The organism is Chelativorans alearensis, assembly GCF_010993735.1.
GTDB classification, from domain to species: Bacteria; Pseudomonadota; Alphaproteobacteria; order Rhizobiales; family Rhizobiaceae; genus Chelativorans; species Chelativorans alearense.
Genome location: NZ_WQNI01000002.1, coordinates 220,405 through 276,278 on the forward strand (window position 1 = coordinate 220,405; position 55,874 = coordinate 276,278).

General features: G+C 65.2%; 52 protein-coding genes (1 of these 52 running past the window's edge). 31 read left to right on the top strand and 21 right to left on the bottom strand.

The window, feature by feature from the left end; all coding sequences use genetic code 11:
* Nucleotides 1-12: 12 nt before the first annotated feature.
* On the bottom strand, nt 13-810 hold the full coding sequence (locus tag GPJ75_RS03875) for an N-formylglutamate amidohydrolase (RefSeq protein ID WP_163265319.1): 798 nt from the start codon (nt 808-810) through the stop codon (nt 13-15).
* A gap of 178 nt (nt 811-988) precedes the next feature.
* On the opposite strand from GPJ75_RS03875, the gene GPJ75_RS03880 reads away from it, so the two are divergent.
* Together GPJ75_RS03880 and pyk are read left to right on the top strand one after the other, a co-directional pair.
* Entirely contained in the window at nt 989-1,444 is a 456-nt protein-coding gene (locus tag GPJ75_RS03880) for a DUF1036 domain-containing protein (RefSeq protein ID WP_163265843.1), read from the top strand.
* Nucleotides 1,441-2,877 carry a pyruvate kinase gene (gene pyk, locus GPJ75_RS03885; RefSeq protein ID WP_163265321.1) on the top strand — a complete coding sequence of 479 codons (1,437 nt, stop codon included), beginning with the start codon at nt 1,441-1,443 and terminating at the stop codon, nt 2,875-2,877. Before GPJ75_RS03880 ends, pyk begins: the two co-directional genes overlap by 4 nt.
* 12 nt (nt 2,878-2,889) lie before the next feature.
* Here the strand turns inward: pyk and GPJ75_RS03890 are convergent, their stop codons facing one another.
* From GPJ75_RS03890 to GPJ75_RS03910, 5 genes are all read right to left on the bottom strand, one after another.
* Nucleotides 2,890-3,474, bottom strand: coding sequence for a tetratricopeptide repeat protein (locus tag GPJ75_RS03890; RefSeq protein WP_163265323.1), 585 nt, complete (start codon nt 3,472-3,474; stop codon nt 2,890-2,892).
* A gap of 66 nt (nt 3,475-3,540) precedes the next feature.
* Entirely contained in the window at nt 3,541-3,666 is a 126-nt protein-coding gene (gene ykgO, locus GPJ75_RS03895) for a type B 50S ribosomal protein L36 (protein ID WP_159589347.1), read from the bottom strand.
* 125 nt (nt 3,667-3,791) lie between these two features.
* The gene (locus GPJ75_RS03900; RefSeq protein ID WP_163265325.1) at nt 3,792-4,925 is read right to left on the bottom strand and encodes a 5-(carboxyamino)imidazole ribonucleotide synthase; all 1,134 of its coding nucleotides are present in this window, start codon (nt 4,923-4,925) and stop codon (nt 3,792-3,794) included.
* Nucleotides 4,922-5,419, bottom strand: coding sequence for a 5-(carboxyamino)imidazole ribonucleotide mutase (gene purE / locus GPJ75_RS03905; protein WP_163265327.1), 498 nt, complete (start codon nt 5,417-5,419; stop codon nt 4,922-4,924). Before purE ends, GPJ75_RS03900 begins: the two co-directional genes overlap by 4 nt.
* A 112-nt stretch (nt 5,420-5,531) precedes the next feature.
* Nucleotides 5,532-5,735: a YdcH family protein gene (locus tag GPJ75_RS03910; protein WP_163265846.1), complete on the bottom strand. Its 204-nt coding sequence runs from the start codon at nt 5,733-5,735 to the stop codon at nt 5,532-5,534.
* A gap of 246 nt (nt 5,736-5,981) precedes the next feature.
* Between GPJ75_RS03910 and GPJ75_RS03915 the strand changes: the two genes are divergently transcribed.
* Nucleotides 5,982-6,161 carry a YdcH family protein gene (locus GPJ75_RS03915; protein ID WP_163265329.1) on the top strand — a complete coding sequence of 60 codons (180 nt, stop codon included), beginning with the start codon at nt 5,982-5,984 and terminating at the stop codon, nt 6,159-6,161.
* A 159-nt stretch (nt 6,162-6,320) separates the two neighbouring features.
* Here GPJ75_RS03915 and GPJ75_RS03920 read toward each other — a convergent pair whose 3' ends face one another.
* Entirely contained in the window at nt 6,321-7,583 is a 1,263-nt protein-coding gene (locus GPJ75_RS03920; RefSeq protein WP_163265331.1) for an MFS transporter, read from the bottom strand.
* A 105-nt stretch (nt 7,584-7,688) separates the two neighbouring features.
* Complete coding sequence (locus GPJ75_RS03925) at nt 7,689-7,877, bottom strand: DUF1192 domain-containing protein (protein ID WP_163265333.1); 189 nt, start codon at nt 7,875-7,877, stop codon at nt 7,689-7,691.
* A 156-nt stretch (nt 7,878-8,033) separates the two neighbouring features.
* Here GPJ75_RS03925 and GPJ75_RS03930 point away from each other — a divergent pair, with 156 nt between their 5' ends.
* Complete coding sequence (locus GPJ75_RS03930) at nt 8,034-9,014, top strand: NAD(P)H-quinone oxidoreductase (RefSeq protein WP_163265848.1); 981 nt, start codon at nt 8,034-8,036, stop codon at nt 9,012-9,014.
* 58 nt (nt 9,015-9,072) lie between these two features.
* Here GPJ75_RS03930 and GPJ75_RS03935 read toward each other — a convergent pair whose 3' ends face one another.
* Nucleotides 9,073-11,274 (bottom strand): esterase-like activity of phytase family protein, encoded by a 2,202-nt coding sequence (locus tag GPJ75_RS03935; RefSeq protein ID WP_163265336.1) that lies wholly within the window; start codon nt 11,272-11,274, stop codon nt 9,073-9,075.
* Nucleotides 11,275-11,493: 219 nt separating this feature from the next.
* Here GPJ75_RS03935 and GPJ75_RS03940 point away from each other — a divergent pair, with 219 nt between their 5' ends.
* Nucleotides 11,494-12,189 carry a DUF1013 domain-containing protein gene (locus GPJ75_RS03940; RefSeq protein ID WP_163265337.1) on the top strand — a complete coding sequence of 232 codons (696 nt, stop codon included), beginning with the start codon at nt 11,494-11,496 and terminating at the stop codon, nt 12,187-12,189.
* 7 nt (nt 12,190-12,196) lie between these two features.
* On the opposite strand, the gene GPJ75_RS03945 is transcribed toward GPJ75_RS03940, so the two are convergent.
* Nucleotides 12,197-12,643, bottom strand: coding sequence for a thermonuclease family protein (locus tag GPJ75_RS03945; protein ID WP_163265339.1), 447 nt, complete (start codon nt 12,641-12,643; stop codon nt 12,197-12,199).
* Between the two features lie 125 nt (nt 12,644-12,768).
* Between GPJ75_RS03945 and GPJ75_RS03950 the strand changes: the two genes are divergently transcribed.
* Nucleotides 12,769-13,935, top strand: coding sequence for a diphosphate--fructose-6-phosphate 1-phosphotransferase (locus tag GPJ75_RS03950; protein ID WP_163265341.1), 1,167 nt, complete (start codon nt 12,769-12,771; stop codon nt 13,933-13,935).
* A gap of 279 nt (nt 13,936-14,214) precedes the next feature.
* Here the strand turns inward: GPJ75_RS03950 and GPJ75_RS03955 are convergent, their stop codons facing one another.
* Together GPJ75_RS03955 and GPJ75_RS03960 are read right to left on the bottom strand one after the other, a co-directional pair.
* Complete coding sequence (locus GPJ75_RS03955; protein WP_163265343.1) at nt 14,215-15,114, bottom strand: LysR substrate-binding domain-containing protein; 900 nt, start codon at nt 15,112-15,114, stop codon at nt 14,215-14,217.
* 78 nt (nt 15,115-15,192) lie between these two features.
* On the bottom strand, nt 15,193-16,074 hold the full coding sequence (locus GPJ75_RS03960; RefSeq protein WP_163265345.1) for a LysR family transcriptional regulator: 882 nt from the start codon (nt 16,072-16,074) through the stop codon (nt 15,193-15,195).
* A gap of 142 nt (nt 16,075-16,216) precedes the next feature.
* Between GPJ75_RS03960 and GPJ75_RS03965 the strand changes: the two genes are divergently transcribed.
* The 3 genes from GPJ75_RS03965 (at nt 16,217) to GPJ75_RS03975 (ending at nt 18,749) form a co-directional block, all read left to right on the top strand.
* Entirely contained in the window at nt 16,217-17,713 is a 1,497-nt protein-coding gene (locus GPJ75_RS03965) for a CoA-acylating methylmalonate-semialdehyde dehydrogenase (RefSeq protein WP_163265347.1), read from the top strand.
* Between the two features lie 236 nt (nt 17,714-17,949).
* Nucleotides 17,950-18,267 carry a hypothetical protein gene (locus GPJ75_RS03970; protein ID WP_246248897.1) on the top strand — a complete coding sequence of 106 codons (318 nt, stop codon included), beginning with the start codon at nt 17,950-17,952 and terminating at the stop codon, nt 18,265-18,267.
* Between the two features lie 164 nt (nt 18,268-18,431).
* Nucleotides 18,432-18,749 carry a hypothetical protein gene (locus GPJ75_RS03975; RefSeq protein WP_163265349.1) on the top strand — a complete coding sequence of 106 codons (318 nt, stop codon included), beginning with the start codon at nt 18,432-18,434 and terminating at the stop codon, nt 18,747-18,749.
* A 17-nt stretch (nt 18,750-18,766) separates the two neighbouring features.
* Here GPJ75_RS03975 and GPJ75_RS03980 read toward each other — a convergent pair whose 3' ends face one another.
* On the bottom strand, nt 18,767-19,426 hold the full coding sequence (locus GPJ75_RS03980) for a GntR family transcriptional regulator (RefSeq protein WP_163265351.1): 660 nt from the start codon (nt 19,424-19,426) through the stop codon (nt 18,767-18,769).
* A gap of 106 nt (nt 19,427-19,532) precedes the next feature.
* Between GPJ75_RS03980 and GPJ75_RS03985 the strand changes: the two genes are divergently transcribed.
* The 11 genes from GPJ75_RS03985 to GPJ75_RS04035 all read left to right on the top strand — a co-directional run bounded on the left by GPJ75_RS03985 (nt 19,533) and on the right by GPJ75_RS04035 (nt 33,874).
* Nucleotides 19,533-20,426 (top strand): dihydrodipicolinate synthase family protein, encoded by an 894-nt coding sequence (locus tag GPJ75_RS03985; protein ID WP_163265353.1) that lies wholly within the window; start codon nt 19,533-19,535, stop codon nt 20,424-20,426.
* Nucleotides 20,427-20,440: 14 nt separating this feature from the next.
* Nucleotides 20,441-21,712 carry an NAD(P)/FAD-dependent oxidoreductase gene (locus GPJ75_RS03990; protein WP_163265355.1) on the top strand — a complete coding sequence of 424 codons (1,272 nt, stop codon included), beginning with the start codon at nt 20,441-20,443 and terminating at the stop codon, nt 21,710-21,712.
* Nucleotides 21,713-21,715: 3 nt separating this feature from the next.
* Nucleotides 21,716-22,717: a 4-hydroxyproline epimerase gene (locus GPJ75_RS03995; RefSeq protein ID WP_163265357.1), complete on the top strand. Its 1,002-nt coding sequence runs from the start codon at nt 21,716-21,718 to the stop codon at nt 22,715-22,717.
* Between the two features lie 290 nt (nt 22,718-23,007).
* Nucleotides 23,008-23,937: an ABC transporter permease subunit gene (locus tag GPJ75_RS04000; RefSeq protein ID WP_163265359.1), complete on the top strand. Its 930-nt coding sequence runs from the start codon at nt 23,008-23,010 to the stop codon at nt 23,935-23,937.
* Complete coding sequence (livM, locus tag GPJ75_RS04005; RefSeq protein ID WP_205602459.1) at nt 23,937-25,391, top strand: high-affinity branched-chain amino acid ABC transporter permease LivM; 1,455 nt, start codon at nt 23,937-23,939, stop codon at nt 25,389-25,391. The genes GPJ75_RS04000 and livM overlap by 1 nt, the downstream gene beginning before the upstream one ends.
* Nucleotides 25,391-26,452 carry an ABC transporter ATP-binding protein gene (locus GPJ75_RS04010; RefSeq protein ID WP_163265361.1) on the top strand — a complete coding sequence of 354 codons (1,062 nt, stop codon included), beginning with the start codon at nt 25,391-25,393 and terminating at the stop codon, nt 26,450-26,452. The genes livM and GPJ75_RS04010 overlap by 1 nt, the downstream gene beginning before the upstream one ends.
* Nucleotides 26,449-27,183 carry an ABC transporter ATP-binding protein gene (locus GPJ75_RS04015; RefSeq protein WP_163265363.1) on the top strand — a complete coding sequence of 245 codons (735 nt, stop codon included), beginning with the start codon at nt 26,449-26,451 and terminating at the stop codon, nt 27,181-27,183. The genes GPJ75_RS04010 and GPJ75_RS04015 overlap by 4 nt, the downstream gene beginning before the upstream one ends.
* Nucleotides 27,183-27,536 (top strand): DUF6867 family protein, encoded by a 354-nt coding sequence (locus tag GPJ75_RS04020; protein WP_163265365.1) that lies wholly within the window; start codon nt 27,183-27,185, stop codon nt 27,534-27,536. The genes GPJ75_RS04015 and GPJ75_RS04020 overlap by 1 nt, the downstream gene beginning before the upstream one ends.
* A 157-nt stretch (nt 27,537-27,693) precedes the next feature.
* Nucleotides 27,694-28,794 carry a branched-chain amino acid ABC transporter substrate-binding protein gene (locus tag GPJ75_RS04025; RefSeq protein WP_163265367.1) on the top strand — a complete coding sequence of 367 codons (1,101 nt, stop codon included), beginning with the start codon at nt 27,694-27,696 and terminating at the stop codon, nt 28,792-28,794.
* Between the two features lie 251 nt (nt 28,795-29,045).
* Complete coding sequence (gene pyc, locus GPJ75_RS04030; RefSeq protein ID WP_163265369.1) at nt 29,046-32,510, top strand: pyruvate carboxylase; 3,465 nt, start codon at nt 29,046-29,048, stop codon at nt 32,508-32,510.
* A 176-nt stretch (nt 32,511-32,686) separates the two neighbouring features.
* The gene (locus tag GPJ75_RS04035) at nt 32,687-33,874 is read left to right on the top strand and encodes an MFS transporter (RefSeq protein ID WP_163265371.1); all 1,188 of its coding nucleotides are present in this window, start codon (nt 32,687-32,689) and stop codon (nt 33,872-33,874) included.
* A 98-nt stretch (nt 33,875-33,972) separates the two neighbouring features.
* Here GPJ75_RS04035 and GPJ75_RS04040 read toward each other — a convergent pair whose 3' ends face one another.
* The 3 genes from GPJ75_RS04040 to GPJ75_RS04050 all read right to left on the bottom strand — a co-directional run bounded on the left by GPJ75_RS04040 (nt 33,973) and on the right by GPJ75_RS04050 (nt 38,555).
* Nucleotides 33,973-34,131, bottom strand: a complete 159-nt coding sequence (locus GPJ75_RS04040; protein WP_163265373.1) for a DUF3309 family protein — start codon at nt 34,129-34,131, stop codon at nt 33,973-33,975.
* Nucleotides 34,132-34,214: 83 nt separating this feature from the next.
* Complete coding sequence (locus GPJ75_RS04045; protein WP_163265375.1) at nt 34,215-37,382, bottom strand: efflux RND transporter permease subunit; 3,168 nt, start codon at nt 37,380-37,382, stop codon at nt 34,215-34,217.
* Between the two features lie 24 nt (nt 37,383-37,406).
* Entirely contained in the window at nt 37,407-38,555 is a 1,149-nt protein-coding gene (locus GPJ75_RS04050) for an efflux RND transporter periplasmic adaptor subunit (RefSeq protein ID WP_163265377.1), read from the bottom strand.
* A 279-nt stretch (nt 38,556-38,834) separates the two neighbouring features.
* On the opposite strand from GPJ75_RS04050, the gene GPJ75_RS04055 reads away from it, so the two are divergent.
* On the top strand, nt 38,835-39,458 hold the full coding sequence (locus GPJ75_RS04055) for a TetR/AcrR family transcriptional regulator (RefSeq protein WP_163265379.1): 624 nt from the start codon (nt 38,835-38,837) through the stop codon (nt 39,456-39,458).
* Nucleotides 39,459-39,565: 107 nt separating this feature from the next.
* On the opposite strand, the gene GPJ75_RS04060 is transcribed toward GPJ75_RS04055, so the two are convergent.
* Both GPJ75_RS04060 and GPJ75_RS04065 read right to left on the bottom strand, forming a co-directional pair.
* Complete coding sequence (locus GPJ75_RS04060; protein WP_163265381.1) at nt 39,566-40,348, bottom strand: 3-hydroxybutyrate dehydrogenase; 783 nt, start codon at nt 40,346-40,348, stop codon at nt 39,566-39,568.
* Nucleotides 40,349-40,513: 165 nt separating this feature from the next.
* A complete protein-coding gene (locus GPJ75_RS04065) occupies nt 40,514-41,773 on the bottom strand; it encodes a Zn-dependent hydrolase (protein WP_163265383.1) in 1,260 nt (419 codons plus the stop codon).
* A 171-nt stretch (nt 41,774-41,944) separates the two neighbouring features.
* On the opposite strand from GPJ75_RS04065, the gene GPJ75_RS04070 reads away from it, so the two are divergent.
* The 6 genes from GPJ75_RS04070 (at nt 41,945) to ispG (ending at nt 49,849) form a co-directional block, all read left to right on the top strand.
* Complete coding sequence (locus tag GPJ75_RS04070) at nt 41,945-43,477, top strand: ABC transporter substrate-binding protein (protein ID WP_246248915.1); 1,533 nt, start codon at nt 41,945-41,947, stop codon at nt 43,475-43,477.
* Between the two features lie 263 nt (nt 43,478-43,740).
* Nucleotides 43,741-44,688, top strand: a complete 948-nt coding sequence (locus tag GPJ75_RS04080) for an ABC transporter permease (RefSeq protein WP_163265387.1) — start codon at nt 43,741-43,743, stop codon at nt 44,686-44,688.
* Nucleotides 44,685-46,634, top strand: coding sequence for a dipeptide/oligopeptide/nickel ABC transporter permease/ATP-binding protein (locus GPJ75_RS04085; protein WP_205602460.1), 1,950 nt, complete (start codon nt 44,685-44,687; stop codon nt 46,632-46,634). Before GPJ75_RS04080 ends, GPJ75_RS04085 begins: the two co-directional genes overlap by 4 nt.
* Entirely contained in the window at nt 46,631-47,623 is a 993-nt protein-coding gene (locus tag GPJ75_RS04090) for an ABC transporter ATP-binding protein (protein ID WP_163265389.1), read from the top strand. Before GPJ75_RS04085 ends, GPJ75_RS04090 begins: the two co-directional genes overlap by 4 nt.
* Complete coding sequence (locus tag GPJ75_RS04095) at nt 47,620-48,396, top strand: FadR/GntR family transcriptional regulator (protein ID WP_163265391.1); 777 nt, start codon at nt 47,620-47,622, stop codon at nt 48,394-48,396. The genes GPJ75_RS04090 and GPJ75_RS04095 overlap by 4 nt, the downstream gene beginning before the upstream one ends.
* Before the next feature lie 196 nt (nt 48,397-48,592).
* Nucleotides 48,593-49,849 carry a flavodoxin-dependent (E)-4-hydroxy-3-methylbut-2-enyl-diphosphate synthase gene (ispG, locus tag GPJ75_RS04100; RefSeq protein WP_163265857.1) on the top strand — a complete coding sequence of 419 codons (1,257 nt, stop codon included), beginning with the start codon at nt 48,593-48,595 and terminating at the stop codon, nt 49,847-49,849.
* A 20-nt stretch (nt 49,850-49,869) separates the two neighbouring features.
* Here the strand turns inward: ispG and soxR are convergent, their stop codons facing one another.
* Nucleotides 49,870-50,328 (bottom strand): redox-sensitive transcriptional activator SoxR, encoded by a 459-nt coding sequence (gene soxR, locus GPJ75_RS04105; protein ID WP_163265393.1) that lies wholly within the window; start codon nt 50,326-50,328, stop codon nt 49,870-49,872.
* 183 nt (nt 50,329-50,511) lie between these two features.
* Between soxR and GPJ75_RS04110 the strand changes: the two genes are divergently transcribed.
* Nucleotides 50,512-53,004: a hybrid sensor histidine kinase/response regulator gene (locus GPJ75_RS04110; RefSeq protein WP_246248900.1), complete on the top strand. Its 2,493-nt coding sequence runs from the start codon at nt 50,512-50,514 to the stop codon at nt 53,002-53,004.
* Between the two features lie 10 nt (nt 53,005-53,014).
* Here GPJ75_RS04110 and GPJ75_RS04115 read toward each other — a convergent pair whose 3' ends face one another.
* A complete protein-coding gene (locus GPJ75_RS04115) occupies nt 53,015-53,929 on the bottom strand; it encodes a polyprenyl synthetase family protein (protein WP_163265862.1) in 915 nt (304 codons plus the stop codon).
* A 126-nt stretch (nt 53,930-54,055) separates the two neighbouring features.
* Between GPJ75_RS04115 and mtgA the strand changes: the two genes are divergently transcribed.
* The 3 genes from mtgA to rpmF all read left to right on the top strand — a co-directional run bounded on the left by mtgA (nt 54,056) and on the right by rpmF (nt 55,563).
* The gene (gene mtgA, locus GPJ75_RS04120) at nt 54,056-54,793 is read left to right on the top strand and encodes a monofunctional biosynthetic peptidoglycan transglycosylase (RefSeq protein WP_163265864.1); all 738 of its coding nucleotides are present in this window, start codon (nt 54,056-54,058) and stop codon (nt 54,791-54,793) included.
* Between the two features lie 18 nt (nt 54,794-54,811).
* The gene (locus GPJ75_RS04125; protein ID WP_163265395.1) at nt 54,812-55,219 is read left to right on the top strand and encodes a hypothetical protein; all 408 of its coding nucleotides are present in this window, start codon (nt 54,812-54,814) and stop codon (nt 55,217-55,219) included.
* Nucleotides 55,220-55,380: 161 nt separating this feature from the next.
* Nucleotides 55,381-55,563: a 50S ribosomal protein L32 gene (gene rpmF, locus GPJ75_RS04130; protein WP_159586246.1), complete on the top strand. Its 183-nt coding sequence runs from the start codon at nt 55,381-55,383 to the stop codon at nt 55,561-55,563.
* A gap of 104 nt (nt 55,564-55,667) precedes the next feature.
* Here rpmF and phaR read toward each other — a convergent pair whose 3' ends face one another.
* A protein-coding gene (phaR, locus tag GPJ75_RS04135) for a polyhydroxyalkanoate synthesis repressor PhaR (RefSeq protein ID WP_163265397.1) crosses the window boundary here: on the bottom strand, nt 55,668-55,874 show its 3' end. Its footprint extends 390 nt past the window's final position; the window shows 207 of its 597 coding nt (coding positions 391-597); the start codon falls outside the window, past its right edge; its stop codon occupies nt 55,668-55,670.

Here is a 55,874-nt window from a genome sequence, read left to right on the forward strand (position 1 = left end):
AGCCTCATTGTTTCACAAAGTACCGGTGCGCGAGCCGGCCATCCTCACTTTGTGGATATCGGGCCGGGCGTTGATGGCGTCAAGGATCGGCGCCAGACGCTCCGCCCATTCCGCCGCTCCCGCCTCGGCGACGACCAGGTCCTGACGCAGCTCGACGAGCGCGTGGGCGAAGCCGTTGGCCGTGCAATGGCGGAACATGGTGTCGCCGCGCAGCGCCCCGTCATAGGGCTCGTTGTCGCCCACCACTAGGCCCGGTTCGTCTTTCAGCGCCTCAAGGAGCGGGCGCACCGCGCGGTCATCCCTGTCCCACAGGATGCCGACGTGCCAGGGCCGCTCCCGCCCCTGCATGAAGGGCGTGAATGAGTGAATGGAGATGACCAGCGGCGGCGCCCCGGAAGTCCTCGCCACGGAGGCGATAAGGGCGGCCACCGCGTCGTGATAGGGCGTGTAGAAGCCGTCCAGCCGCTTCTGCCGCTCTCCTTCCGAGATTGGGTAATTCCCCGGCACCACGGTGCCGTCATAGAGCTGTCTTATCAGCGTCGGATCGTCGGGGCCGCGGTTGGGATCGATGAGGAGCCGCGAGAAGCGTGCCATGATGGCGGGCGCGCCGGTCAGCGCGGCCAGCTTCCGCGTTACCGTCTCGACGCCGATGTCGTAGGCGATGTGGCGTTCGAACTCGGCCGCCGGCAACCCGAGATCGCCGTATTCGTCGGGCAGGGCGTTGAAGGCGTGGTCGGCCAGAAGCACGAGGCCTTTGCTGCGGTCGCCGTCAATGAGTTCGAACGGGGCAAAGAGGGAGCTGCGTGTCATGCGGGACCGGAGAAATGTATCGGTGGGTGGCTCGTCTTCCCATGAAGTGCGTCGGCATGCAATGCCGCGCACCCGGCCTTCCATGTGCGTTGACACGGGCATTGAGTTTGCGGAAAAGGGGAGCCATGTCGATTTCTCTTTACCGAGCCTGATCATGCCGTTCGCGGGGCCGCATACGATGTTTCGGGTGGGTGCTCTGGTGCTGGCCGTGGCGGCGGGCTTCCTGCTTGCCGGGGCGGCGCCGGCGAAGGCCGATCTGCGCATCTGCAACGCCACGCAGAACCTGGTCGGCGTGGCCATCGGATATCGCGCCAGCACGGGCTGGATAAGTGAAGGCTGGTGGCATATAGAGGCGTCGAGCTGCAAGACCCTGATCGAGGGTCCCTTGGAGTCTCGCTACTACTATCTTTATGCCGAGGATGCCACGCGCGGCGGTCGCTGGGAGGGGGCGATCCAAATGTGCGTGGACGACAAGGAATTCAAGGTTACCGGCGTCAACGATTGCCTCACGCGCGGTTATCAGCGTGCTGGTTTCCAGGAATACGATACGGGCGAACAGGAGAACTGGATGGTGCAGCTTACCGACGGCCCCGCAACCGACGGCTCGGCCGTGACGGGAGCCGGCAATCCATGAGGCGAAGCCGCAAGGTCAAGATTCTGGCCACGCTTGGCCCCGCTTCCTCCGACGAGGAGATGATCGCCAAGCTCTATGAAGCGGGGGCGGACGTCTTCCGCATCAATATGAGCCATACCGACCATGCGAGCATGCGCGCGCTGGTCGCGCGCATACGTGAGGTGGAGAAGGGGATCGGCCGGCCGATCGGCATCCTTGCCGACCTTCAGGGGCCGAAGCTGCGCGTCGGCACTTTCGCGGAAAAAAGCGTTACGCTTAAGGTCGGCCAGACGTTCACGCTCGACGCCGATCCCACACCGGGCGACACGAGCCGCGTGCACCTGCCGCATCCGGAAATCCTGCAGGCGGTCGAGCCTGGTCACCGCCTGCTCATCGACGACGGGCGCCTGCAACTCAAGGCCGAGAAGAGCGATGGGCGCTCGATCCTGTGCCGGGTCGTCGCCGGCAACACCATCTCCGACCGCAAGGGCGTCAGCCTGCCCGACACGGACCTGCCGCTCGGCGCGCTGACGGACAAGGACCGCAAAGACCTCGATGCCATCCTGACGACTGGGGTGGACTGGATCGCGCTGTCGTTCATCCAGCGGCCGGAGGATCTGGCCGAGGTGCGCAAGATTGTGCGCGGGCGTTCCGCGCTCATGGCCAAGATCGAGAAGCCGCAGGCTGTGAAGCGCCTGCCCGAGATCATCGAGCTTTCCGACGCGCTGATGGTGGCGCGCGGCGATCTCGGCGTGGAAATGCCGCTGGAGACCGTACCAGGCATCCAGAAGCAGATCACCCGCGCCTGCCGCCGCGCCGGCAAGCCGGTGGTCGTGGCCACGCAGATGCTGGAATCCATGATCACCGCGCCGGTGCCCACGCGCGCGGAAGTGTCCGACGTGGCGACCGCCGTCTTCGAGGGGGCGGACGCCGTCATGCTTTCGGCCGAATCGGCGGCGGGGAAATACCCGGTGGAAGCGGTAGCGACCATGAACTCCATCGCCCAACAGGTCGAGCGCGACCCCACCTACGACAGCATCATCAATGCCCAGCGTGGCGAGCCGGAGGCGACGGGCGCCGACGCTATCTCGCTTGCCTCCCGGCAGATCGCCGAGACGCTGAAGCTGTCAGCCATCATCACCTACACGGCGTCGGGCACGACAGGCCTGCGCGCGGCCCGTGAACGGCCCTACGTGCCCATCATCGCGCTGTCGCCGGTGGTGGAGACGGCGCGGCGCCTAAGCCTCGTCTGGGGTACCCACTGCGTGGTTTCGGAGGATGCGACGGACCTCGACGACATGGTCGACCGCGCCTGCCGCATCGCCTATGAGGAGCAGTTCGCCAAGCCCGGCGACCGGGTCATCATCACCGCCGGTGTGCCGCTCAGGACGCCGGGTTCCACCAACATGCTGCGGATCGCCTATATCGGCTCGGACGGGCTCGGCGGGTTGTAAGGGGACGGGCGGTCAGAGCCGCTCGTCGCTCTGTTCCTCGACAAGCCGAATGAGTGCGCGCTGGGCGCTGCGCTGCATGGGGTAGATGTCCAGCATGCGGCGGTAAACCTCGAGCGCCTGCTCCTCGCGGCCCGTCGCCCGCAATATGCCGGCCAAGCCGCTGAGCGCGCCGAAATGGCGCGGCTCGATCGTCAACGTGCGCGACAGGTCGACCATGGCGCGGCTATAGTCGTTCATCATTAAGTGAACCAGCGCGCGGCTGTTCCAGCCTTCCACGTATTCGGGATAAAGGGTGGTCGTCTCGTCGAGTAGGTCGAGGGCTACGTGGTATTTCTCATCGGCTGCGGCGTTGCGTGCCCATTCGATGAGGAGGTCCGCCGTGGCGCCGCCGGAAGCCAGCCATTCCTCGCGGATGCGCTCGGCGATGCGGCGGGCAGCGACCTCATTGCGCTCCTGTTTCAGATCGGCGAATAGCTGGTCCAGTCGGCTCGCTTCGGCTTCGGAGGAGGAGGCTGTCGCATTCCGCGTCTCGGCGGCTACCGCCGGCAAGACCAGCAGCGAGAAGGAAAGAAAGCCGGACAGGATAAATCTGCGCATAGGGCAAGTTTATCTGCCCCGGCGCCGGGAGAAAAGTGAAATCCGCGTAAGTGGCCGGTAAGCCGATCAGCCCTGGCGGGCTTTGAAGCGCGGATTCGACTTGTTGATGATGTAGATGCGGCCCTTGCGGCGAACCAGGCGGTTCTCGCGGTGGCGGCCCTTCAGCGCTTTAAGCGAATTCTTGATCTTCATGGTCTTGCCCGTCGCGGGACCCTGGGGGCCCGAAAGAGTGATGGCCTTACGGCCCGAAACAAAAGACGCGCCTTCCCGGCGCGCCGCAATTCGAGTGCGGACATAGACGAGGAAACGCCGTCGTGTCAACCTTTCTGGAGGCTGGCGCTTCCACCCGCCGGGTTATGCCGAAGTTCGCCATCGAGGGGAAGGAGGCGGGTGTAGTGACCCATCTTGCGGCCAGGCCTGGCCTCGGCCTTGCCGTAGAGATGCAACATGACGTCCGGCTCGGCCAAGAGCGCGGTCGCCTGCTCCTGCTCGGCGCCCAGGAGGTTTGTCATGACACAGTCGGCGTGGCGGGTGGTGCTGCCCAGCGGCAGGCCAGCAACGGCGCGGATGTGCTGCTCGAACTGGGAAACGAGGCAGGCCGCCTCGGTCCAATGGCCGGAATTGTGCACCCGGGGCGCGAACTCGTTGGCTATCAGCGTGCCGTTCGCCATCACGAAGAACTCCACGCCGATGACCCCCACATAGCCGAGCGCGGACAGGATAGTGAAGGCGGCCTCCCGTGCCGTCTCCGCCGTGGTGGGCGAGATCGCCGCCGGCACGGTGGAACGGAAGAGGATACCGTCGCGGTGGACGTTCTCGGCCGGGTCGTAGGCCACCATGGAGCCGTCCGCCGCGCGTGCGGCGATCACGGAAATTTCGCGCTCGAAGGCCATGAGGCCCTCCAGAACGAGGGGGACGCCGCCCATGTGCGCGAAGCAGCCCTTCACTTCCTCGCGCGTTGCGGAGCGAAACACACGCTGCCCCTTGCCGTCATAGCCCATGCGCCGCGTCTTCAGGACGCCCCGGCCGCCAAAGCGGGCAAGGGCGCGCGCCAGCTCTTCGTCGTTATCCACAGATGCGAAAGGCGCTGTGGATACTCCCGCGGAGTTCAGGAATATTTTTTCCGCCAGACGGTCCTGCGCGGCTTCCAGCGCTTCGGGGGGCGGATAAACGGGAAGTTGCTCGTTTAGCGAACGGACGGCCGATACCGGCACGTTCTCGAACTCGTAGGTCACCACGTCGCTGACGCTAGCGAACCGTTCCAAAGCCTTTCCGTTGTCGAAGGGGGCGGAGATATGCAGGCCCGTCACCTCCGCGGCCGGGCAGTTCCGGTCCGGCTCGAGGACGGCCGTGTGATAGCCTAGCCTGGCCGCCGCCATGGCGAGCATGCGGCCAAGCTGGCCGCCGCCGACGATGCCGATGGTCGCGCCTGGCGCAAGCGCCTTTGTCATTGTCCCGCCGCTGGTCGTTCGGCCACCTTTTGCGACTGGGCGGCGCGCCAGGCGTCGAGCCGGCCGGCCAGCGCCGTGTCGGAGAGGGCGAGGACGGCGGCCGCCAGAAGGGCCGCATTCACCGCGCCGGCGCGGCCGATGGCCAGGGTGCCGACGGGAATGCCGGCGGGCATTTGCACGATGGAAAGAAGCGAATCCTGGCCTGAAAGGGCGCGTGATTCGACCGGGACGCCGAAGACCGGCAGCGGCGTCAGCGCCGCTGTCATGCCCGGGAGGTGGGCGGCCCCGCCGGCCCCGGCGATGATGACGCGGAAGCCTTCCGCCTTGGCGCCTTTGGCGAAGGCATAGAGCCTGTCGGGCGTGCGGTGGGCGGAGACGATGCGCACATCGTGGCCGACCTCAAGCGCCTCCAGCGTTTCGGCGGCATGACGCATGGTCTCCCAGTCGGACTGGCTACCCATGATGATGGCGACATCGGGCCGCTGGCTGCTCATGAAGATATTCCACTCTGCTTCACGAACCCGCTGTAGCCAATAGCGCCCCATGCCGCAAGCCGGCCTTTGGCGCCGCGCCTCCGTTCGGGCGCACAAACCTGAAAATCGATGCCTAGGCGATGATGTCGGGGATGATGCGGTCTTCCAGCTGCTGCAGGCGATCCTTCAGCGCCAGTTTCTTTTTCTTCATGCGCTGGATTTGCAGGGGGTCGCAGCCCGATGCGATCATCGCGTTGATGGCGGCGTCAAAATCTGCGTGGTCCTGCTTCAAACGGGCGAATTCGAGGCGAATCTCGGCCTGTTCCTGTTCCGACATGTTCACTATCTGCCTGGTCTCCGGCGCAGGATACCGGCCCGCACGCGAATTACGCGCGGACACCGGCGCTTTAGGCCGTTCCCGGATCGAGAACAACGTTTTCATACCACATTTCAGGTCGGCGATAAATGCTACCGTTAGGCATTCGACAATGATGCAGGACGATGGCAAACTGTCATCATGCCGTCATGGAAGAGGGCGGGGTAATGTTCCAGGCGGCTACGAGGAACTCAATGGAGACCCACCATGTCGCTTGAATCCCATCTTGCAGAGCTGCAGCGTAAGCACGGCGATCTTCAGCGCGAGATCGACGACGCCTTGATGCATCCTTCCGTGGATGAACTCGAAATCGCAAAGCTCAAGAGACGCAAGCTGGCCATCAAGGACGAGATGCAGAAAATCAAGACGAAACAGACTCGGCACTGACCTTGTCGGGTCGTCGTTCACGGGATCGATGATCCGATCCAACCCCTTGCCTTGACGCAGTTCCGGGCGGAAACGCGGTTTCCGCTTCTTGGAATTGCTCGATGAGGGGCTGTTTGCGAGCTCCGCCGATAGCCGGTGGGGCGCTTCCGCGCGCCTGTGCTATTCGGCGCTCTCGGTTTCCGCCTCCTCGGTATCGGCGCGCGGATCGAGCATGACCGTCTGCGGCGTGACCGCCCGCTCCGCCGGCAGGGTCTTGAACGCTTCCCTCTCTTCGAGAGGCACCGGGGCGCGGCGCGAGATACGCAAAGCCGCATAGAGGGCGACGCCGAGATGCGCGGTCGCCGTGACCAGGAAGAGGCTTTCCGGGCGCAGCCACTGCATTGTGACGCCGGCGATCACCGGGCCGGCCATGGTGCCGATACCGTAAAGCAGAAGCAGGCCGCTCGATACTTTCGCAAATCCCGTCGGCGGTGCATGGTCATTGGCATGCGCCACGACCAGGGAATAGAGCGTATAGGCAAGCAGGCCGTAGAATGCGGTCATGGCGATGACGACGCCGCCCGTTCGCGGGGCGGTGAGGAAAACGGCCAGGCCGACAAGGGCAGAGCCGAAGGCGCCGCCGGCCAGTACGAAACGGCGATCCGTATGGTCAGACAGCCGCCCCGTGGGCATCTGTGCGACCGCACCGGCGAGGACGGCAATGCTCATCATCAAGGCGATCTCCAGGGTGGAGATGCCGATCTCGGCGCCATAGACAGCGCCCAGCGTGCCCCAGGCACCATTCGCCATGCCGATCAACAGACAGCCGACAAAGGCGACCGGCGAGTTGGCGTATAGACCCTTGAGATCAATCGAGACGTCGGCGAGCGGCGCTGGGGTGATGGCGGTGGAGACGGCTGTCGGCAGCAGCGCCAGGCAGAAGAGAATGCCAGTGGCCATGAACAGGATGCTGGTCGACACGTCGCCCAGTGTCACCACCATCTGTCCGGCCATGATGGAGGCGTGGGTGACCATCATATAGAGCCCGAAGACGGTGCCACGCGTTGCGTTGGTGGAGCGCTCGTTGAGCCAGCTTTCGATGACCATGAAGGCGCCGGCCATGGTGAACCCTGTGAAGGCGCGCAGCACCAGCCAGCCGGCCACATTTATCCACATGCCGGAAAGCAGAGCTACGATGGCGCCCGTGGCGGCGAAGGCGCTGAAGGCGCGCACATGCCCGACACGGCGCACCAGCCGCGGGGCGATGAAGCAACCGGCGATGAAGCCGCTGGCCCAGGCAGTGCCCAGAAGACCGAGCGAAGTGGTGGAGAAGCCCTCGATTGCACCGCGCAACGGAAGCAGGAGGCCGTAGAGACCGGAGGCGGCCAGAAGGAACGCCGTGCCGCAAAGCAGGGCGACGATGGATCCGAAGGATGAAAGCATGAAGCGAATCCGCCTTTGTGCCGGCCCTGGGTCGTGTGGATGGTTACGGTTGCGCCGATGAAGGTCGGCGCCCGAATTCAAGGGACTCGTTTATGGCGGCGCGCATCACTCGCGCCGAAACAGGGCTTCCGCCGCCGCCTTGGTGGTATCCTTGGCCTGAAGCTCTTCCTCCAACCGGGCGATCTCCTCGCCCAGCATGGCGATCGTCCGCTTCAGTTCCTCCACCGAAAACGTCGAGATATCCTGACCGATGGTGTATGCTGGCCGGCTTACCGGGATATTCTCCTCCACCATGCCTATTTCCCAATCCGTTGCCACAATGCACGGTCACAATACATAAACGATGCCCCCGCCGGCAATTCTTGCCAGCGGCGGCAGTTTACGAATCAATAAAACCTGATTCCAGAAGAAGGCTCAAACATGGCGCGGCAAGACGATCTCCCCGATACAATGACAGCGATCGCGATCACCGAGCACGGGGGGCCCATGGTGCTGAAGCCGGAGGAATGGCCCGTGCCGAAACCGGCTGGGGGCGAGATCCTGATCAAGGTCAAGGCGGCGGGCGTGAACCGGCCGGACGTTGCCCAGCGCAAAGGCGTCTACCCGCCGCCGCCGGGCGCTTCGGATCTGCCGGGGCTGGAGGTGGCGGGCGAGGTGGCGGCCGTCGGCGAGGATGTGAAGCGCTGGCGCGTCGGCGACCAGGTCGCCGCGCTCACGCCGGGTGGCGGTTATGCGCAGTATTGCACGGTGCACGAAACGAACGCGCTGCCCATCCCACATGGTTTTACCTTTACCGAGGCGGCGGCGCTGCCGGAGACTTTCTTCACCGTCTGGCACAATGTATTCGAGCGCGGCGCGCTGAAGGCGGGCGAGACGCTGCTGGTGCACGGCGGCTCTTCCGGCATCGGCACGACGGCCATCCAGTTGGCGGCGGCCTTCGGCGCCACGGTGATCGCCACCGCTGGCTCGTCCGAAAAATGCGCGGCCTGCGCGGCGCTGGGGGCGGCGCGTGCAATCAACTACCGCGAGGAGGACTTCGTGCTGGCGGTCAAGGAAGCGACGGAAGGGCGCGGTGCCGACGTCATCCTCGACATGGTGGGCGGCGATTACATCGACCGCAACTACGACGCCGCGGCGATGGATGGCCGCATCGTGGAGATTGCCTTCTTAAGCGGAGCGAAGGCGAAGGCCGATTTCTCGAAGCTGATGGTCAAGCGGCTGACGCATACCGGCTCGCTCATGCGTCCGCGCCCGGTGGCGTTCAAGGGGCGCATCGCCACCGAGTTGGAGGCCCATGTCTGGCCGCTGCTCGCCGCACGCAAGGTGGCGCCGGTGATGGACATGATCTTTCCGCTCAAGGAGGCCTGGCGCGCGCACGAGCGTATGGAGGAGGGTGCGCATATCGGCAAGATCGTGCTCGATGTGGCGTGAAGAAAAAAGCCCCGGCGCGAGGGCCGGGGCAGTTGCGCGTAAGGCGATTCACTGAAGCTCAGTTCACCGCATCGAGCCGGCCGAGTCGCACGAAGACGGTCTCGCCGGACGAATCATCAACCCCGTCATTGTCGGTGACGAAATAAGCCTCGCCGGCGGCATCGATGGCGAAGCCCTCGATCTTGTCGACAACGTAGCCGTTCGTCGCGGTTTGCAAGTCGCCGACAAGGTCGCGCACCAGGGTCTTGTCCACCACCGGCAACTCGCTGCCGACAGGTGCCGGCTGGAAATCGTCCAGGGACACGCCGTAGAGCCGCTTGATCTTGGCTGAGGTGCCGATCTGATTGTCGCGCTCGACGATGTAGAGCGTGCCGTCGTGGGCGGTGATCTCGGACAGGCCAACCCAGCCCTTTTTGCCGGCATCCAGCGGATAGCGCACCGCCGACCACTCTTCGGTGGACGGCTTGTAGGTGATGAGCTTCACCTGGCCCTTCGGATCGTCCTTCCACTCGCGCTGGATGGCCATGACGAGCATCCGCTCATCGCCTTCGCCGACGAGCGTGACGCCCTCGAAGCCGAAGCGAATCTCATTGGCCAGAAGCTCAGCGGGAAGTGCGATCTCCTGCTTGATCACGCCGTCTGCATCGACATGGTAGAGCGCATGCGGGATGAGCCGGTCGGTACGCCCCTCCGAGGCGAGCCAGAAGCCGCCTTCTCCATCGGCCGCTATGCCTTCCAGATCGAGCTTCTGCGCCGGCATGCCGCCGCGGGTCACAACGATCTTGCGCGTGATCTCGGCCGGCGTCTTGGTCGCGTCGACGACGAAGATGGCGGGTTCGGCGCTGAAGAAGGAGTCGGAAACCGCGTAGAGCCGGCCGGCCTGCGCTGGGTCGGCGGCAAGCCCCGAGAGTGCGCCCCAACCGACGGGCTGGCCCTCCTGCATGACTGATCGGATCATCGGGTAGGCGGGTGCCCCTTCGGCAAGCTCGTAGACCATCACGTGCGAGCGAGCGCCACCATCCTCCACCAGGTCCGTTTCATTGGCCGTCACGAGAAGATTGCGCCCGGGGATCGCCAGCACGCCTTCCGGGCCGACGCCGGAGGGCAGAACCTGGACGAACTCCGGCGCTTCGCCCGTGTCGCGGTATACCGCCACCAGCGAGGCGCGCTCCAGCGCTACGAAGAAGTAGCGCTCGTTGCCATAGGTCGCAGCTTCCATGCCCTCGGGCTCCGCGCCCTTGGCATCGGAGCGCTTGTCGGGGTAGTGCCCGACAAGGGCTGCCTGATGCTCGAGATCGGCGCCGGAATCGTAGAGCACGTCGCCCATTTTTGAGAAGATGGTGAAGCTACGCGAGCCGCCTTCATAGTCGCCTTCGTTGGCGACGACGAGTCGCTCGTCGTCGAGCCATTTTACTGCATCCGGCTCGCGAAGAAGGTTGCTGGCAGATTGGTCGAAGCGAAGTGCGCGGTCGTCCAGCAGGTCGACATTCTCGACACTTGTGCCGCCGGCGGAGAAGTGGGCGACGACCTCGCCGCTCTCCGCCGAGGCGATGGCGATGTGGTTATTCTCCTGCAGCGTGACGGCGATCTCACCCGCCTCGTTGAAGTCCACGAACTCGGGCTCCGGGTCTTCCGGAGCGGTCTCGGTAAGGCCGGTAAGGTCCACGGTCTTGGCGCCGTCGCAATCCGGCGCGCCGTCGGTGAGGGAGAATATTTGCAAAGTGCCGGCGGGCATCTGCGGGATGACACCGTCGTCCAGATCCTCGTCCCGCTCGTTCTCGATCGCCACGGCGAGGAAGCGCTTGTCCTTGCTGACGGCAACGGAGTCCGGCTGGCCGGCAAGCTCACAGGAGGCTTCGGCCGTCTTTCCGGCGATGTCGATGAGAAGCAGATTGCCCGACGGATTGACGAAGCTCTCGGAGGTGTTGATCCCGGCGATGGCCTTTCCGCCGACCACTGCAACCGAGGTCGGTTCGCCCTCCACCTTGATGATGCCGCCGGCCTTGGGAGCCTTCGGGTCGGTGATATCGACAAATCCGATCGCGCCCAAGGGGCTGTCGGAGTAGATCAGCGTGTTGCCATCATCGCTCGCCGCGATGATCTCCGACGAGGTCTCGCTTTCCGCGTCCATATCGGCCGGCAGGTTGTGAGCCACCGGGAAGGTGGCGATGCGGTTGAAGGCCATGTCGGCGAAGGCAGGCATCGCCGTCGTTGCCGAAAGCGCGGCCGCGAGCGCGCAGAAAAACGAATGTCGTCCCATCCCCATCTCCCTCTTCGATTGGAAATCGCTTATTGGAAGAGGAGGATTGCAGGCGCGTGACAGAAAGGTGACGGCACGGTGACGAGAGCTGTGCATAGCGCGCCGCGATGCGCCTTGCCTCACTCGGCGAATGCAACTATATAGCCTGTGAATTCCCAAATCGGTGGCGCCGCCCACCGCCCGCGCCAGGGACGCGGGCGAGGATAGGATATTTTTGCAATGGCCAATACGCTTCTCATGCCTAAGGCGACCGCCGTCTGGCTGGTGGACAACACGGCGCTGACTTTCGAGCAGATCGCCGAGTTCTGCAAACTCCACCCGCTCGAGGTGAGCGCGATTGCCGACGGCGATGCCGCACAGGGCATCAAGGGCATGGACCCGGTGATGACGGGACAGCTGACGCGCGACGAGATCGCCCGCGGCGAAGCCAATCCGAATCACCAGCTCAAGCTCTCCGAGCCGAAGGTGCGGGTGCCGGAGACCAAGCGCAAGGGGCCGCGCTACACGCCGCTTTCCAAGCGGCAGGACCGGCCCAACGCCATTTTATGGCTGGTGCGCAACCATCCCGAACTCAAGGACGCGCAGATTTCACGTCTCGTCGGCACCACCAAGTCGACCATCGAGCAGATCCGTAACCGCACCCACTGGAACTCGGCCAACCTGGTGCCGATGGACCCGGTGACGCTGGGCCTGTGCTCGCAGATCGACCTCGACCTGGAAGTCCAGCGGGCCGAGCGCTACGCGCCGCCGGCTGCTCCTGCCGGCGATACGCTGCTGCCGGCATCCGAGACCGAGGGCCTGCCCGTCGAAGGGGAGAGAGGTGAGGCGCCGGAGGAGGAAAAGGAACTCGACGCCGACGCTGTGTTCGCCAAGCTTTCCTCGCTCAAGTCGAGCGATGAGGAAAAGGAAGAATAAGCCGCGGTCAGCCGCAGGCGCTCTTCCGCTTGCCGCCGGAATAGGTGCGCACCAGCGCGCGCCCCAGCAGGTGGTCGGCCACCCCTTCGCCCTCCTGCGTCGTCACATCGGCGAGGACGCGGCCGTAATATTTGTCGCCGCCGATGTTGCGGATTTGCACCGTGGCGCCACCGATCAGACGTTCGAGGGCGCTGCGCGATGTTTTCCCCGCAATCTTCTCCCTTTCGCAACGGCTTCTGATCTCTGGCGCGTCGACACCGCGCAGGCGCACGCTTACCGTGACCGTTTGCCCCGGCCAGACATGCGCCTCGGCCACGAAAGTGTCGCCGTCGATGACACGCACCACACGCGCCTCCACAGGACCGGGAAAGAGGTCGCCGGCGATGGCTAGGGTGTCGCCAAATGCGACGAGGACAACGGCCAGTAGTGCGTGAAAAAGTGGCTGAGGCAACATGAAAGAGAATATATTCCTATCTTCGCCGTAGAGCAAGCTGGAAGGGTGCTTGTTCGACCTTGTTTCGGCGGCCGCGCTCGGCCTATCGTGCGGCGAGTAGAAACCCTTTATGAGGCGCAAGCGACATGGCCGAGACATTCGTCATCGCACAGGGCGGCGGGCCGACAGCCGTCATCAACCAGACGGTGGTCGGAGCGACGCTCGAAGCGCGCAGGCGGTTTCCCGGCTCAACGGTGCTGGGCGCTCTGCACGGGGTGCGCGGGGTGCGGGACGGGCGCTTCGTCACCCTGTCCGACCTTGAGGAGGATGAGCTGAGGGCGGTGGCGGCGACGCCCAGCGCCGCGCTCGGCAGCACACGAGACAAGCCGGACGCTGCCTATTGCGAGGCTATCTTGAAGGGTTTGCAGCAGGCGGGAGCGGACGCCTTCATCTATATCGGCGGCAATGATACGGCCGGCACGCAAGGCATCCTCTCGGAAGCCGCTGGCGGGCGCATCGCCTGCGTTCATGCGCCGAAGACCATCGACAACGACCTGGTGGAGAACGATCACACGCCGGGCTTCATCTCCGCGGCCGAATTCGTGGCCGGCGCCTTCCTGAGTGTCGATCTCGACTTCCGGGCGCTGCCTGGCATCTATGTCGGCATCGTCATGGGCCGGCATGCGGGCTTCCTCACTGCGTCGGCGGCTGCCTGGTCGCTTGACGAGGATAGCGGGCCGCATCTCGTCTATGCGCCCGAGCGGGCTTTCGAGCGGGCGCGCTTCATTGAAGACGTGCGGAGCACCCTTGGCCGCCACGGCCGGTGCATCGTCGCCATGTCGGAAGGCGTGGCTGCCGCGGATGGGCGGTCGCTGGTGGAGACGCTGGTGCCGCCGGAGCTGCAGGAGCGCGATCCGCACGGCAACATCCGCCTTTCCGGCACCGACCTTGGCCAGGCGATCGAGCGTATCCTTGCCGAGGACCTCACCGGCACGCGCGCCCGCGTCGACACTTTCGGCTATCTGCCGCGCGGCAATGTCGCAACGATCAACGAAACGGATGCACGCGAGGCTTATGCGGCGGGCGCCTTCGCCGTGGAAGCGGCGGAAAAGGGCGGCGGCTCCGTGGCGCTGCAGTTCGACGGGGAAAGGACCGTCTGCCGGCACGTGCCCCTCGAGGCCGTGGCCGGCAAGACGCGGCATATGCCGGCGGACTTCCTGTACGCGGACGAGAACAGGGTTTCCGGGGCTTGCCTCGACTATCTTCGTCGGCTCATTCCACGCAAGTATGCGGTGGCGAAGCCGTTTGCGTGATATTCGCGGCTGTCCCGGTTATCGGCGCCGGTCGTCTGTACGGGACGGCGGCGTCCCGACCAACGGCGCCAAGCCCAACGGCGCAAGGGTGGTGTAAACGCGCGGGCGGCGTCCGAGCTGCTGGTAGCGGATATCCGTCAGCAACGAGTCGACGAAAGTGCGAACGATTTTCATGTCATCCTCCAATAGGTATGGGGGCCGAGAGTTCTTTCGTGGAGGAAGATAGTGAAATCGGCGCTGCATGCCAGCGACATCGACTCAATACAACTTGACAGAAATTCAAGTCTCGACGGCAAGCTCGTGCAGCCAGCGCTCTGTTCGGCGGGCCGCGGCGGTGGGCGTTACGCCGTTGGGCCGGCACAGGTAGTAGGCGGCACCGCTGGGGTCAGCTGCGCCGAATGGCGCGACCAGCGTTCCGTTCGCCAGGCGATCCTCGATGAAGAGCCGGCGGCCGATCGCCAGTCCCAGTCCCCGCTCGGCGACCCGCAGGGCCTCCTCCTGGCCTTCGATCTCGAAGGTGGCGGCGGGCGTGAGCGTGGATAGCCCGCGCGCCCGGCTCCACTCCTCCCACTCGTCGGGTGAGCGGGTGTTGACGATGAGGCGCGCACGGCTGACGGCGGCATGCGGGTCCTCGTCCTCACGCACCGTCAGATAGCCGGGGGCGGCGACGGGGAAAGCGGTTTCGTGGAGCAGAAATTCGGATGCGACGCCGGGCCACGTGCCCTTGCCGTGGCGTATGGCGAGATCGATCTGGTTGCGCCTGAGGTCGAGCACGCGGGTCGTCGTGACCAGTTGCAGTTCGATGTCCGGATATGCCCGCTCGAAGGCGCTGAGATGGGGGATGAGCCAGGTCGCGGCGAGGGAAGCGGGCAGAGTGAGCCGCACGACCCTGCGCCCCGACCCGCCCAGCAGGGCGTCGGTCGCCGTCTGGATCTGGCGGATCGCCGGGTCGATCGCCTCCAGATAGCGCTGCCCGGCCGGCGTCAGCCGCGCACCGCTGCCGGTGCGCTCGAAAAGCGCCACATGGAGGTATTCCTCAAGGCGCCGCACCTGATGGCTGATGGCGGATTCGGTGATGCCGAGCGCCTCGGCGGCGTCGCGGAAGCGATCGTAGCTGGCGGCGGCATGGAAGGCACGCAGCGCGGCGAAGGGGGGCAGGCGGGGACGCTCCGGAGGCATCGGGAGAGGATGACAGCGGGTTGAACGGATTTCAAGGCGGGGCAGGAGAACGGCGGGTGCCTTTGAGAGCACCGAATCTTAAACGAACAGCGTCCTCTCCTGCTCCACAATTTCGCCGATGAACGCGGCCACCGCCTGGATGCGGCGGGTTGGGCGCATGGATTCGTGGTAGACGAGCCAGTAGCTGCGGCGGATCGGCTCTGTGAAGGGCACCGGCACGAGGTCCCGATAGGCGCGGGCGATGAAGGTGTGCAGGATGCCGATGCCGGCGCCCGCGCGCACCGCCTCCACCTGGCCCATGGCCGAAGAGACGGCGAAGGCGGCGCTCCATTCCTCGGAAATTTCCGCCGCGTAGTCGAGCGTCGGGCTGATGACGAGATCCGGCACGTAGCCGACGAGATGGTGGGCGGAGAGAGCCTCGGCGCTCTCGGGGAGGCCGTGTTCGGCCGCGTAAGCGGTGGAGGCGTAGAGGCCGAGCGTGTAGTCGACCAGCTTGCTGGCGACGAGGCGGCCTTCGGTGGGGCGGTCGACGGTGATGGCGATGTCGGCTTCGCGCCGCGACAGCGAGAAGGAGCGCGGTACCGGCACAAGCTGGATGGCAAGGTCCGGATGGATCGCTGTCAGCCGGCCGAGCCGCGGGGCCAGGAAGGCGACGCCGAAACCGTCCGGCGCGCCGATGCGCACGGTGCCCGAAATCTCCTCGCCCTCGCCGGCGAGTTCGGCGCGGACGGAGATCGTGTCCGCCTCCATGCGCTCGGCGACGGCGAGCAGGCGCTCGCCGGCCGGCGTCAATTCGCTGCCGGTGGTGAGGCGGTGGAAGAGTTTTGCGCCGACGGCTTCCTCCAGCGCGGCGATTCGGCGCGAAACGGTGGCGTGGTTGAGGTCGAGCCGTCTGGCAGCGCCCAGGATCTGGCCGGCGCGGGCCACCGCCAGGAAAATGCGTATGTCATCCCAATTCACCAACACCTCCGATGCGATTTTCCGCACGGCATTTTCTAGCAGTGCTGTAATTTATGCACAACGGATGCGATTTTCCTCGCGTTGCATTCGATCTCCGGAAGCGGGACAATCGCGTCCATCAGCAATGCAGGGAGAGACTCTCATGGAGGACATCGGTCATTTCATCGGCGGCAAGCGCGTCGCAGGTACGAGCGGCCGCTCGCAGAATGTCATGCAGCCCATGGACGGCACGGTGCGCGGCAGGGTGGCGCTCGCGTCAGCCGCGGAAGTGCGCCAGGCGGTGGAAAACGCCAAGGCCGCGCAGCCCGAATGGGCGGCCACTAACCCGCAGCGCCGGGTGCGCGTGCTCATGAAGTTCCTTGAGCTGGTGCACAAGGAGTACGATTCGCTTGCCGAGCTTCTGGCGCGCGAGCACGGCAAGACGATCCCCGACGCCAAGGGTGACATCCAGCGCGGGCTGGAAGTGGTTGAGGTGTGCATCGGCGCGCCGCACATGATGAAGGGCGAATACACGGAAGGCGCGGGGCGCGGCATCGACGTCTATTCGATGCGCCAACCGCTCGGCGTGGTCGCGGGTATCACGCCGTTCAACTTCCCGGCCATGATCCCGCTGTGGAAGATCGCCCCGGCGCTCGCCTGCGGCAACGCCTATGTGCTGAAGCCGTCGGAGCGCGATCCGAGCGTGCCGTTGCGGATTGCCGAGCTCTTCCTTGAGGCTGGGCTGCCGGCGGGCGTGCTCAACGTCGTCAACGGCGACAAGGAGGCGGTCGACGCCCTCCTCGACGACCCGGACATCAAGGCGGTCGGCTTCGTCGGGTCGACGCCGATTGCGCAGTACATCTACGGCCGGGCCACCGCCAATGGCAAGCGCGCGCAGTGCTTCGGCGGGGCGAAGAACCACCTCATCGTCATGCCCGACGCCGACATGGACCAGACGGTCGACGCGCTGATCGGCGCCGGCTACGGGTCGGCGGGCGAGCGCTGCATGGCGGTCTCCGTGGCCGTACCCGTAGGCAAGGAGACGGCGGATCGGCTGGTTGAAAAGCTCATTCCGCGCGTTGAAAGCCTGAAGGTCGGCCCCTCCACGGATGCCTCCGCCGATTTCGGTCCGCTGGTGACGAAGGAAGCGCTGGAGCGCGTGAAGGGCTATGTCGACCTCGGCGTTAAGGAAGGCGCGAAACTCGTCGTCGACGGCCGCGGCTTCACCATGCAGGGCTACGAGGACGGCTACTACATGGGCGGCTGCCTGTTCGACGAGGTGACGCCCGACATGCGCATCTACAAGGAGGAGATATTCGGTCCAGTCCTCTCCATCGTGCGCGCCAACACCTACGAAGAGGCGCTTGCACTGCCGAACGACCACGAATACGGCAACGGCGTCGCCATCTTCACCCGCGACGGGGATGCCGCGCGCGACTTCGCGGCGCGCGTCGAGGTCGGCATGGTGGGCGTCAACGTGCCGATCCCGGTGCCGATCGCCTATTACACCTTCGGCGGCTGGAAGGCCTCGGCCTTCGGCGACCTCAACCAGCACGGGCCCGACGCCTTCCGCTTCTACACGAAGACCAAGACGGTCACCTCACGCTGGCCTTCGGGCGTGAAGGATGGAGCGGAGTTCGTCATCCCGACAATGCGCTGAACGGGCGTTTCATCCCCGCCGGCACAACTGACGCTCGCGCGGAGTTTACCGCCCGCCCCTTGCTGGGGCGGGCGCAAGTATCCATGTCTTCAACAAGGGGCGACGGCCCCGCCGGAACACCGGAAAAAGCAAGGAGCGAAACGGTGGTCGACGAACAGTTGCGCTCACGGGTTCCGGCAAGCTGAGGGCGGCGACGCGCCTCCGTTTGCCGGAACTGACGGCAAAGGAGGTGCCCCATGGCACGCAATATCTCGAAACTCGTTCTGGCGGCGCTGATTGCCGGAACCGCGACAGTGGCCGCCGCACAGCCGCTGCGCTGCGGCCAGCGCGGCAATATGGTGGAATTCCTGGGCGAACGCTTCCAGGAGCGGCAGCACGGCTATGGCGTGGTCGGCAACAAAGCGATTGTCGAGCTTTTCCTTTCCCCTAAAGGCTCTTGGACGATCCTGATGACCGGGCCCGACCGGCAAACCTGCATCGTCGCCGCGGGGGACGGTTGGGAAGACGTTCCCACGGTCGCCGGCCACGATGTGACGTGGCGAGCGCCGGACTGACAGGCGGCCGGCGGGTTTAGCGTAGTGCGGTCCTGTTCTGGTGATCGTCATGGAACGGCCTGCGCCTTTCTCAGTTAACAATCGAGAGACGCGCTGCGGCGCGCAACACCAGAACGCCTCCGCGAGCGGCATGCGGTGCCCGCGCGGCGGCAGGAGGTAGAGATATGAGAAAGGCCATGAAAGCCGGCTTAGGTTTGACGGCGCTGGCTGGCGTCGTGCTCTTTACCGGCGCGCAGCAGGCGACCAGCCAGGGAAATGTTTGCGCACCGCGCAACGAATTGGTCTCGCAGCTCGGTTTTCAGTTCGATGAAAACCAGAAAGCGCTCGGTCAGGTCGGCGCGCAGGTGGTCATGGAGGTATTCGCCTCCGAAAAGGGCAGTTGGACGATCCTCACCACCGATGTCAACGGACAGAGCTGCATCGTTGCGGCTGGCGAAGGGTGGGACGACACCTATGCACGCAACGCCGGCCAGGGCGTGTAAGTCATCGGTCCCGGTACTTATAGCCGCGCTGTTGTCTCCGCATGCTTCCTGAGGAGGCGCATCAGCGCGTCGGCTTCGCGGCCGGCCTCTTTCTCGTCGCCGTCGAGGATGGCGCGGATGATGCGGACATGCTGCTCGGCCGCGTGGGCGAGCCCCGTGTCGGCCTGATAGCGGAACCAGAAGCGACGGCTGTGGGTCTGCAGTGGGGCGGCCACGCGCGCGGCGAACGCGTTGTCGGCCGCCGCCGCCATTGCCTCGTCCAGTTCCTTGTCCGCTTCAAGAAAGACGAGGATGCTACCGGTGACGACGGCCTTTTGCATGCTGACCGCCGCCTCGCGGAAGCGAACTGCCGTGTCCTCCGTTGCGAAGCGCGCGGCTGCGCGCGCCAGAACCACCTCCACCCCACGCCGCGCCTCGATGACCTTCAGCCAGTCGCTGGCGTTCAGCGGCGTGATGGTCAGGCCGGCGCGCGGGCGCACCTCCATCAGCCCTTCCCAAGCCAGGCGCTGGATGGCTTCGCGCACGGGGGTGCGGCCCAGCCCCAGGCGCTCAATCAGGGCGCCCTCGGTGGTGACCGAGCCGGGCGGCAGCTCCAATGTGACCACCATGCGCTCCAAGGCGCGATAGGCTTTCCCGGTTGCGCGCTCGTTCGACTGATCTTTCAATCCAACCGCCATGATCCTTCCGTTGATATATTGCTAATATATCAGGAGGCCTGCTCCATTGACAGGAGGTTTCTCCCGCGTAATATATCACTAATATATCAGACGGAGATCCGTATCAATGTGGAGTGGTGTATTACCCGCGGTCACGACCAAATTCACGTCCGAGGATGCGCTCGATCACAGGGAAATGGAGCGCTGCTTCGGACTTTTGATGGATGCCGGTTGCGATGGGCTCATCGTCGCCGGCTCACTCGGCGAAGGGCCGATGCTCAGCCATGAGGAGAAGCTGCAGGTCCTGAAGACAGCGCAAGGCGTGGCCAGCGGGAAGCCGGTGCTCATGACGGTCAACGAAGCAGCCACGCGCGATGGCGCCGAGCTTGCCCGGCGTGCCGCGGCCGCAGGCGCCGACGGGCTGATGATCGTGCCGAGCCCCATCTATCATACGAACGATCGCGAGACGGTGGCCACGCTCAAGGCTGTTGCCGCAGCTGGCGGCCTGCCGGTTATGATCTACTCCAACCGCATCGCATACCGGGTCGACGTGACGGTGCCGGTTATGGAGGCGCTGGCCGGTGACGAGCTGTTCGTCGCCGTCAAGGAATCCTGCGACGACATCCGTCGCACGACCGACATCATCAACGCCTTCGGCGACCGTTTCGCGGTACTGACCGGCGTCGACAACCTCGCCTTCGAGGCGCTGGCGGCGGGCGCGGTCGGCTGGGTGGCGGGGCTCGTCACCGCCTTCCCGCGCGAGACGGTGGCCATCTACAAGCTGATGAAGGCGGGGCGGATCGACGAGGCGCGGACGATCTACCGCTGGTTCCGGCCGCTGCTCGACCTCGACGTTTCCACCTATCTGGTGCAGAACATCAAGCTGGCGGAGGCGATCGAGATCGGCTCCAACGAGCGGGTGCGCATGCCGCGCCAGCCGCTCGAGGGGGCGCGGCGGGCGCAGGTGGAAAAGACCGTCCGTGCGGCGATTGCCAGTCGGCCCGAGTTGCCGGCGGTGTAGCTGGAGAGGCGAGCGTGGTGGGGCGGAGCACGGTCAAGGACGCGCAGGTCGTTGTCATCGGCGGCGGCATCATCGGCATTGCCGTGGCCGCCTATCTGGCCGAGGCGGGGCGCGATGTGCTGGTGCTCGACCGCTCCGGCATCTGCGAGGAGACGAGTGCCGGCAATGCCGGGGCGCTGGCCTTTTCGGATGTGCTGCCTCTTGCGCACAAGAACATGCTCGCACAGGTGCCGCGTTGGCTGGCCGATCCACTGGGGCCGCTCTCCATCCCGCCCGCCTATCTGCCGAAGTTGCTGCCTTGGCTGTGGCGCTTCATGCGCGCCGGAAGGCCGTCGACGTTCGAGGAGGCTGTTTCGGCGCAGGTGGCGATGATGACGCTTGCCGAGCGCGAATGGTCGGGGCTGATGACCCGCTCCAGCACCGGCCACATGTTGCGCGAGGACGGTTCGCTGGAGCTTTACGAGAGTGAAGCCGAGTTTCGCGCGGCACAGGAAGGGTGGAAGTTGCGCCGACGCTACCACATTCCTTTCCGGCACCTGGAACGGGACGAGATCGCCGAATGCCAGCCGGGCCTCTCGGACCGCTTCGTGCGTGGTACATTCGCGCCCGGCTGGAAGACAGTGTCCGACCCGCAGCGGCTGGGCCAGGCCGTCTGGGCCCATGCAGAACGCCACGGTGCCCGCTTCATGCCGGCCACCGTGGTCTCAGCCAAGACCGAGGGAGAGGGCGTTGCCGTCAGCCTTGCCGGCGGCAAGAAGCTGGCCTGCGAGAAACTGGTGATCGCCGCCGGCGCGTGGTCGCGGCCCTTCGCCGCCGCCTTCGGTGATCGTGTGCCGCTGGAGACGGAGCGCGGCTACAACACAACCTTGCCGGCCGGCGCCTTCGATGTGAAAAGGCAGCTCATCTTCTCCAGCCATGGCTTTGTCGTCACGCCGCTCGACAGCGGCCTGCGCATCGGCGGAGCGGTGGAACTCGGTGGGCTGAAGCGGCCGCCCAACTTTTCGCGCTCGCGCGCCATGCTGGAAAAAGCCGCCCGGTTTCTGCCGGGCCTGAAGACCGAGGGCGGCCGGCAGTGGATGGGCTACCGGCCGTCGATGCCGGATTCGCTGCCCGTCATCGACAGGGCGCGGAACGAGCCGCGCGTCCTCTACGCCTTCGGGCACGGCCACCTGGGGCTGACGCAGGCGGCGGCAACGGGCCGCTTGATCCGCGACCTCGTGCTGGAGCAATCTGCGTCGATCGACCTTCGCCCGTTCAGAGCGGGCCGTTTCAGAGGAGATGGCTGAGCGGTGGCACGGCATTCCTTCTTCTGTATAGACGGACATACCTGCGGTAATCCGGTGCGGCTGGTGGCCGGCGGAGGCCCGCAGCTTTCGGGCGACAGCATGATCGAGCGGCGCGCGCACTTCATGGCCGAGTACGACTGGATCCGCACGGGGCTGATGTTCGAGCCGCGCGGCCACGACGTGATGTCCGGCTCCATTCTCTACCCGCCGACGCGGGAGGACTGCGACGTGGCGGTGCTCTACATCGAGACAAGCGGATGCCTGCCGATGTGCGGCCACGGCACCATCGGCACCGTCACTTTCGCCATCGAGCATGGGCTGGTGAAGCCGAGGACGCCGGGCATCCTCAGGCTTGACACCCCGGCCGGGCTGGTGGTGGCGGAGTACCGGCAGGAGGGCGCGCATGTGGAGGAGGTGCGCATCACCAACGTACCGGCATTTCTCCATGCGACGGACCTCGAGGTGGAGTGCCCGGATCTCGGCACCCTCAAGGTCGATGTCGCCTATGGCGGCAACTTCTACGCCATCGTCGATGCCCAGGAAAACTTCCGCGATATCGCTGACCACACTGCCTCGGACCTCGTGCGCTGGAGCCCGGTGCTGCGCGAGCGGCTCAACGAGGCTTACGAGTTCGTGCATCCCGAAGAGCCCTCGATCCAGGGCCTCAGTCACATCTTGTGGACGGGCGCGTCGACGCAGGACGGGGCACATGCCCGCAACGCCGTCTTCTACGGCGAGAAAGCTATCGACCGCTCGCCCTGCGGCACCGGCACCTCGGCGCGGATGGCGCAACTCCACGCCAAGGGCCGGCTCAAGGCGGGAGAACCCTTCGTACACGAATCCATCATCGGCTCACTCTTCAACGGCCGCATCGAAAGGCAAGTGGAGGTGGCGGGGCGAAAGGCGGTGGTGCCTTCCATTGGCGGCTGGGCGCGCATGACGGGTCTCAACACAATCTTCATCGACGATCGCGACCCTTTTGCGCATGGCTTCACAGTGCGCTAGCCGAAGAAAGCCGTTGTCGGATGGTGCGCGAAGGCGCAAGAATGTGGCACTCACGCCATTTTTATCGGAGAATCCTTCGAAAGAATCTGAAAAATCTGGCGCTCAAGGCAAGGACATTGCACAGTGCCGGTGTTAGCTTCCGCGCCGACATGCCCTTCTGCGGGGTGGCACGGGAGAATATAAGGTCGACGGGACACGCTGGGCGCTCTAGTTTCGGCAACCTGAACGGCTAGGGGAATAACAACAAGGAATGCGTCCTGGCGGCGACATTCCAGGGAGTACCGCAAGATATGGAATATTTTGTCCAGCAGCTTATCAACGGGCTGACGCTGGGTTCCATCTATGGCCTGATCGCCATCGGCTATACGATGGTCTACGGCATCATCGGCATGATCAACTTCGCCCATGGCGACATCTTCATGATCGGCGCGTTCATCTCGCTGGCCGTGTTCCTGTTGCTGACTTCGGTGCTGGGCTTCGCCTTTCTGCCGGTCGTGCTGTTGATCGTGCTCATCGTCGCCATGCTATTCACCTCCGCCTGGGGGTGGACGGTGGAGCGATTGGCCTACCGGCCCTTGCGCGGTTCCTTCCGCCTGGCGCCGCTGATCACCGCCATCGGCATGTCCATCGTGCTGCAGAATTTCGTGCAGATCACCCAAGGCGCGCGCGTCAAGCCCCTGCCGCCGCAGATCCGGGGCGGCATCACGGTTATGCAGGGTTCCACCGAGGCCGGCACCATCGTCGTGCAGCTCTCCTACATGCAGATGATCATCATCGTCACCACGCTGGTGCTGATGACGGCCTTCACGCTGTTGATCGCTCGCACCTCGCTTGGCCGTGCGCAGAGGGCATGCGAGCAGGACCGCAAGATGGCGGCGCTGCTCGGCGTCAACGTCGACCGCACCATCTCCCTCACCTTCGTCATGGGGGCCGCGCTTGCCGCGGTGGCGGGGCTGATGTTCCTGCTGCTCTACGGCGTGATCGACTTCTATATCGGCTTCCTCGCCGGCGTTAAGGCATTCACGGCGGCCGTGCTCGGCGGCATCGGCTCGCTGCCCGGCGCCATGCTGGGCGGGCTGCTGATCGGCCTCATCGAGGTGTTCTGGTCGGGCTATTTCACGGTGGAGTACAAGGACGTGGCGGCGTTCTCCATCCTCGCCATCGTGCTGATCTTCCTGCCCTCCGGCCTGCTTGGCAAACCCGAAGTGGAGAAGGTGTGATGGCAAGCTCCACGACGGGAGTGAAGGTGTCGGGAAAAAAGCCCGCGGGCGACCAGGCCGAGACGCCGAGCCGCGGCCGTGCGCCGAGCCCGGCGGGGCCGGGCGGCGGCGGCAGGTTCCAGGGCTCGCTTCGCGACGCGGCCACGGCGGCTTTCGTCGCCGGCGTGCTCGGCTTCTTCTTCATCGGCCTGCGGACGGACATCGCGCCAGGCGGGCTCGACATCAAGGCGCGCTGGACCGCCTGGATCGTGTCCATCCTCGTGGTTTTCGCGGGCCGGCTGGCGCTCAACCTCTTCGTCTTCAAGGCGGAACGCCCGGTCACGCTGGGGCTGGGAGCGCAGCTCTCCAGCGTCGGCGAGACGCTGCCGGGGCTCAGCAAATGGCTGGTGCGCTTGCTCCTGGTCTTCGCCCTGGTGCTGCCCTTCTTCCTCATGACGGTCTTCCCGAGCAAGCAACGCCAGTTCATCGATCTCGCCATCCTCATCATGACCTACATCATGCTCGGCTGGGGACTGAACATCGTGGTGGGGCTCGCCGGGCTGCTGGACCTCGGCTATGTCGCCTTCTATGCAGTCGGCGCCTATTCCTTCGCCCTGCTCTCGCAATATTTCGATTTCGGTTTCTGGATGGCGCTGCCGTTGGCGGGGCTGCTCGCCGCGTTCTGGGGCATCATTCTCGGCTTTCCGGTGCTACGCCTGCGCGGCGACTATCTGGCGATCGTCACGCTCGCCTTCGGCGAGATCATCCGCATCGTGCTCCTGAACTGGTATCAGTTCACCAACGGGCCGGACGGTATCTCGGGCATCCCAAAGCCAACTCTCTTCGGGTTGGAGTTTTCGCGCGGCGAGGATGGTTTTGCGGCATTCTTCGGTCTCGAATATGCGCCGATTCACCGTTTCATCTATCTCTACTACATCATCCTCGCCTTGGCGTTGATCACCAACGTGGTGACCATCCGGCTCAGAAAGCTGCCCATCGGGCGCGCCTGGGAAGCATTGCGCGAGGATGAGATCGCTTGCCGGTCGCTGGGCATCAACACCCGCAACACGAAGCTTACCGCATTCGCCATCGGCGCCATGTTCGGCGGCTTCGCGGGATCGTTCTTCGCCACACGGCAGGGCTTCATCTCACCGGAAAGCTTCACCTTCATCGAATCGGCGATGATCCTCGCCATCGTGGTTCTGGGCGGGCTGGGCTCGCAGATCGGCGTGGTCATCGCTTCCGTTGCCATGATCGGCGGCATCGAGATGCTGCGCAACCTGGGTTTCCTGACGCAGATATTCGGGCCCGGCTTCGACCCGGTCCAGTATCGCATGCTGATCTTCGGCTTGGCGATGGTGCTCATCATGGTGTGGAAGCCGCGCGGGCTGGTTTCGACGCGCGAGCCCACGGCGGTGCTCAAGGAGAAGAAGCTGATCGGCGCTGACGCGGTTGCACAGGGTGAGGGTCACTGATGGTTCCGGCGACTGAGAAGAACGCACCCGCGGGCGCCGCAGCGCGGAATTGGGAGCACGATCCGGTCCTGTCGGTCGAGCATCTGACCATGCGCTTCGGCGGGCTGGTGGCTGTCGGCGATCTGTCCTTCGATGTGGGGCGCGGCGACATCACCGCCCTCATCGGGCCGAACGGCGCCGGCAAGACGACAGTGTTCAACTGCGTGACTGGCTTCTACAAGCCGACCGAGGGGCGCATCATCATGCGCCACGGCCCGGGCCGGCAGGAAAGCACGGTGGACGCGGTGACGGCCAGCGGGCTCAGATGGAAGAAGGAGAGCGGCTCCGGCGTCTTCCTGCTCGAGCGCATGCCCGACCACGAAATCTCGTACAAGGCCAAGGTTGCCCGCACATTCCAGAATATCCGGCTGTTCGGCGGCATGACGCTTTTGGAGAACCTTCTGGTAGCGCAGCACAATCCGCTGGTGATCGCCTCCGGCTTTACCTTCGGCGGCATTTTCGGGCTGCCCAGCTACCAAAGGGCCGAGCGGGCAGCCATCGACAGGGCCGTCTACTGGCTGGAGCGCACGCATCTGATCGACCGTGCCGACGACCCTGCGGCCGACCTGCCCTACGGTGCGCAACGGCGGCTGGAGATCGCCCGGGCCATGTGCACCGGGCCGGAGCTCCTGTGCCTGGACGAGCCGGCGGCGGGGTTGAACCCGCGCGAATCGGCCGAACTCAACGCGTTGCTCAAGTTTATCTGCGAGGAACACAAGACCTCGGTGCTCCTGATCGAGCATGACATGGGCGTGGTGATGGAGATCTCCGACCACATCGTGGTGCTCGACTATGGCGTAAAGATCTCCGACGGCGACGCGGAAACGGTGCGTACCGACCCCAACGTCATCGCCGCCTATCTCGGTGTCGAGGAAGAGGAGGAGATCGACATTCCGGAAGTGCTGGAAGACGTGGCGGAAACGGTCGGCGACCCTAGCGCGATCGACCTCAAGTCGAAGGGTGGTTCATCCAAGCCGAAATCCCGCGCAAAACGCGGCAACGGCAAGGGAGGCAAGGCATGAGGGCGGCGGCGGAACCCTTGCTTTCGGTGCGCGGCGTCGAGACCTATTACGGCAATATCATTGCGCTGAGGGGCGTGGATCTGGAGGTGAGCCGCGGCGAGATTGTTACCATGATCGGCGCCAATGGCGCCGGCAAGTCGACGCTGATGATGACGATTTGCGGCGATCCAAAGCCCCGCAGCGGCCAGATCCTCTATGACGGCACGGACATTACCGCCATGCCGACGCACGAGATCATGCAGCTCGGCATCGCCCAGTCGCCCGAGGGCCGGCGCATCTTCCCACGCATGACGGTGATGGAAAACCTGCAGATGGGGGCCTCGCTGGTTGATCCCAACCACTTCGAGGACGATCTGAAGCGCGTCTCCGAGCTTTTCCCGCGCCTCAAGGAACGGCTGCATCAGCGCGGCGGCACGCTTTCGGGCGGCGAACAGCAGATGCTGGCGATCGCGCGCGCCTTGATGGGGCGGCCGAAGCTCTTGCTCCTCGACGAGCCGTCGCTTGGGCTGGCGCCGCTGATCGTCAAGCAGATCTTCGAAACGATTCGTGAGCTCAACGAAAATGAGGGGCTTACGGTATTCCTGGTCGAGCAGAACGCCTTCCATGCGCTTAAGCTTGCCCATCGCGGCTATGTCATGGTCAACGGTAACATCACCATGAGCGGCACGGGCGCCGAACTGCTCAAGCGCGAGGAAGTGCGCGCGGCCTACCTCGAAGGCGGGAGGCACTGATGGAAAACGAGAACGCACTCCTGTGGGAAGTCACCTTCTGGGAGTTCCTGTTCGTCACGGTTATGCTAGCCGGCAGCGCGGCCTATCTGACGGGGCGCGCCATCGCTCGGGCTTGGCAGCCCAACCTGCAACTCGCCTTCTACATCGTTCTTCTGGCCGGAGCGACGCGCTTCATCCACTTCGCCCTTTTTGGCGGCACGCTGCTGACGGTGCATTATTATATCGTCGATCTCATCGTGCTCCTCGGCATCGCCTTCATCGGCAAGCGGATCGCGCGCGCCCGACAGATGTCCACGCAGTATAGTTTCTCCTACACGCGTAGCGGCTTGCTTGGCTGGAGAGCCAGGAGCTGACGAGATTGATGATTAACCGGCGGAAACCCTTTATTTCAACTCGAAATTGGGATTTGATGCCGGTTAAGCGGGTAGACCCCGCATCGGCTGAACCGGAAAGCCGAACACCATTTCCGGAAAGCTGTGGGAACCTCTGGTGTTTTTCAAGGGAGAAGTCATGAAGAAGGCTCTTTTGGCTGGCGCTGCGCTCAGCCTGGTGATGACCGGATCCGCCTGGGCAGAAATCGTCATCGCGACCGCAGGCCCGATGACGGGTCAGTACGCCTCCTTCGGCGCGCAGATGAAAGCCGGCGCCGAACAGGCCGTCGCCGATATCAACGCAGCCGGCGGCGTCAACGGTGAGATGTTGAGGCTGGAAGTGGGCGACGATGCCTGCGACCCGAAACAGGCGGTCGCGGTGGCAAACCAGTTCGCCGGCTCGGGGGTCACCTTCGTAGCCGGGCACTTCTGTTCCGGCTCGTCGATCCCGGCGTCGAACGTCTATGCCGACGAGGGCATCCTCCAGATCTCGCCCGCCTCCACGAACCCGGCCTTCACGGACGAGCGTCCGGGGCCCGGCGTCTACCGCGTCTGCGGCCGTGACGACCAGCAGGGCGCTGTCGCGGGCCAGTTCCTTGTCGAGAATTTCCCCGACAAGAAGGTGGCATTCGTCCACGACAAGACGGCCTACGGCAAGGGTCTTGCCGACGCCACCATGGCGGCTTACGAGGCGGCCGGCGGCTCGCCGGCTCTCTACGAGGCTTACACGGCCGGCGAGAAGGACTACACCGCCCTCGTCTCCAAGCTGAAGCAGGAAGGCATTGGCGTCCTGTATGTCGGCGGCTACCACACCGAAGCCGGCCTGATGGCGCGTCAGATGCGCGAGCAGGGCATGGACACCATCCTGGTCTCGGGTGACGCACTGGTGACCGACGAGTACTGGGCCATCACCGGTGAGGCCGGCGAAGGCACGCTGATGACCTTCTCGCCCGATCCGCGCAAGAACGAGGTCGCCAAGCCGGTCGTCGACGCGCTTCTTGCCGCGGGCAAGACGGCCGAGGGCTACGCGCTCTACACCTATGCGGCTATCCAGGCCTGGGCGCAGGCGGTCGAGACGGCCGGTTCTACGGATTATGATGCGGTCGTGGAGGCGCTGGATGCCGGCAAGTTCGAAACGGTGCTCGGCGAGCTCGAGTTCGACGACAAGGGCGACGTGACGCTGCCCGGCTACGTCTTCTATGAGTGGAAGGACGGCGAGTACGACTACCTCGAACAGTAAGCCGCAAGGCTAAAGACTGTTATGGCGGCCCGGCATTTCTCATGCCGGGCCTTTTTTGTTTTCGGCGTTCCGCGCGCCGCTCGATCGCCCGGTGTCGAGAAGGTTTGCACTGCAGCAACACGCGCGCTAATCATTGACCCGACCAAGGGACCCAGGCATCTTCCGCGTATGCTGCGCAGCTTTGCCATGAGCTAACGATGCGTATTGCATAGCGGCCGCCCTGGCCCTGCCCTGCCAGCCGGAGCATGCCAGTGCAGATCAAGAAACTCCTCGTCGCCAACCGTTCCGAAATCGCCATCCGCGTCTTCCGCGCCGCCAACGAGTTGGGTATCCGAACGGTCGCCATATGGGCGGAGGAGGACAAATATTCGCTGCATCGCTTCAAGGCGGACGAATCCTATCAGGTGGGCCGCGGCCCGCACCTGGAGCACGATATGGGGCCGATCGAGAGCTATCTCTCGATCGATGAGGTGATCCGCGTCGCCAAGCTGTCCGGCGCAGATGCCATCCACCCCGGCTACGGCCTGCTCTCCGAAAGTCCGGAATTCGCCGAGGCATGCGTTGCGAACGGCATCGTCTTCATCGGCCCCAAGCCGGAGACCATGCGCCGGCTCGGCAACAAGGTGGCCGCCCGCAACCTTGCGATGGAGGCGGGCGTGCCAGTTGTGCCGGCGACAGAGCCGCTGCCGGACGATCTGGACGCGGTGGCGAAGATGGCGGGCGAGATCGGCTTTCCCGTCATGCTCAAGGCATCCTGGGGCGGCGGCGGGCGCGGCATGCGCGTCATCCGCTCGAAAGCCGACCTCAAGCGCGAAGTGATGGAGGCCAAGCGCGAGGCCAAGGCCGCCTTCGGCAAGGACGAGGTGTATCTGGAAAAGCTCGTTGAGCGCGCCCGCCATGTCGAGGTGCAGGTCCTGGGCGATACCCACGGCAACGCCGTGCACCTTTACGAGCGCGACTGTTCCATCCAGCGGCGCAACCAGAAGGTCGTGGAGCGCGCGCCGGCGCCCTATCTCGATGAGAAACAGCGGGCGGAGCTGTGCGGCTACGCACTGAAGATCGCCGAGGCGACCGACTATGTTGGCGCCGGCACGGTCGAGTTCCTGATGGATGCCGATACCGGCGCCTTCTACTTCATCGAGGTCAACCCGCGCATCCAGGTCGAGCACACAGTGACCGAGGAGGTGACCGGGATCGACATCGTCAAGGCGCAGATCCGCATCCTCGAAGGCGAGCGCATCGGCAATCCGCGCTCCGGCGTGCCGGCGCAGGCCGACATCAAGCTCAACGGCCACGCCCTGCAATGCCGCATCACGACCGAGGATCCGGAACAGAATTTCATCCCCGACTACGGCCGTATCACCGCCTACCGCGGGGCGACCGGCTTCGGCATACGGCTTGACGGCGGCACGGCCTATTCGGGCGCGGTCATCACCCGCTTCTATGATCCGCTGCTCGAGAAGGTGACAGCCTGGGCGCCGACATCGGACGAGGTGATCCTGCGCATGGACCGGGCGCTGCGCGAGTTCCGCATCCGCGGCGTTGCCACCAACCTCACCTTCCTCGAGGCCATCATCAGCCACAAGCAGTTCCGTGACGCCACCTACACGACGCGCTTCATTGACGAGACGCCGGAACTCTTCACCCAGGTCAAACGCCAGGATCGAGCGACGAAGCTCCTGAACTACCTGGCCGACGTGACGGTGAACGGGCACCCCGAAGCGCGCGACCGGCCACGGCCGAACCCGGAGGCCGCCGCGCCGCGCGTGCCTTACGTCGATGCGGCGATCCCCGACGGCACCAAGCAGCGCCTTGACCGGCTGGGGCCGGAAGGCTTCGCCAAATGGATGCGCGAGGAGACGCGCGTGCTGGTGACCGACACCACCATGCGCGACGGGCATCAGTCGCTTCTGGCGACGCGGATGCGCACCTTCGACATCGCCGCCATCGCCGGGGTCTATGCGCGCGCGCTGCCGCAGCTCCTGTCACTGGAGTGCTGGGGCGGTGCGACCTTCGATGTTGCCATGCGCTTCCTCACGGAGGACCCGTGGGAGCGGCTAAACCGTGTGCGCGAAGCAGCGCCGAACCTGCTTTTGCAGATGCTTCTGCGCGGGGCGAACGGCGTCGGCTACACCAACTACCCCGACAACGTGGTACGGTATTTCGTGCGCCAGGCGGCAAAGGGCGGCATCGACCTGTTCCGAGTGTTCGACTGTCTCAACTGGGTGGAGAACATGCGCGTGGCGATGGACGCCGTGCGCGAAGAGGACAAGCTGTGCGAGGCCGCCATCTGCTATACGGGCGACATCCTCGACCCCGACCGGGCCAAGTACGACCTGAAATACTATGTGGCCCTCGCCAAGGAACTGGAGGCGGCGGGGGCCCATATCATCGCCATCAAGGATATGGCCGGGCTCCTGAAGCCTTCCGCCGCGCGGGTGCTCTTCAAGGCGCTGCGCGAAGAGACAGAGTTGCCGCTCCATTTCCACACCCACGATACCTCCGGCATCTCCGCCGCCACGGTGCTGGCGGCGGTGGAGAGCGGTGTGGATGCAGTGGACGCGGCAATCGATGCGTTGTCCGGCAACACCTCGCAACCCTGTCTCGGCTCCATCGTCGAGGCGCTGAAGGGGGACGAGCGCGACACCGGCCTCGACCGCGAATGGGTGCGCCGCATCTCGTTCTACTGGGAGGCCGTGCGCAACCAGTACGCCGCCTTCGAGAGCGACCTCAAGGGGCCGGCCTCCGAGGTCTATCTGCACGAGATGCCGGGCGGCCAGTTCACCAACCTGAAGGAGCAGGCGCGTTCGCTGGGGCTGGAAACGCGCTGGCACGAGGTGGCGCGCGCCTATCACGACGTCAACATGATGTTCGGCGACATCGTCAAGGTCACGCCGTCCTCCAAGGTGGTGGGCGATATGGCGCTGATGATGGTGAGCCAGGACCTCGCCATCGCCGATGTCGAAAACCCGGCCAAGGACATCGCCTTCCCGGATTCGGTCGTCTCCATGCTGCGCGGCGATCTGGGACAGTCGCCCGGCGGCTGGCCGAAGGCGCTGCAGAAGAAGGCGCTGAAGGGCGAGAAGCCGATCACCGTCAGGCCCGGCTCGCTGCTTGAGCCGGCCGATCTCGAGGCCGATCGCAAGGAACTGGAGGAAAAGCTCGGCCGCGAGGCGAGCGACTTCGAGTTCGCCGCCTGGCTGATGTATCCCAAGGTTTTCCTCGACTTCGCGACGGCGACCGAGACCTACGGCCCCGTCAGCGTGCTGCCGACGCCGATCTACTTCTACGGTATGGCGCAGGAAGACGAGATCTTCGTCGACATCGAGCGCGGCAAGACGCTGGTCATCCGTTGCCTCGCCGTTGGCGAGCCGGACGAAAAGGGCATGGTGACCGTCTTCTTCGAGCTGAACGGCCAGCCGCGCCGGGTCAAGGTGCCGGACCGGCTGCACGGTGCCTCCGCGCTCGCCGTGCGGCGCAAGGCGGAGGCCGGCAACGAGGCGCATGTCGGCGCACCCATGCCCGGCGTCGTGTCGTCCGTCACCGTCAATACTGGCCAGGAGGTGAAGGCGGGCGACGTGCTTCTTTCCATCGAGGCGATGAAGATGGAGACCGCGATCCACGCCGAGCGCAACGGCACGATCTCCGAGGTGCTGGTGAAGGCCGGTGACCAGATCGACGCCAAGGATCTGCTCGTGGTCCTGCAGAATGGCTGAACTGGTATTAGACGAGGGGTGTTAAATCGATTTAACCCAGCCGTGCCGACGTCTGATTGATTGACCGTTGGTGGTGCGTCGATGTTCAGGCTGGATCCTCGGGTCAAGCCCGCAAACGATCGATATAAAGAGCCATTGGTACACCTCCCTTTCCGAGGTCAGCTACGGATATCGACATGTCACAAGAGAACGCGCTCTCCGGCCGCTGGGCCGTTGCCACCTTTTTCTTCGTCAACGGCTTCATGGTCGGCAGCTGGGCACCGCAGATCCCGCTGCTTGTCGCACGCTTCTCGCTGAGTGAGACGGTGCTTGGCCTGCTTATCCTCATCTTCGGCCTCGGGGCTGTCGTGGCGATGCCGATGTGCGGCTGGCTCATCAGTCGCCACGGCTCGCGCGCGGTGGCGCGGGTGTCCGGCGTCTTGTGCGCCTGCTCGCTTCTTGCCATAGCCGCGGCACCGGGCATGCCGACGCTGATCGCGGCACTTGTCGCCTTCGGCGGCCTTTTGGGCGGCATGGATGTCGCCATGAACTCCAATGCGGTGGTCGTGGAGCGCCGGCTGCAGCGCGCCATAATGTCCTCCTCGCATGGCTTCTGGAGCCTCGGCGGTTTTGTCGGCGCGGGTGTGGGTGGCGTCTTGGCCGAGCAATGGGGGCATCTGGCGCATGCCGGCGCCGTCACCGTCTTTGCGCTCGTGCTAGTGTTGGCCGCTATGCCGAAGCTCATCGTCGAGCGCAAGCCTGCGGCGACGGGCGGCGGCCAGCTGAGCGGCTTCCCGCGCAATCCGCTCGTCTATCTGACCGGCATCGTCGCCTTGTTCTCGATGGCGCCGGAGGGGGCCGTCCTCGATTGGGCGGCTCTTTACCTGCGCCAGGAGATGGGCGCCGGCCTGGCTACGGCGAGCCTCGCGTTCACTGCATTTTCCGGGGCGATGGCCCTGATGCGCTTCCTCGGCGACGGCGTGCGTAATCGACTTGGTGCAGTAACAACGATGCGGCTCTCGGGTATCGTCGCCGCATTCGGCATGCTGGGGGCGGGGCTCGCGTCCTCGCCGGCCGCTGCCACGGTGGCCTTCGCGTTGGCCGGGCTGGGGATTGCCAATATGGTGCCCATCGCCTTCTCTGCGGCAGGCAACCAGCCCGGCATTTCGTCGGCCGCCGGCATGAGCGTGGCCACCACGATCGGCTATTCCGGCATGCTCGCCGCGCCCTCCATCGTCGGCTTCGTGGCCGAGCGGACGGGCTTTACACCGGTATTCATCGGCTTTGCCGTACTTCTGGGCGTGGTGCTTTTGATGTCGAACCTGGTGCGGTCGGCGGACGACATCGCGGAGCAGCCGGAGCCTTCGGCCAGCGCTTCCGGGTGATCACGCCCCCTGCTTGCGCCTGAAACACCTCATGGGGTTGGGATGGAAGCGCAGCCCGCCCCTTCCGGGTGAGAATGGACGGGCTGTTTGCCGTTGCGTCATATCCTGCCCATCAAGGCCAGGATGAGAACCACCAAAAGAATAACGCCCACAATGCCGGAGGGGCCATAGCCCCAACCGCTCGAATAGGGCCATGTCGGTATCGCGCCGAGCAGGATCAATATCAATATGATGATGAGGATGGTTCCGAGTGACATCGCATTGTTCCTGTCTTTTGTGACATAACTGCGGAACAACGCTTTGCCGGCACGGCGGGTTCCCCGCCGTGCCGGCGCCGGCTTTATTCGGCGGCCTTGGGGAAGGCCGTAACGGGTGCATCCTCTTCGGGTCTCCCCGCGTCCTCACCCTCCTGGCGGCGACGACGGAAGAGGCGGGCAAGCAGGCTGCGGCGCTTCTCACCCGCCGGCCGTGCCTCGCGGGTGAACACCATCAGCGCCGCTGGCGTGACGATCAGCGTCAACACCGTGGCAAAGCTCAGGCCGTAGACGATGGCTCCCGACAGCGAGATCCACCATTGGGTGGACGGGGCGCCGAAGGTGACCTCCCGGTCTGCCAGCTCCAGCCCGAGGGCGAAGGCGATCGGCAATACGCCGAGGATGGCCGAAATCGCTGTCAGAAGCACCGGGCGGGCACGCTCACGGCAGGTCTGGATGATGGCGTCATACTTCTTCATGCCCTCATCACGCAGCCTGTCGTAGGTGTCGATAAGGACAATGTTGTTGTTCACCACGACGCCCGCGAGCGCGATCACGCCGATGCCCGACATGACGATGCCGAAGGTCTGGCCGGTGATCAGAAGGCCAAGGAAGACGCCGATCGTCGCCATAACCACCGTCATCAGCACCAGCAGGACGCTGGTGAACTTGTTGAACTGGGCGAGCAGCACCACGAAGATGAGGAAGATCGCCGCGCCGAACGCCTTCGACAGGAAGGCCGCGGCCTCGTCGCTCTCCTCGCTCGAGCCGGCGAGCTTCCAGCGCGTGGCGCCGAAGTCCATACCGTTGAGCTCCGAGATCACCTGTTGCTGTACCGCCGCTTCCTGATAACCGCTGGCGATGTTGGCGGTGACGGTGATCGTGCGCTGGGCGTCGATGCGGTTCAGGATGCCGCTGCTCCGCTCCGGTTCGCGGGTAACGAAGTTGGAAATCGGCACCGGCCCCTGCGCAGTCTCGATGCGAAGCTGGTCCAGCGTCGACAGCGTACGCCGGTCCTCCGGCAGACGCAGGCGGATGTCCACCGCATCGTCGACGCCGGCGGGGCGGTACTCCGATAGCTTCAGGCCGTTGGTCACGAGCTGCACCACGTTGCCGACCGCGGTGGGGCTGACGCCGTACTGGGCGGCCTTGGGCCGGTCGACGCGGATGGCCCAGTCGATGCCCGGCGGGGGAAGGCCGTCAGCAATATCGATGACGCCGTCGATCCCCCTCAGCATTTCGGCGACGGCTGCCGCCTGGTCGTTGAGCCCCTCGGGATTCGCAGCGGAAAGCTGCACCTGGATGGGCTGGCCCGTGGGCGGGCCGGCATCGGGCACGCGCACCTCGACCTCGACGCCAGGCATGCTGGCCATCTCGGTGCGCAGATCGTTCAGAATCTCGCCCGCCGGCTTGCGCTCGCGCCAGTCTACGAACTCGTACTGTAGGACGCCGATCACATCCTCGTCGATGTCCTCGCCGCCGCCGCGCGTCTGGCCGACGCGGGTGTAGACGGTTTCGATGCCCGGCCAGCCGACCAGCTTCTCCTCGGCCGGCCGCACCAGCCGGTCCATCTCCTCGAGCGAGAGATTGCCGCGCGCATGCACGTACATCAGGCCGTATTCGGGCTCGACATCGGGGAAGAACTCGACGCCGGCGCCGTATTGCGTATAGGCGACCTGCACGCCGACCAGGAGGGCGACCGTCAAGAGAAGCACGGTCTTGGGGAAGCGAAGGGCCTGCCGCACGAAACGGATGTACCAGCCATCCGGCGGCGGCTCTTCATGCACGTGCGCCTTGGCGAAGAGCGCGCCCAATGTGGGCGTGAATATGAGCGCGTAGATCATCGACGCGGCCAGCGTGACGATCAGCGTGATCGGCAGATACTTCATGAATTCGCCGACGATGCCCGGCCAGAACAACAGCGGCGAGAAGGCGGCGATGCGGGTCATGGTGGCGGCGATCACCGGGCCGGCCATGCGCTTGGCGGCGAGCTCGAAGGCCTGCGCCTTCGGCATCCCTTCCGTCATGCGCCGCTCGGCGAACTCAGTGACGATGATGGCGTCGTCCACCAGCATGCCGACGGCCAGGATGAGGCTGAACAGCACCACCATGTTGACCGTATAGCCGCCCAGGGAGAGCGCAAAGATGCCCATCAGGAAGGACGCAGGCACGGCCAGGCCGATGAGCAGCGAGGCGCGGCCCGACAGCGTGTAGAGGACGATGATGAAGACCAGGATAATGGCGATCAGCACGTGGTTCTGCAGATCGTCCAGCATGTCGCGGATGAACACCGACTTGTCCTGGCTGTAGGACACGTGCACGCCCTCGGGCATGGTCTGGACGAATTCCTCCGACACCTTTTTCACGGCGTCGACGGTGTCGACCAGGTTGGATCCGACGCGCTTCTTCACCTCGATGGCGATGGCCTTCCGGCCGTCGAGGCGTGTGATGGTCTCCGCGTCGGTGAAGGTGGAGCGGATGGTGGCCAGATCGCGGGCTCGCACCACCGCGTCCCTGGTCGCCACGACCGGCAGGTTAGCGATGTCTTCGACATTCTCGATGAGCGAAGGCACCTTGACGGCGTAGCGGCCCTCACCGCCTTCCAGCGCGCCGGCGGCGACCAGGCTATTGGAGGCGTTGACGGCGTTGATGAGCTGGTCGAGCTGCAGCCCGTAGGAAGACAGCTTGACAGGGTCGATGACGATTTCCGCCAATTCGTCGCGCGCGCCCTGCAGCGAGCCTTCCAGAACGCCCGGGATCTCCTCGATGCGGTCGCGCAAGTTGCGCGCGGCGGTCGTCAGAGCACGTTCGGGAAGTTCGCCCGAGAGCGTGACGACAAGAACGGGGAATTCCGAAACGTTGACTTCGTTTACGGAAGGCTCATCGGCGCCGGAAGGTAGATCGCGCTCGGCGTCCGACACTTTGGCGCGCACATCCTCGATCGCGTTGGAGAAGTCGTAGCCAGCCTGGAACTCGACCAGCACGTAGCCGCCGCCCTCATAGGCGGCCGAGCGCATTTCCTTGACGCCCTCCAGGCCCTTGAGCGCGGTCTCCACCGGCCGCAGCAGCAACCGCTCCGAATCCTCGGGCGAAATGCCCTGGTAGCTCAGGCTGACATAGATGACCGGGATCGGAACGTCCGGCTCGGCTTCCTTGGGGATGTCCACATAGGCTATCGCGCCGGCGACAACGAAGAACAGCAATATGGACAGCGTGAGCCGCGCATTGCGTATGGCAAGTCGAACAATATCCATCGATCGGTGTCCCCGTCGCGCGCGCTACTGCTGCATCGCTTTCTGCATGGCAGGGTTGCCGGCAAGGCTACGAAGCGTGCTTTCATCGACCTCTTCGGCGTTCACGGTCTCTCCGTCCGTCACCAGGTCCTGACCGGCGACGATGATGCGGGCATCCGAAGGTATGCCGGCCAGGTAGAGGGCCTGTGGTGTGTCGTCGACGATGTCGATGGGATAGAAATCCACCTTCCCAGCAGGATCCACCGCGCGCACGCCCAGTTCACCGTTTGCGTTCAGTGTGACGACCGAGCGCGGCAAGGCCACGGTCTCCACCCTCTGCGCCAGGATGTTGATCTCCGCCGTCATGCCGGCGGGAATGCGGCCGTCCGGATTGTCGATCGCCACCTCGATGCGATAGGTGCGGGTCTGAGGCGAGGCGGCACGGCGCATATGCCGTATTGTGCCGCGCAGCGTCTCGCCGTTGACAAGGCGCACCTCCGCTTCGTCGCCGGTCTGGATGTTGCCGAGATTGCGCTCGCTGACCTCACCGACGGCGAGGATGGGGTCGAGCTTCAGCAGCGTGACTGCCTCGGCGCCTTGCATCAGAGAACTGCCCTCCTCCGTATGCACCTGGTCGATGACACCCGAGAAGGGCGCGCGCACGGTCACGCGGTCGAGATCGGCCTCGGCCGTTTCCAGTGCCGAGCGGGCGTTGGCAAGGGCGGAACGGGCTTCGTCGAGCCGCAGGGTGGCGATGTTGCCGCTCTGGGCCAACCGCTCGGCGGCAGCGGCCTCTGCTTCACGCTGGACCAGCGTCTGGCGCGCGGATTCCACGGCTGCTCTCTTGCCCTCCGTTTCGAGCCGCAGCACAAGGTCGCCCTCCTTGACGACGGCACCCTCGGAGAAGGGAAGCTCCTCGACAATACCGGCCGCGCGCGCGGCCAGGACCGACTGCTTGTCCGCCTCTGTCTGCCCGGAGATGCGGATGGTACGCGCATGCTCGAGCCGCGGCGGCACCGCCACTTGGACCGTCTTGAGAACGGTCGGACGTTCCGTCTCGGCTTCGGCGGTTCTGGCGGCCTCGGCTTCCTGGCTCGCACTACCAACGGAGGAAAATTTTCCTGTCGCAATCCAGGCAGCGGTTGCGACGAGAACGACGACAGCCGCAACCTTGTGGAACTTTATCTTTGGCATGACGATTTCCAGTCTGCTGGACCCCTGCCGAACGCAACAAAATTTGATCCCATATGGGGTCGGCGGGTGGACGGTTCAATCTTACCGCAGGATACGACTTATCCCCTTACAGCGGTCTTGCGTTGCAAAAAAGCCGCACGGTCCACCACTCCTGACAACAGGCTGTCACCATGGTTGCGGTCGTGCTTTCCCGAGAATGCCCCGCGCTAGCACAAAGGGGGCATTTCGAGCAGCGACACATTGACAAATTGCGTAATTTTGTCAACAACCAATTGCACGATGGTAGTGAGCACTCCAAGAACAATAGAAAACAGCGGGGCGGATGATCCGAGACGGGCGCGTATCCTTGAAGCTGCAATGCAGGTTTTCCTCGCCTACGGCTTCTCGCGCACGACGATGGACGATATTGCGCGCGCCGTGGAGATTTCGCGGCCGGCGCTCTACCTTCTTTTCCGCAACAAAGCGGACATCTTCCGCGCCGTCGGCGAGACGATGCTCGCGCGTTCGCGCGAGGGTGCCTCCGCGGTGCTGTTCGAGGAGGGGCCGCTCGACGCACGCCTGATGGCGGCGCTCGATCGGGCGCTTTTCCAGCTGTTCCGCATGATCGAGCATTCGCCGCACGGCGACGAGCTCATCGACGTGAACCACAACATCGCCTCGGACATGGTCGCCGGCTGGCGGCAAGGTATGGTCGACTGCTTCGCCAGGGCAATCGGGGAAGAGGCGCAACGGCGCGGAGTGCGGCTGGAGGAGCGTGGGCTGTCCGCGCAATCGCTCGCGGAGATGCTGTTCGATGTGCTGGAGGGGCTGAAGGCCCGCGGCCTGTGCGGCACGCACGCCGAGGAGTCGGCGCGTCGGTTCGTCACGCTGATCGATTTGGCGCTGAAGGAGAATAGCTTCTAGAGCAATTCCAGGAAAAGTGGGAACCGGTTTTCCGTCCGGAATTGCTACAAGACAACGAGTTGCACCAGTACATCGATTCCGTGAAACGATGAACTGGTGTAGGTGTGCTACCGCGCGGTCCAGCCGCCGTCGACCGAAAGCGTGGTGCCGGTGATCAGCGCGGCGTTGTCGGAGCACAGGAAGACGGCGGCGGCGCCGATCTGCTCGACGGTGGCGAACTCGCGGATCGGCTGCCGCGCCAGCATCACCTCGCGCACCACCGTTTCGCGGTCCATGTTATGCGCAGCCATCTGGTCGGGGATCTGCGCCTCCACCAGCGGCGTGAGCACATAGCCCGGGCAGATGGCGTTGCAGGTCACATGATCGTCGGCCACCTCCAGCGCCACCGTCTTCGTCAGCCCGACCACGCCGTGCTTGGCGGCGATATAGGCCGATTTGAAAGGCGAGGCGCGCAGGCCGTGGGCAGACGAGATGTTGACGATGCGCCCCTTGCCCTGACGCTTCATGTGCGGCACGGCGGCGGCGATGGTGTGGAAGGCGGAGGACAGGTTGATGGCGATGATCGCGTCCCACTTTTCCGTCGGAAACGTCTCCACGGCCTCCACATGCTGGATGCCGGCATTGTTGATGAGGATATCGACCGTGCCGAAGCGCTCTACGGTCACCTCAACAAGCCGGCGGCACTCTTCCCCCTTGGACATGTCGGCCTGGATATAAGCCGCCGTCACACCGTACTCACGGGCGATGCCGTCGGCCAGCGCGTGATCTTCCTCCGCGTCGGTGAAGGAGTTGACGACCACGTTGCAACCATCGGCGGCCAGCGCGCGTGCGATGCCCAGCCCGATGCCCGAGGTCGAGCCGGTGACGATGGCGGTTCTTGCCTTGCTCACGTGAGATGCCTCCTTGCCTGACGGTCGGGACCATATTGCAATGCATCGTCACTTGCCAAGCGGTCGCGGCGCTTCACCGGGGCAGGGCAAGGGATGGTGACGGTGTATAGTGAATGGCGGGACTTCCTTAGCTGGCGAGGTTGCCGAACCACCTCTACTCACCACTCACTCCTGCACCCCCGCGATCTCCATTGCCGCATGGAGCAGCAAATTCGTCCCCGCCTCTATATCGGCCCAGTCCGTTCTCTCCTCCGGCGCATGGCTGATGCCACCGACGGACGGCACGAAGATCAGGCCTGCGCGCGTGATCCCCGCCATCGTCTGCGCGTCGTGGCCGGCGCCACTCGGCATCAGGGGGGCGTCGAGGCCGAGGCGTTTGGCGGCGCGCTGGCATGCGGCGACGATCTCTGGGTGGCAGGGGGAGGGGGCGAGCCAGCTTGTCTCCTCGATCGAGAAGGAAAGACCGTGCTTCTTCGCCGCGGCCTCAATGCGCGCCTTCGCACCTTCCGCCAAGGCCCGCATCACCGTCTCGTCCATGTCGCGGGCGACCAGCGAGAACTCCGCATGGCCGGGCACCGTGTGCGGGAAGTTGGGCTCCACCGCCACCTTGCCGATGGTCACGCGGCTCGTCTCGCTGCCGCGCTCGGCGATCAGCTCGGGGATGCCGTGGGCGAAGTCGGCCAGTCCCATGAACGCGTCGCGGCGCATGTCCATGGGAGTGGTGCCGGAATGGTTCGCCTCGCCGGCAAGGCGGACCGTCCAGTTGAAGACGCCGGAAATGCCGGTGACGATGCCAGCCGGCTTCCCCGCTGCCTCCAGCATCGGGCCTTGCTCCACGTGCAGTTCCAGGAAGGCGGCGATGGAGCCTTCCGGCCGTTTCGCCTTCAGCGCTTCATAGGGCTCCAGCCCCTGCCTGCGCATGGCGTCGAAGAGCCGCGTGCCGCCGTCGTCATGCGCCGTCTCCAGCCATTCGCGCGTCACCTGCCCGGCAAGCGCCTGGGCGCCGAACATGCCGCCGAAGCGGCCTTCCTCCTCGGCCGTGGCGATCACCTCCACGGGCCGTGTCGGCGTCAGGCCGGCCTCTTTCATGGCGCGCACGCATTCGAGCGCGGCAATGACACCCAGCGCACCGTCGAGCATGCCGCCGTCGGGCACGCTGTCGAGATGCGAGCCGAGCATGACCGCGGGCCCGTCGCCCACTTCCCAACGGCCCGAAAGATTGCCCGCGCCGTCCATGGAAACGGCGAGCCCGGCCCCCTCCATCAGCTTCGCAACGAAACGCCGTCCCTCCATGTCCGCATCGGAAAAGCTGACCCGGTCGATGCCGCCCGTCGCCGGGTTGCGACCGATACCGCCAAGGGCTTCAAGGTCGCGGCGCAGGCGCTGGGGGTCGATGCGCGGTGGGCGGGCGGTCTCGCTGGTCATGATCGATGCCTAGCCATGGCTAAAATTTGGGCAAGGAGAGGTGGATTCAGGCCTTGCGTATTTATCATGATAAATTACGATCTCAATCGATAATAATGTTCCAAGAGAAATGTGGAGGTTGTCATGACAGGGTTTTCGCGCGTGCTCAAAGGCGCGCTCGCAGGGCTGGCCATGGCGGGCTTCGCCGCGGGCGGTCTCCAGCCGGCCGAGGCGCAGACGCCCCCCAACGTGCTGATAGTCGGCCAGATCGCCGAGCCGAAGTCGCTCGATCCGCACGCGGTGACAGCTGTCAACGACTTCCGCATCCTGATGAACGTCTATGACGGCCTCGTGCGCTATAGCGATGGCACGCTGGAGGTGGAGCCGGCGTTGGCGACAAGCTGGGAAATTTCCGAAGATGGCCTGACCTATACGTTCAAGCTGCGCGAGGGCGTGACCTTCCATGACGGCTCGCCCTTCAACGCGGAAGCGGTGAAGTTCAATTTCGGGCGCTTCCTGAAGGAAGACCATCCCTATCACGACACCGGCCCGTTCCCGCTCGCCTTCTTCTTCTCGGCGGTCGAGGAAGTGACGGCGGAAGACGAGCACACGGTCGTCTTCACGCTCAACGAGCCCTATGCGCCGTTCCTCTCCAACCTCGCCTACCCGATGGGGCTGATCGTCTCGCCGGCGGCGGTGGAGGAGCATGGCAAGGATTTCGGCCGCAATCCCTCCGGCACAGGGCCTTTCAAATTTGCTGAATGGGAAAGCAACTCGCGCGTGGTGGTAGAGCGCAACGCGGACTACTGGGACGGCGCGCCGCCGCTTGAAGCCATCGTCTTCCGTCCCATCACCGATGCCAACACGCGCGTCGCCGAGATGCTTTCGGGCGGCCTCGACCTGATGGTCGAGGTGCCGCCGGACAATGTGGCGCAGTTCGCCGACGATCCGGCCTTCGCCGTCTCTGAGCAGGCGGGACCGCATGTCTGGTTCCTTATCCTCAACATGAAAGAGGAGCCGTTCAAGGAAAAGGCCGCGCGACAGGCGGTGAACCACGCCATCAACAAGCAGGCCCTGGTGGAGAACGTGCTGCAGGGTACGGCCGAGATCGCCGCCGGCCCGACGCCGCCGGCCTTCGCCTGGGCCTACAACGAGGCCCTGGAGCCCTATCCTTACGATCCGGAGAAGGCGAAGCAGCTTCTTGAAGAGGCCGGCTATGACGGCGAGGAGGTGGTCTTCTACGTCACGGAAGGCGGCTCGGGCATGCTCGATCCCGTCGCCATGGGCACGGCCATCCAGGCCGACCTCGCCGCCGTCGGCATGAATGTGAAGATCGAGACCTACGAGTGGAACACGTTCCTCGGCGAGGTGAACCCGGGCCTCGAAGGCAAGGCGGACATGGCCGAGATGGCGTGGATGACCAACGATCCGGACACGCTGCCCTATCTGACGCTGCGCACGGATGCTTTTCCGGACAAGGGCGGCTTCAACTCCGGCTACTACTCCAATCCGGAAGTCGACACCATCCTCCAGCAGGCGCGCCAGGCCACCGAGCCGGAAGAGCGCGCCGCGCTCTACCAGCAGATGCAGGAGATTGTCCACGAGGACGCGCCCTGGGCCTTCATCGCCAATTGGAAGCAGAATGCTGTCGCAAAGGCCGAAGTGCAGAACTTCAAGCTGCAGCCGTCCTTCTTCCTTATCCTGAGGGATGTGGCGAAACAGTAGTTTTGCGAGAGTTTGATGCTGCCCGTGACCAGCCCCTTCGCGCCCCCCTCTGGCCTGCCGGCCATCTCCCCCACAAGGGGGGAGATCAGGGGCGGTGATGTTGGCGCCCTCTTAATAAATACAGGCGCCAAGTCTGACGACGGCATAATCTCCCCCCTTGTGGGGGAGATGGCCGGCAGGCCAGAGGGGGGCGCGAAGGGGCGGAGGCTGAGGAAAGCCAAGCTTGGCGTCACTTTTCCCGTTGCCCCTTGGGGGCACGTCTGATGCTCGCCTATTTCCTCAAGCGCCTTCTAATGGCCGTGCCGGTGCTGTTCGGCCTGACGGTCATCGTCTTTCTTATCATGGCGATGATCCCTGGCGACCCGGCGACGGCCATCCTGGGCGCCTACGCGACGCCGGAAAATGTCGAGCGGATCAACCGGCAGCTCGGCCTCGACCGCAGCCTGCCGGAGCAATATTTCATCTGGCTCGGCAACCTCCTGCAGGGCGATTTCGGCCGCTCCTATTCGCTCAACCGGCCGGTCATCGATGAGGTGCTGGAGCGTTTCAACGCAACGCTCATCCTCGCCGGCGCTTCCCTTGTCCTGTGCACCGTCTTCGGCCTTGTCGCCGGCATCGTCTCGGCCGTGCGCCAGTTCAGCTGGACGGACCGCATCGTCACCTTCTTCGTCCTCGTCGGCATCTCGATGCCTTCCTTCTGGCTGGGGCTCATCCTGATCCTCGTCTTCGCCGTCAACCTGCGTTGGCTGCCGCCGTCCGGCATGTATGCGATCTATGGCGGCGGCGGGCCGCTCGACCTGTTGTTGCATCTGGCGCTGCCGGCGATCACGCTGGCCGTGGTGGCGACGGGGGTGATCGCCAGGCTCACGCGCGCGGCCATGCTCGAAGTCCTGCGCCAGGATTATATCCGCACCGCCCGCGCCAAGGGCCTGTCGGAGCGCAGGGTGATCTATCGCCACGCCTTCAAGGCGGCGCTCGTCGGCGTTATTCCGGTTATCGGCATCCAGGCCGGCTTCGTGCTCGGCGGGGCGGTCTATATCGAGACCGTGTTCCAGTGGCCGGGCATCGGCCGCATGCTGGTACAGGCGATCTCCACCCGCGATCTGCTTCTGGTGCAGGGCGGTGTATTGGTGGTGGCCGCCAGCTACGTGCTGTTCAACCTCCTCGCCGACATGGTTCAGCACATGCTTGATCCGAGGCTGAAGACATGAGCACGGCCACTGACACCGCAAAACCCGTCGAGCCGATGAGGAAGAGCGGGCGGCCGAGCTTTTTCGCGCTCCTGGTGGCGAACCGCCTGGCCGCCTTCGGCCTCGGCCTCCTGGTGGTGATCGCGCTCGCCGCCCTCCTCACGCCGTTTCTGCCCTTGCAACCGCCCGACATCACAAATCCGGCCAACCGCCTTCTTCGTCCGCTCACGGAAGGCCACCTCCTGGGCACGGATCAGTTGGGCCGCGACCTTCTTTCCCGTCTCATGTGGGGCGCGCGCGTCTCCATCGCCGTCGGCCTGTCGGCGACGCTGGTGGCGGCGGTCGTCGGCTCGGCCATCGGCCTCGTCGCCGGCTATGCGGGCGGGCGCACGGACAATTTCATGATGCGCGGCATCGACATGCTGATGGCCTTCCCCTACATCCTGCTCGCGCTGGCCATCGTCGCCGTGCTCGGCCCGGGCCTGATGAACGCGCTCTATGCCATCGCCGTCGTCAACATCCCCTTCTTCGCCCGCAACATCCGCGGCGTCACGCTGTCACTCGCCCATCGCGAGTTCGTCGACGCGGCAAGGCTTTCGGGCAAGGGGCATCTGCGCATCCTCCTCTCCGAAGTGCTGCCGAATGTGCTGCCCGTCATCGTCATCACCATGTCGACCACCGTCGGCTGGATGATCCTGGAGACGGCGGGGCTCTCCTTCCTCGGCCTCGGCGCACAGCCGCCACAGGCCGATCTCGGCTCCATGCTGGGTGAGGGGCGCAAGCTTCTGTTCACCGCGCCGCACGTTTCCATCGTGCCGGGCCTGATGATCTTCGCCCTCGTCATGAGCATCAATCTCGTCGGCGACGGCATCCGCGACGTGCTCGACCCGCGGCTCAAGTCCGGCGCGCTCAGCCGTCCCGCCGCGGCGACGGCGGTGAAGCGCGAGGGCGTGCCGGCGATGCCGGATGCGCCCGCGAAAGCAGCGCTCGACGTGCGCGACCTCAGGACTGAGTTCCGCGTCGGCGGCGATGTCTACAAGGCCGTCGGCGGGGTGAGCTTCCAGCTCAGGGAACGCGAGTGTCTCGGTCTGGTGGGCGAATCGGGCTCCGGCAAGTCCGTCACCGCCATGTCGCTCCTCGGCCTCGTGCCGACGCCGCCCGGGCGCATTGCCGGCGGCCGCGTCCTCTACCAGGGCCGCGACCTCCTGGAGGCTTCCGAAGCCGACTTGCGCAAACTGCGCGGTGGTGCCTTCGCCTATGTCTTCCAGGACCCGCTGTCGACGCTGCATCCGCTCTTCACCGTGGGCGACCAGGTGACGGAGGCTATCCGTGCCCACCAGCCGCTCTCCTATCGCGAGGCGTGGAAGCGGGCGGTGGCGCTTCTTAAGATGGTGCGTATCCCCAACGCCGCCGAGCGCGCGGGGTCCTATCCGCACGAACTGTCCGGCGGCATGCGTCAGCGCGTGTCGATCGCCATGGCGCTCGCCAACGACGCGGAGATCCTGATCGCCGACGAGCCAACGACCGCGCTCGACGTCACGGTGCAGGCGCAGATCCTGAAGCTCATGGACGCGCTGCAGGACGACAAGGGTGCCGCCCTCCTCTTCATCACCCACGATTTCGGCGTGGTCTCGGAAATCTGCGACCGCGTGGCGGTGATGTATGCGGGCCGCATCGTCGAGACCGGGCCGACGGATGAGGTGCTCAACGCACCCGCCCATCCCTATACGCGCAAGTTGATCGACTGCGTTCCGGTGCTGGGCGAGCCGGAACGGCGGCTCGACGCGATCTCCGGTCTGCCGCCGGCGGTCAACCGCCTGCCCGAAGGCTGCGCCTTCGCCGAGCGCTGCCCCTATGCCGAGGCGGCTTGCCGGGAGGGCGAGATCGCGCTGGAGAGCCTCGCGCCGGAGCGCGCCGTGCGCTGCATCAAGCCGCTGAAACCGGAACAGTCGGAGGCTGCGCAATGAGCGAGACGGTTCTGGCGGTGGAAGGCCTGACACGCATATTCGGCGGCGGGCGCACGCTTCTCGGCAAGAAGAAGCCGCAGGTGCACGCCGTGCAGGGGGTTGATCTATCCCTGAATGAAGGCGAGACGCTGGGCATTGTCGGCGAATCGGGTTGCGGCAAGTCCACGCTGGCGCGCATGCTCGTCGGCCTCGACGCGCCGACCGAAGGGACCATCCGCCTGAAAGGCGAGGATGTGACGGCGCTCGCCAAGAGCTCACCGCGCGGGCTTGCCCGCAGCATCCAGTACGTCTTCCAGGACCCGGTCTCTTCGCTCAACCCGCGCAAGACCATCCGCCGCATCCTCGAAGCGCCGATGAAGCATCTGCTCGGCATAGTGTCCGAAAGGCGCCGTGAGCGCCTTGCCGAGCTGATGGACGCGGTGAGCCTCAGGGCCGAGTTCCTCGACCGCTACCCGCACGAGTTCTCCGGCGGCCAGGCGCAGCGCATCGGCATCGCCCGCGCGCTCGCGGCGGAGCCGGAAATCCTGGTGCTCGACGAGCCTGTCTCGGCGCTGGACGTCTCGGTGCAGGCGCAGGTATTGAACCTGCTCGATAGTCTCAAGTCGCGCTTCGGCCTGACCTATGTCTTCATAAGCCATGATCTGTCGGTGGTGGAGAGTGTCTCCGACCGGGTGGCGGTGATGTATTTCGGGCGCATCGTGGAAGAGGCCACAGCAAGGGAACTCTTCGCCCGGCCGCGACACCCCTATACGAAGCTCCTGTTCAACTCCGCCCCGGTGCCGGGCAAGAAGGGGCTGAGGGGCGAAGAAGGCCTCGCCGAGCTCCCCGATCCCTACAACCCCCCGCCCGGTTGCGCCTTCGCGCCCCGCTGCCCGCGCGCCGATGCAACCTGCCGCGAAACCCGTCCGCCGCTCGAAGCCAGGGAAAAAGGGCGCCGGGCCGCTTGCTTCCACCCGTTGAAGGACACGGCGCTGGAGACAGCAGGATGACGGGCATGGCTGAAAAGGGCAGGGCGCGACCGCCGCGCGGGCCGAAGCGGCCGGCCGTCATCTCCGACGAGATCAAGGATTGGATCGTCACGCAGAACCTCAAGCCCGGCGATCGGCTGCCCCAGGAAAAGGCGCTGATCGAGCGCTTCCGCGCCTCCAAGGGCACCATGCGCGAGGCGCTGCGCTCGCTGGAGGCGCAAGGGCTGGTGACCACCCGCACGGGGCCGGGCGGCGGCATCTTCGTCGCCGCGCTCGAAGACACGCGGGCGATGGAGCTTCTTGCCAACTACTTCTTCTTCCGCCAACCCTCCATTGCCGACATCTACACGGTGCGCTGCCAATTGGAGCCGGAGCTTGCGGCTAGTCTCGTCGGCCGCTTGGCCGAGGAGGACTACCAGCGGCTGGAAGAGACCATGCGTGTCTACGACCATCCGGCGGAGACGGTGGGCGAGGAATATCAGCAGCGCATGGCCGAACTCGACTTCCACGCCGTGCTGGCGGAGCTGTGTCCCAACCCGGTGCTCGGCTTCATGTGTGGCTTCCTGCAGAATCTATTACGCAACCTCACCGTCTGCCGCCGCATCTACGACCGCCCCAACCCGGCGCTGCGCGAGACCGGGCTTTCCTACCAGACACGGCTGATCGCGGCGCTGAAGGCCGGAGACGGCGAAAGCGTGCGTTCCATCATGTACAAGCATATGCTGAGCGCCTGGCGCTACATGGAAGCGTGCGAAGCGGAGATGAAGACGGATTTCCTGCGGTTGGGGAGGTAGCTGGGATAAGGGCGGGATGGCGGTGAGTGCCTTCACCCTCGTGGTTCGACAGGCTCACCACGAGGGCGGGATGCAGGCCAATCCCAACCTGTCACGCTTTAACTGGCGACCATCGGCACCATTGACATTCGCGCGCGGTTTCGCCACCTCACGGACAACAGGTTGAAAACGGGGCAGGTCGATGACCGCCGAAACCATTTCCGGGTACTTCTCTTCCCCCTTTCCCCGCCGGGCTTCCGTCGGGGTCGATGTCGGCGGCGTCATGGTCGGCGGCGATGCCCCCGTGGTCGTGCAATCCATGACCAACACCGACACGGCGGATGTGGATGCCACGGTGGCGCAGGTCGCCGCGCTTCATCGCGCCGGCTCGCAGATCGTACGCATCACGGTGGACCGCGACGAGGCGGCCGGCGCCGTGCCGAGGATCCGCGAGCGGCTGGAGCGGCTCGGCCATAACGTGCCGCTGGTCGGCGATTTCCACTATATCGGCCACAAGCTTCTGGCCGATCATCCCGCCTGCGCCGAGGCGCTGGCGAAATACCGCATCAACCCCGGCAATGTCGGTTTCCGGGAAAAGAAGGACCGCCAGTTCGCAGCGATCGTCGAGACGGCGATCCGGCACGACAAGCCGGTCAGAATCGGCGTCAACTGGGGCTCGCTCGACCAGGAGCTTCTGACGCGCCTGATGGACGAGAATCAGGCCAAGGGCTCGCCGCTCACCGCCCAGGAGGTGACGCGCGAGGCCATCGTGCAGTCCGCGCTCCTTTCAGCAGAGCTGGCTGAGGAGATCGGCCTGCCGAGACACCGCATCATCCTGTCGGCCAAGGTGAGCCAGGTGCAGGATTTGATCGCTGTCTATACGGAGCTGGCGCGGCGCTCCGACCATGCGCTTCATCTCGGCCTCACCGAGGCCGGCATGGACACCAAGGGCATCGTCGCCTCGTCGGCGGCCATGGGCATCCTGCTTCAGCAGGGTATCGGCGACACGATCCGCATTTCGCTGACGCCGGAACCTGGCGGCGACCGCACGCGCGAGGTGCGGGTGGCGCAGGAGCTTCTGCAGACCATGGGCTTCCGGCAGTTCGTGCCGGTGGTGGCGGCGTGTCCCGGCTGCGGGCGCACCACCTCCACCGTGTTCCAGGAGCTGGCGCAGAAGATCGAGGCGGACATCCGCAAGAACATGCCGGTTTGGCGGGAAAAATACCCGGGCGTCGAAGCGCTCCAGGTCGCCGTCATGGGCTGCATCGTCAACGGACCGGGCGAATCCAAGCACGCCGATATCGGCATTTCGCTGCCGGGCACCGGCGAGACACCCGCCGCCCCCGTCTTCATCGACGGAAAGAAAGCCGCCACGCTGCGCGGGGCGACCATCGCCGCCGATTTCGAGAAGATGGTGGCCGACTACATCGAGCGCCGCTTCGGGCGTGGAAGCGCGGTGGAAGCGGCGGAATAGGCGGCTGGGCCGGCCAAGCCTCATCCGGGATCGAGCAGACGCGGGCCGGGGCCGGCTTCGCCGAGTTCGTCGTGCGGGTTGCGCAGCGGGCAGGTGTCGACGGAGAGGCAGCCGCAGCCGATGCACTCGTCGAGACTGTCGCGCAGCCGCGTGAGCTTCTGGATGCGGGCGTCGAGATCAGCGCGCCAATGTTCCGAAAGCTTGCGCCAGTCGGCGGCGGTCGGCGTGCGTGCCTCGGGGAGCGTCTTCAGCGCGTCGCCGATGGTGGCGAGCGGCACGCCCAGCCGCTGCGCCACCTTTATCACCGCGACCCGCCGCAGGACATCGCGGCCGTATCGGCGTTGGTTGCCGCCGGTGCGGTGGCTGGTGATCAGCCCCTTGGCTTCGTAGAAGTGCAACGCCGAGACAGCGACGCCGCTGCGCCGCGCCACTTCGCCGACGCCAAGTTCGCGACGCGGGATTCGCGCATCATGCCCCATTCAGCGGCTCCTTTTAAATAAACCTCAACTAGACTTGAGGGCGAAGCGCCGGCGGGTCAAGACGCGTGGACGAGAACACCGTTTTCCCGCGCACCCGGCCGCCATCTTCACCATCGTTAATCGCCGCTTAAGCGGTATGCTCGATCTTTAGGGGAACGGGGAAAGCGGATTGGGGCACCGTCGATGTCAACTGTGGTAACGCGTCGCTACATGCGCGGGCGAATGGTCGCCGTGTTGGTCGGGTTCGTTCTGGCCGTCATCCTGGGTACCGGTGTGGTGCTCTGGCAGATGGAGAGGGCCAAGGACCAGGTTCGCTTTGGCGCCCTGCTGAACTATATGGCCGATGCCACGGGGGACGTGCTCTACAACGCCCTGCGGCTGGAGCATGCAAGCGCGCACAGTGAGGCTGCCCATCCGGCAGGCGACCATCAATACGGCCCCCAGCCGGCAGGAGATGTCGGCGAAGCAGAGCTTCTGGAGACGGCACGGACGGACCTGAGTGCGGCGCTGGCACGTCTGGAAAAGGGCTACACCGCTATGGAGATGGCAGCCAGCGGTGACATCGCCATGCTGGAAAGCCGCCGCATCACCATGGACGACGGCACCGGCCTCGCAGGAGAGGAGCTGGCGGACCCGCTTATCGACAGCGTTGACGGGACGGCGGTTCCCGAAGCGGTACGCAGGGTCTGGGATGGCGGGCCGGACCGGGCTTCACTGAAGCAAGAGCTCGACAGCGTGATGACGCTGGCCAACCGGCTGGACATTTTTCGCGACTATTCCGTCCCCGCCGCACGCCGGGTCTTCGCCGAGCTGCAGGTGCTGGCAAACCAGAAGGTAAGGCCGCACATCAGTGCCGTCTCCAAGGCGCTGCACGAGGAGACGGTCTCGACCTACGGCGCGCTTGAGTTCACCCTCGTGCTCGCCGCCTTCTCGATGGTCCTGGCGACGCTGCTGGTCGGCGTGCGCGTCTTCCTTCCCATGATCCGGCGCATCCACGACGCCCATCAGGAGTTGCACGATGCCAACGTGTCGCTGGCGGCCGAAAAGATGCGGGCGCAATCGGCCGACAGGACGAAGTCCGAGTTCCTGGCCAATATGAGCCACGAGATCAGAACGCCGATGAACGGCGTCATGGGCATGGCGGAGTTGCTGGCACGGACCGAGCTCGACCAGCGCCAGTCCATGTTCGTGGATGTCATCGTCAAGTCGGGCGCGGCGCTTCTGACCATCATCAACGACATCCTCGACTTCTCCAAGATCGACGCCGGGCAATTGACGCTGGAGCCGGCGCCCTTCCGTCTCGGCGAGGCGATCGAGGACGTGGCGACGCTGGTCTCCCCGCGTGTTGCTGAGAAGGACCTGGAGCTGATCGTGCGCATCGACCCGGAGCTTCCGCTCTCCTTCGTCGGCGACATTGGCCGCTTTCGCCAGATCGCCACGAACCTCGTCGGCAACGCCGTGAAGTTCACCGAGCGCGGCCACGTTCTGGTGGACGTCTCGGGCACGGTGAACGGCGGGAAGGCGGAGATCACGGTTCGCGTGGAGGACACCGGCCCCGGCATACCCGAAGACAAGCTCCAGACGGTGTTCGAAAAGTTCGCCCAGGTCGATTCCTCCTCCACCCGCCGGCACGAGGGCACCGGCCTCGGCCTGGCGATCGCCTCGCGCCTCATCGACCTGATGGGCGGCACCATGGGCGTGGACAGCAAACCGGGAAAGGGCTCCGTCTTCTGGTTCACCCTGACGCTCGACATCGATCTTGCCGACGTCAAGCCGCGCCCCGTCCCCATCGACGTTTCGGGCGCCCGGGTGCTGGCCATCGACGACAATCCCATCAACCGCGACATCCTTATCGAGCAGATGAGGAGCTGGGGCTTCGACTGCGCGGCCGTCGAAAGCGGCGAACTGGGCCTTGCCTTCCTGCGCCGCTCGGCCGAGCTGGGCGCCGGCGTGGACTGCATCATCCTCGACTATCAGATGCCGGAGATGAACGGCGCCGATGTGGCTCGCCGGCTCAAGGCGGACCCGGCGAGCGCGGCCATTCCGATCGTGCTTCTGACCTCCGTCGACCAGGCCGAAACCGGCCGGCTGGTGGCCGAAGGCCATATCGCCGCGCAACTGAACAAGCCCGCCCGCTCGTCGGCACTTCTGGAGACCATCATTGCGGCCATGCAGGCCGCCCAGACAAGCGAGCCGGGCACGCCGCCGCCGCACCCGCTTCCCCGGCCGCGCCTTGTCAGCCCCGTCGAGCCGGCAGCGCGGCCGCAACGGCCTTCCCCGGCGCCGCTCGACGTGCTGGTCGCCGAGGACAACGAGGTGAACCAGCTCGTCTTCAGCCAGGTGCTCGATCAACTCGGCCTCAACTACCGGATTGCCAGCAACGGCAAGACAGCCGTAAAGATGCACCGCGCCCTCAAGCCGCGCATCGTCTTGATGGACGTCTCCATGCCGGAGATGAACGGCCTCGAGGCGACGGCGGCGATCCGCGAGGCGGAGAACGGCCTGAAGCATCGCACGCCGATCATCGGCATCACCGCGCATGCGCTGACCGGCGATCGCGAGAAGTGCCTGGAGGCGGGCATGGACGACTATCTGTCGAAGCCGATCTCGCCGCAGAAGCTCTCGGCCAAGATCGCGCAATGGCGGCAGCGGGAGGAAGAGTTGGTGAGCGCGTAGGAGGTGCGCCTCACCGCTCTCGCTCGGCGACGAAGCGCGCTGCTTGGCACAGCACGGCCGCCTTTTCGCCAAAGGGTTGCAGCAGCTCCTCGGCTTGCGCGACGAGGCCCGAAAGCTGCCGGCGCGCCCAGTCCTCGCCGTTGAGGCCGGCCAGCGTCGCCTTGCCGGCCGCCGCGTCCTTGCCCGTGGCCTTGCCCATGGCTTCCGGGCTCGCCGTCAGGTCGAGAAGGTCGTCGGCAAGCTGGAAGGCGAGGCCGACGGCCGCACCAAAGGCGGAAAGCCGCTCGCGGTCGATCTCGTTCGCGCCGCCGATCACCGCACCCGCCTCGCAGGCGAAGCGGATGAGGGCGCCGGTCTTCATCGCCTGCAGTTCGACGATGCCTTCCTCGCCGGGCGGCTCGTGCTCGGCGGCGAGGTCGAGCGCCTGGCCTCCAGCCATGCCGCCGGCGCCCGCCGCCTGCGCCAGCCGCGCCACGAGGTCGAGCTTGGTCGCGGCGGGCAGTTCCGTCTCTTCGCCGGCGATGATGTCGAAGGCGTAGGTCAACAGGCTGTCGCCGGCGAGGATCGCCGTCGCCTCGTCGAAGGCGCGATGCACCGTCGGCTGGCCGCGGCGCAGATCGTCGTCGTCCATGGCCGGCAGGTCGTCGTGGACGAGCGAATAGCAGTGCACGCACTCGAGCGCGGCGGCCACCCGCAGCGCCGCCTCGCCCCCGGCGTCGAAGAGGCGGGCGCTTTCGACAAGCAGGAAGGGTCTCAGCCTTTTTCCGCCGTTCAGCACGCCGTGCCGCATGGCCGCCATCAGGCGCGCCGGCCGCACGATCTCTCCTTCGCGCGGGCGCGCGTCGAGCAGGCGGCGCAGCAAGGCCTCCACGGCTTCTGCGTTGAGCGCAAGCAGGGCTTCGAAGGGGGGTGACGCGTCTTCCATGGCGGGAGCGATGGCGCTATTCGTCGCCGTGGTCAAGGGCGAGGCGCCCATTCCCCGTTGCCAGCCTCATCCGCGGCCGGTATTCGAAGGCGGGAAGCCGATTGGGAGAAGAACTTGCCGGCGCCGATGGTGAAAGGGGAAAGACGGCCGGCTGGCGGGCGCCGGCGGAAGCGGTCGCGCGAGCGCCGGTGGGGCAGGACGTGGTTGCGCCGACTCATCGCCGTTCTCGTCATCCTCGCGCTGCTGCCGTTCGGCCTCACGCTCCTTTACCGTGTTTCGTGGGTGCACCCGGTGTCGACCCTGATGCTGGCCGACTTGGCGACGCTGCAGGGCTATGACCGCCGCTGGGTATCGCTCGATGATATGGGTACCGCCGCCGCGTACGCCGTCATGATGTCGGAGGACGGGCAGTTCTGCGCCCATTCCGGTGTCGATTGGGGGGCGCTCAATACGGTCGTCAGCGATGCGCTTTCCGGCGAGCGCCCGCGCGGGGCCTCGACGATCCCCATGCAGACGGTGAAGAACCTTTTCCTCTGGTCCGGCCGCTCCTACGTGCGCAAGGTCATGGAGGCGCCGCTGGCGCTCTACTTCGATGCGGTAGTGCCGAAGTGGCGCATCATGGAGATCTATCTCAACATCGCTGAATGGGGGCCGAACATCTACGGTGTGGAGGCAGCTTCCCAATACCATTTCGGCCGCCCCGCCAGGGACCTTTCGGCGCGGCAGGCGGCGCTTCTGGCGGTCACTCTGCCCAATCCCGTCGGGCGCAACCCGGCAAGACCGTCGGCGGGGTTGGGCCGGCTGGCCTCCATCATCGAAAGGCGCGCTGCAAGGGCCGGCGCCTATGTCGGCTGTCTCGACTGAGCGCGGCGGAGGTACGGTATGGTAAAACGCGGCTCCTCCATCGGCTTCTTCGGCATTTTCGGGCGCTCGGAGGACATGCGCCGGCTGGACGAGGCGCTGCGGGATGCGGGCCTCCACCCTGCCCAGGTACCCGAGGGCGTGAAACTTGCAGCCGTCGGCTTGATGACGAGCGAAGAGACGCCGGAGCCGCCTCCCGCGGCCTATCCTTCCGTGGGCGAGCTGATGGCCTTCTGTGCGCTCGGCGGCGAACTCTTCGCCCACGAAAACGGCGAGGTGCGTCTCGCCGCGGTGACGCGGCGCATGGAGACGGCTCTGGAGGCGGGGGAGGGCCGGGATGCCGAAATCGTCCTTCTCATGCTGCACGCGAAGCTCATCCATCCGGCGCTGGTCGACCGCTACGACATACGCGCCGAGAGCGAGGGTTGAGCCGTTCTGCTCGGCGCCGGCGCAAAAAATCGCCGCGCCCCACTGGCCAAAGGGCCGATTGCCGTGTATAGGCGGCGCGAATTCCAAATTGCCCGGCCGCATTGCAAGGCCCCTGGACGAGCGGGGCCACAAGAGCGGTTGACTGAATAGCGGAGAGCACAATGGCTGTACCTAAAAGAAAGACGTCGCCGTCGAAGCGTGGCATGCGCCGCGCGGCCGATGCGCTCAAGAAGCCAACCTATGTCGAGGACAAGGATTCGGGCGAGCTGCGCCGCCCGCATCACATAGACCTGAAGACGGGCATGTATCGTGGCCGTCAGGTACTGGAACCGAAAGAAGCATAAGCTTTTCGGATCTCAGGCAACATGTGGAAGGGCCGGCCTAGTGCCGGCCTTTCCCTTTTTTGGCGGCGGGTTAACGCGGGTTAATCTTTCGACCCCCTTCGGGGTCAATCCTTCGACATCGAGTCGATCTTGCGCTGCATGGCCGCTACCTGCTCGCGCAGCTCCTTCAGATCGCCCGCCTCGCCGGCCTCCTCGCGCTGGCCGTTGGAGCCGCCGGGTGGCGTCGGCGAGAACATGCGCATGGCCTGCTGGAACATCTCGATGTTGCGCCGCGCCTGCTCCTCGATCACCTTCATGGGCGCGTTCATCTG

Bases quoted from the DNA above. Each gene is read 5' to 3' on its own strand.
- GPJ75_RS04000 (WP_163265359.1), top strand. From the start codon at position 23,008: ATGGAATATTTTGTCCAGCAGCTTATCAACGGGCTGACGCTGGGTTCC.
- GPJ75_RS04040 (WP_163265373.1), bottom strand. From the start codon at position 34,131: ATGTCACTCGGAACCATCCTCATCATCATATTGATATTGATCCTGCTC.
- GPJ75_RS03925 (WP_163265333.1), bottom strand. From the start codon at position 7,877: ATGGTGGAGGAGAATATCCCGGTAAGCCGGCCAGCATACACCATCGGT.
- GPJ75_RS04095 (WP_163265391.1), top strand. From the start codon at position 47,620: ATGACGGGCATGGCTGAAAAGGGCAGGGCGCGACCGCCGCGCGGGCCG.
- GPJ75_RS03940 (WP_163265337.1), top strand. From the start codon at position 11,494: ATGGCCAATACGCTTCTCATGCCTAAGGCGACCGCCGTCTGGCTGGTG.
- GPJ75_RS04065 (WP_163265383.1), bottom strand. From the start codon at position 41,773: ATGACCAGCGAGACCGCCCGCCCACCGCGCATCGACCCCCAGCGCCTG.
- rpmF (WP_159586246.1), top strand. From the start codon at position 55,381: ATGGCTGTACCTAAAAGAAAGACGTCGCCGTCGAAGCGTGGCATGCGC.
- pyk (WP_163265321.1), top strand. From the start codon at position 1,441: ATGAGGCGAAGCCGCAAGGTCAAGATTCTGGCCACGCTTGGCCCCGCT.
- purE (WP_163265327.1), bottom strand. From the start codon at position 5,419: ATGAGCAGCCAGCGGCCCGATGTCGCCATCATCATGGGTAGCCAGTCC.
- soxR (WP_163265393.1), bottom strand. From the start codon at position 50,328: ATGGGGCATGATGCGCGAATCCCGCGTCGCGAACTTGGCGTCGGCGAA.
- GPJ75_RS04045 (WP_163265375.1), bottom strand. From the start codon at position 37,382: ATGGATATTGTTCGACTTGCCATACGCAATGCGCGGCTCACGCTGTCC.
- GPJ75_RS04035 (WP_163265371.1), top strand. From the start codon at position 32,687: ATGTCACAAGAGAACGCGCTCTCCGGCCGCTGGGCCGTTGCCACCTTT.
- GPJ75_RS04090 (WP_163265389.1), top strand. From the start codon at position 46,631: ATGAGCGAGACGGTTCTGGCGGTGGAAGGCCTGACACGCATATTCGGC.
- GPJ75_RS03965 (WP_163265347.1), top strand. From the start codon at position 16,217: ATGGAGGACATCGGTCATTTCATCGGCGGCAAGCGCGTCGCAGGTACG.
- GPJ75_RS03950 (WP_163265341.1), top strand. From the start codon at position 12,769: ATGGCCGAGACATTCGTCATCGCACAGGGCGGCGGGCCGACAGCCGTC.
- ykgO (WP_159589347.1), bottom strand. From the start codon at position 3,666: ATGAAGATCAAGAATTCGCTTAAAGCGCTGAAGGGCCGCCACCGCGAG.
- GPJ75_RS03985 (WP_163265353.1), top strand. From the start codon at position 19,533: ATGTGGAGTGGTGTATTACCCGCGGTCACGACCAAATTCACGTCCGAG.
- GPJ75_RS03880 (WP_163265843.1), top strand. From the start codon at position 989: ATGTTTCGGGTGGGTGCTCTGGTGCTGGCCGTGGCGGCGGGCTTCCTG.
- GPJ75_RS04055 (WP_163265379.1), top strand. From the start codon at position 38,835: ATGGTAGTGAGCACTCCAAGAACAATAGAAAACAGCGGGGCGGATGAT.
- GPJ75_RS03935 (WP_163265336.1), bottom strand. From the start codon at position 11,274: ATGGGACGACATTCGTTTTTCTGCGCGCTCGCGGCCGCGCTTTCGGCA.
- GPJ75_RS04015 (WP_163265363.1), top strand. From the start codon at position 26,449: ATGAGGGCGGCGGCGGAACCCTTGCTTTCGGTGCGCGGCGTCGAGACC.
- GPJ75_RS03875 (WP_163265319.1), bottom strand. From the start codon at position 810: ATGACACGCAGCTCCCTCTTTGCCCCGTTCGAACTCATTGACGGCGAC.
- GPJ75_RS04020 (WP_163265365.1), top strand. From the start codon at position 27,183: ATGGAAAACGAGAACGCACTCCTGTGGGAAGTCACCTTCTGGGAGTTC.
- GPJ75_RS03900 (WP_163265325.1), bottom strand. From the start codon at position 4,925: ATGACAAAGGCGCTTGCGCCAGGCGCGACCATCGGCATCGTCGGCGGC.
- GPJ75_RS03975 (WP_163265349.1), top strand. From the start codon at position 18,432: ATGAGAAAGGCCATGAAAGCCGGCTTAGGTTTGACGGCGCTGGCTGGC.
- GPJ75_RS04070 (WP_246248915.1), top strand. From the start codon at position 41,945: ATGGCGGGCTTCGCCGCGGGCGGTCTCCAGCCGGCCGAGGCGCAGACG.
- livM (WP_205602459.1), top strand. From the start codon at position 23,937: ATGGCAAGCTCCACGACGGGAGTGAAGGTGTCGGGAAAAAAGCCCGCG.
- GPJ75_RS03955 (WP_163265343.1), bottom strand. From the start codon at position 15,114: ATGCCTCCGGAGCGTCCCCGCCTGCCCCCCTTCGCCGCGCTGCGTGCC.
- GPJ75_RS03970 (WP_246248897.1), top strand. From the start codon at position 17,950: ATGGCACGCAATATCTCGAAACTCGTTCTGGCGGCGCTGATTGCCGGA.
- GPJ75_RS03910 (WP_163265846.1), bottom strand. From the start codon at position 5,735: ATGTCGGAACAGGAACAGGCCGAGATTCGCCTCGAATTCGCCCGTTTG.
- GPJ75_RS04125 (WP_163265395.1), top strand. From the start codon at position 54,812: ATGGTAAAACGCGGCTCCTCCATCGGCTTCTTCGGCATTTTCGGGCGC.
- GPJ75_RS04085 (WP_205602460.1), top strand. From the start codon at position 44,685: ATGAGCACGGCCACTGACACCGCAAAACCCGTCGAGCCGATGAGGAAG.
- GPJ75_RS03930 (WP_163265848.1), top strand. From the start codon at position 8,034: ATGACAGCGATCGCGATCACCGAGCACGGGGGGCCCATGGTGCTGAAG.
- GPJ75_RS03945 (WP_163265339.1), bottom strand. From the start codon at position 12,643: ATGTTGCCTCAGCCACTTTTTCACGCACTACTGGCCGTTGTCCTCGTC.
- GPJ75_RS03920 (WP_163265331.1), bottom strand. From the start codon at position 7,583: ATGCTTTCATCCTTCGGATCCATCGTCGCCCTGCTTTGCGGCACGGCG.
- GPJ75_RS03915 (WP_163265329.1), top strand. From the start codon at position 5,982: ATGTCGCTTGAATCCCATCTTGCAGAGCTGCAGCGTAAGCACGGCGAT.
- GPJ75_RS04115 (WP_163265862.1), bottom strand. From the start codon at position 53,929: ATGGAAGACGCGTCACCCCCCTTCGAAGCCCTGCTTGCGCTCAACGCA.
- GPJ75_RS04110 (WP_246248900.1), top strand. From the start codon at position 50,512: ATGTCAACTGTGGTAACGCGTCGCTACATGCGCGGGCGAATGGTCGCC.
- GPJ75_RS04050 (WP_163265377.1), bottom strand. From the start codon at position 38,555: ATGCCAAAGATAAAGTTCCACAAGGTTGCGGCTGTCGTCGTTCTCGTC.
- GPJ75_RS04010 (WP_163265361.1), top strand. From the start codon at position 25,391: ATGGTTCCGGCGACTGAGAAGAACGCACCCGCGGGCGCCGCAGCGCGG.
- GPJ75_RS03980 (WP_163265351.1), bottom strand. From the start codon at position 19,426: ATGGCGGTTGGATTGAAAGATCAGTCGAACGAGCGCGCAACCGGGAAA.
- GPJ75_RS04080 (WP_163265387.1), top strand. From the start codon at position 43,741: ATGCTCGCCTATTTCCTCAAGCGCCTTCTAATGGCCGTGCCGGTGCTG.
- GPJ75_RS03890 (WP_163265323.1), bottom strand. From the start codon at position 3,474: ATGCGCAGATTTATCCTGTCCGGCTTTCTTTCCTTCTCGCTGCTGGTC.
- GPJ75_RS04025 (WP_163265367.1), top strand. From the start codon at position 27,694: ATGAAGAAGGCTCTTTTGGCTGGCGCTGCGCTCAGCCTGGTGATGACC.
- mtgA (WP_163265864.1), top strand. From the start codon at position 54,056: ATGGTGAAAGGGGAAAGACGGCCGGCTGGCGGGCGCCGGCGGAAGCGG.